Source organism: Idiomarina sp. UBA3176, assembly GCF_002364295.1.
Classification (GTDB): domain Bacteria; phylum Pseudomonadota; class Gammaproteobacteria; order Enterobacterales; family Alteromonadaceae; genus Idiomarina; species Idiomarina loihiensis.
Genome location: NZ_DEXU01000003.1, coordinates 57,672 through 109,678, shown reverse-complemented (window position 1 = coordinate 109,678; position 52,007 = coordinate 57,672). Strand labels below are relative to the sequence as shown.

General features: G+C 46.1%; 60 protein-coding genes and 1 pseudogene (1 of these 61 only partly in view). 33 read left to right on the top strand and 28 right to left on the bottom strand.

Annotation, left to right across the window (positions count from 1 at the left end):
- Positions 1-208 precede the first annotated feature (208 nt).
- The 4 genes from B2U97_RS01470 to B2U97_RS01455 form a co-directional block, all read right to left on the bottom strand.
- Positions 209-574 carry a hypothetical protein gene (locus B2U97_RS01470; RefSeq protein ID WP_114981218.1) on the bottom strand — a complete coding sequence of 122 codons (366 nt, stop codon included), beginning with the start codon at positions 572-574 and terminating at the stop codon, positions 209-211.
- A gap of 125 nt (positions 575-699) precedes the next feature.
- Complete coding sequence (locus B2U97_RS01465) at positions 700-1,932, bottom strand: PepSY-associated TM helix domain-containing protein (protein WP_286824772.1); 1,233 nt, start codon at positions 1,930-1,932, stop codon at positions 700-702.
- Positions 1,933-1,944: 12 nt separating this feature from the next.
- Positions 1,945-4,098, bottom strand: coding sequence for a TonB-dependent siderophore receptor (locus tag B2U97_RS01460; RefSeq protein WP_286824776.1), 2,154 nt, complete (start codon positions 4,096-4,098; stop codon positions 1,945-1,947).
- A 335-nt stretch (positions 4,099-4,433) separates the two neighbouring features.
- Positions 4,434-4,610: a DUF6435 family protein gene (locus B2U97_RS01455; protein ID WP_153849213.1), complete on the bottom strand. Its 177-nt coding sequence runs from the start codon at positions 4,608-4,610 to the stop codon at positions 4,434-4,436.
- A 581-nt stretch (positions 4,611-5,191) separates the two neighbouring features.
- Between B2U97_RS01455 and B2U97_RS01450 the strand changes: the two genes are divergently transcribed.
- Positions 5,192-6,142 (top strand): alpha/beta hydrolase family protein, encoded by a 951-nt coding sequence (locus B2U97_RS01450; RefSeq protein ID WP_286824791.1) that lies wholly within the window; start codon positions 5,192-5,194, stop codon positions 6,140-6,142.
- A gap of 35 nt (positions 6,143-6,177) precedes the next feature.
- On the opposite strand, the gene B2U97_RS01445 is transcribed toward B2U97_RS01450, so the two are convergent.
- The gene (locus B2U97_RS01445; protein ID WP_286824794.1) at positions 6,178-6,876 is read right to left on the bottom strand and encodes a GOLPH3/VPS74 family protein; all 699 of its coding nucleotides are present in this window, start codon (positions 6,874-6,876) and stop codon (positions 6,178-6,180) included.
- Positions 6,877-7,126: 250 nt separating this feature from the next.
- Between B2U97_RS01445 and B2U97_RS01440 the strand changes: the two genes are divergently transcribed.
- Together B2U97_RS01440 and B2U97_RS01435 are read left to right on the top strand one after the other, a co-directional pair.
- Positions 7,127-7,675, top strand: a complete 549-nt coding sequence (locus B2U97_RS01440; RefSeq protein WP_286824800.1) for a nucleotidyltransferase family protein — start codon at positions 7,127-7,129, stop codon at positions 7,673-7,675.
- A gap of 62 nt (positions 7,676-7,737) precedes the next feature.
- Positions 7,738-8,691, top strand: coding sequence for a glycerophosphodiester phosphodiesterase family protein (locus B2U97_RS01435; RefSeq protein ID WP_286824804.1), 954 nt, complete (start codon positions 7,738-7,740; stop codon positions 8,689-8,691).
- A 37-nt stretch (positions 8,692-8,728) separates the two neighbouring features.
- Here B2U97_RS01435 and B2U97_RS01430 read toward each other — a convergent pair whose 3' ends face one another.
- A complete protein-coding gene (locus B2U97_RS01430; RefSeq protein ID WP_286830174.1) occupies positions 8,729-9,928 on the bottom strand; it encodes an aspartyl protease family protein in 1,200 nt (399 codons plus the stop codon).
- 190 nt (positions 9,929-10,118) lie between these two features.
- Here B2U97_RS01430 and B2U97_RS01425 point away from each other — a divergent pair, with 190 nt between their 5' ends.
- The 3 genes from B2U97_RS01425 (at position 10,119) to B2U97_RS01415 (ending at position 12,436) form a co-directional block, all read left to right on the top strand.
- Entirely contained in the window at positions 10,119-10,928 is an 810-nt protein-coding gene (locus B2U97_RS01425; RefSeq protein WP_286830172.1) for an AraC family transcriptional regulator, read from the top strand.
- A 31-nt stretch (positions 10,929-10,959) separates the two neighbouring features.
- On the top strand, positions 10,960-11,364 hold the full coding sequence (locus B2U97_RS01420; protein ID WP_286830170.1) for a hypothetical protein: 405 nt from the start codon (positions 10,960-10,962) through the stop codon (positions 11,362-11,364).
- 79 nt (positions 11,365-11,443) lie between these two features.
- Positions 11,444-12,436: a S41 family peptidase gene (locus B2U97_RS01415; protein WP_286830168.1), complete on the top strand. Its 993-nt coding sequence runs from the start codon at positions 11,444-11,446 to the stop codon at positions 12,434-12,436.
- Positions 12,437-12,479: 43 nt separating this feature from the next.
- On the opposite strand, the gene B2U97_RS01410 is transcribed toward B2U97_RS01415, so the two are convergent.
- Entirely contained in the window at positions 12,480-13,595 is a 1,116-nt protein-coding gene (locus B2U97_RS01410; protein ID WP_286830167.1) for a DEAD/DEAH box helicase, read from the bottom strand.
- A gap of 279 nt (positions 13,596-13,874) precedes the next feature.
- Here B2U97_RS01410 and B2U97_RS01405 point away from each other — a divergent pair.
- The 5 genes and pseudogenes from B2U97_RS01405 to B2U97_RS01385 all read left to right on the top strand — a co-directional run bounded on the left by B2U97_RS01405 (position 13,875) and on the right by B2U97_RS01385 (position 17,767).
- Positions 13,875-15,031, top strand: a protein-coding gene (locus tag B2U97_RS01405) for an IS3 family transposase (RefSeq protein ID WP_411155751.1) whose coding sequence is annotated in 2 segments (ribosomal slippage) — positions 13,875-14,109 and positions 14,109-15,031 — 1,158 coding nt in all. Because the reading frame shifts where the segments join, the coding sequence is not laid out codon by codon here.
- Entirely contained in the window at positions 15,031-15,720 is a 690-nt protein-coding gene (locus B2U97_RS01400) for an RHS repeat-associated core domain-containing protein (RefSeq protein ID WP_286830166.1), read from the top strand. Before B2U97_RS01405 ends, B2U97_RS01400 begins: the two co-directional genes overlap by 1 nt.
- Positions 15,721-16,060: 340 nt before the next feature.
- Positions 16,061-16,189 (top strand): annotated as a pseudogene (locus tag B2U97_RS01395) (RHS repeat-associated core domain-containing protein); the annotation flags it as partial.
- Between the two features lie 18 nt (positions 16,190-16,207).
- Positions 16,208-16,699, top strand: a complete 492-nt coding sequence (locus B2U97_RS01390) for a hypothetical protein (RefSeq protein WP_286830178.1) — start codon at positions 16,208-16,210, stop codon at positions 16,697-16,699.
- A 453-nt stretch (positions 16,700-17,152) separates the two neighbouring features.
- Complete coding sequence (locus B2U97_RS01385; protein ID WP_286830164.1) at positions 17,153-17,767, top strand: RHS repeat-associated core domain-containing protein; 615 nt, start codon at positions 17,153-17,155, stop codon at positions 17,765-17,767.
- Positions 17,768-18,120: 353 nt separating this feature from the next.
- On the opposite strand, the gene B2U97_RS01380 is transcribed toward B2U97_RS01385, so the two are convergent.
- Together B2U97_RS01380 and B2U97_RS01375 are read right to left on the bottom strand one after the other, a co-directional pair.
- Positions 18,121-18,366 carry a hypothetical protein gene (locus B2U97_RS01380; protein WP_286823929.1) on the bottom strand — a complete coding sequence of 82 codons (246 nt, stop codon included), beginning with the start codon at positions 18,364-18,366 and terminating at the stop codon, positions 18,121-18,123.
- Positions 18,367-18,642: 276 nt separating this feature from the next.
- Positions 18,643-19,311 carry a hypothetical protein gene (locus tag B2U97_RS01375; protein ID WP_286823930.1) on the bottom strand — a complete coding sequence of 223 codons (669 nt, stop codon included), beginning with the start codon at positions 19,309-19,311 and terminating at the stop codon, positions 18,643-18,645.
- Between the two features lie 200 nt (positions 19,312-19,511).
- On the opposite strand from B2U97_RS01375, the gene B2U97_RS01370 reads away from it, so the two are divergent.
- From B2U97_RS01370 to B2U97_RS01360, 3 genes are read left to right on the top strand one after another with little or no spacing between them, the layout of a single operon-like run.
- Positions 19,512-20,771, top strand: a complete 1,260-nt coding sequence (locus B2U97_RS01370; RefSeq protein ID WP_286830162.1) for an acyl-CoA dehydrogenase family protein — start codon at positions 19,512-19,514, stop codon at positions 20,769-20,771.
- Entirely contained in the window at positions 20,764-21,849 is a 1,086-nt protein-coding gene (locus B2U97_RS01365) for a phosphotransferase family protein (RefSeq protein ID WP_286830160.1), read from the top strand. The genes B2U97_RS01370 and B2U97_RS01365 overlap by 8 nt, the downstream gene beginning before the upstream one ends.
- A 42-nt stretch (positions 21,850-21,891) precedes the next feature.
- Positions 21,892-22,662, top strand: coding sequence for an SDR family oxidoreductase (locus B2U97_RS01360; protein ID WP_286830159.1), 771 nt, complete (start codon positions 21,892-21,894; stop codon positions 22,660-22,662).
- 7 nt (positions 22,663-22,669) lie between these two features.
- Here B2U97_RS01360 and B2U97_RS01355 read toward each other — a convergent pair whose 3' ends face one another.
- Positions 22,670-23,128: a hypothetical protein gene (locus tag B2U97_RS01355; RefSeq protein WP_114981242.1), complete on the bottom strand. Its 459-nt coding sequence runs from the start codon at positions 23,126-23,128 to the stop codon at positions 22,670-22,672.
- A 76-nt stretch (positions 23,129-23,204) separates the two neighbouring features.
- Here B2U97_RS01355 and B2U97_RS01350 point away from each other — a divergent pair, with 76 nt between their 5' ends.
- From B2U97_RS01350 to glnS, 6 genes are read left to right on the top strand one after another with little or no spacing between them, the layout of a single operon-like run.
- Complete coding sequence (locus tag B2U97_RS01350) at positions 23,205-23,465, top strand: hypothetical protein (protein WP_110013260.1); 261 nt, start codon at positions 23,205-23,207, stop codon at positions 23,463-23,465.
- Between the two features lie 27 nt (positions 23,466-23,492).
- Positions 23,493-23,897 (top strand): hypothetical protein, encoded by a 405-nt coding sequence (locus B2U97_RS01345; protein WP_110013259.1) that lies wholly within the window; start codon positions 23,493-23,495, stop codon positions 23,895-23,897.
- A complete protein-coding gene (locus B2U97_RS01340) occupies positions 23,894-24,670 on the top strand; it encodes a 5-oxoprolinase subunit PxpA (protein ID WP_114981243.1) in 777 nt (258 codons plus the stop codon). The genes B2U97_RS01345 and B2U97_RS01340 overlap by 4 nt, the downstream gene beginning before the upstream one ends.
- Positions 24,671-24,695: 25 nt before the next feature.
- On the top strand, positions 24,696-25,409 hold the full coding sequence (pxpB, locus tag B2U97_RS01335; RefSeq protein WP_114981244.1) for a 5-oxoprolinase subunit PxpB: 714 nt from the start codon (positions 24,696-24,698) through the stop codon (positions 25,407-25,409).
- Positions 25,406-26,359 (top strand): biotin-dependent carboxyltransferase family protein, encoded by a 954-nt coding sequence (locus tag B2U97_RS01330; protein WP_114981245.1) that lies wholly within the window; start codon positions 25,406-25,408, stop codon positions 26,357-26,359. Before pxpB ends, B2U97_RS01330 begins: the two co-directional genes overlap by 4 nt.
- Positions 26,360-26,407: 48 nt before the next feature.
- Positions 26,408-28,093, top strand: a complete 1,686-nt coding sequence (glnS, locus tag B2U97_RS01325; RefSeq protein WP_272988473.1) for a glutamine--tRNA ligase — start codon at positions 26,408-26,410, stop codon at positions 28,091-28,093.
- Here the strand turns inward: glnS and B2U97_RS01320 are convergent.
- From B2U97_RS01320 to B2U97_RS01300, 5 genes are all read right to left on the bottom strand, one after another.
- A complete protein-coding gene (locus B2U97_RS01320; protein WP_011234723.1) occupies positions 28,080-29,117 on the bottom strand; it encodes a saccharopine dehydrogenase family protein in 1,038 nt (345 codons plus the stop codon). The two genes, glnS and B2U97_RS01320, sit on opposite strands and share 14 nt — an antisense overlap.
- Positions 29,118-29,121: 4 nt before the next feature.
- Entirely contained in the window at positions 29,122-29,568 is a 447-nt protein-coding gene (fur, locus tag B2U97_RS01315; protein WP_011234722.1) for a ferric iron uptake transcriptional regulator, read from the bottom strand.
- A gap of 45 nt (positions 29,569-29,613) precedes the next feature.
- Complete coding sequence (fldA, locus tag B2U97_RS01310) at positions 29,614-30,147, bottom strand: flavodoxin FldA (protein ID WP_011234721.1); 534 nt, start codon at positions 30,145-30,147, stop codon at positions 29,614-29,616.
- Between the two features lie 77 nt (positions 30,148-30,224).
- A complete protein-coding gene (locus tag B2U97_RS01305) occupies positions 30,225-30,440 on the bottom strand; it encodes a DUF2788 domain-containing protein (protein ID WP_011234720.1) in 216 nt (71 codons plus the stop codon).
- Between the two features lie 100 nt (positions 30,441-30,540).
- Positions 30,541-31,317, bottom strand: a complete 777-nt coding sequence (locus B2U97_RS01300) for an alpha/beta fold hydrolase (RefSeq protein ID WP_110013253.1) — start codon at positions 31,315-31,317, stop codon at positions 30,541-30,543.
- Positions 31,318-31,423: 106 nt separating this feature from the next.
- Between B2U97_RS01300 and B2U97_RS01295 the strand changes: the two genes are divergently transcribed.
- Both B2U97_RS01295 and pgm read left to right on the top strand, forming a co-directional pair.
- Positions 31,424-31,906: a replication initiation negative regulator SeqA gene (locus B2U97_RS01295; RefSeq protein ID WP_110013252.1), complete on the top strand. Its 483-nt coding sequence runs from the start codon at positions 31,424-31,426 to the stop codon at positions 31,904-31,906.
- Positions 31,906-33,543, top strand: a complete 1,638-nt coding sequence (gene pgm / locus B2U97_RS01290; RefSeq protein WP_272988468.1) for a phosphoglucomutase (alpha-D-glucose-1,6-bisphosphate-dependent) — start codon at positions 31,906-31,908, stop codon at positions 33,541-33,543. Before B2U97_RS01295 ends, pgm begins: the two co-directional genes overlap by 1 nt.
- Positions 33,544-33,547: 4 nt before the next feature.
- On the opposite strand, the gene B2U97_RS01285 is transcribed toward pgm, so the two are convergent.
- Positions 33,548-34,834 carry an MFS transporter gene (locus B2U97_RS01285; RefSeq protein WP_011234716.1) on the bottom strand — a complete coding sequence of 429 codons (1,287 nt, stop codon included), beginning with the start codon at positions 34,832-34,834 and terminating at the stop codon, positions 33,548-33,550.
- 152 nt (positions 34,835-34,986) lie between these two features.
- Here B2U97_RS01285 and B2U97_RS01280 point away from each other — a divergent pair, with 152 nt between their 5' ends.
- Both B2U97_RS01280 and hda read left to right on the top strand, forming a co-directional pair.
- On the top strand, positions 34,987-36,072 hold the full coding sequence (locus tag B2U97_RS01280; RefSeq protein ID WP_272988466.1) for a DUF2066 domain-containing protein: 1,086 nt from the start codon (positions 34,987-34,989) through the stop codon (positions 36,070-36,072).
- A complete protein-coding gene (gene hda / locus B2U97_RS01275; RefSeq protein ID WP_011234714.1) occupies positions 36,072-36,785 on the top strand; it encodes a DnaA regulatory inactivator Hda in 714 nt (237 codons plus the stop codon). Before B2U97_RS01280 ends, hda begins: the two co-directional genes overlap by 1 nt.
- On the opposite strand, the gene B2U97_RS01270 is transcribed toward hda, so the two are convergent.
- The 3 genes from B2U97_RS01270 to arsC are packed head-to-tail and all read right to left on the bottom strand — an operon-like array spanning position 36,782 to position 38,085.
- Positions 36,782-37,171, bottom strand: coding sequence for a DUF2069 domain-containing protein (locus B2U97_RS01270; protein ID WP_011234713.1), 390 nt, complete (start codon positions 37,169-37,171; stop codon positions 36,782-36,784). The genes hda and B2U97_RS01270 overlap by 4 nt on opposite strands.
- A gap of 9 nt (positions 37,172-37,180) precedes the next feature.
- A complete protein-coding gene (wrbA, locus tag B2U97_RS01265) occupies positions 37,181-37,738 on the bottom strand; it encodes an NAD(P)H:quinone oxidoreductase (protein ID WP_011234712.1) in 558 nt (185 codons plus the stop codon).
- Positions 37,738-38,085: an arsenate reductase (glutaredoxin) gene (arsC, locus tag B2U97_RS01260; RefSeq protein WP_272988463.1), complete on the bottom strand. Its 348-nt coding sequence runs from the start codon at positions 38,083-38,085 to the stop codon at positions 37,738-37,740. The genes wrbA and arsC overlap by 1 nt, the downstream gene beginning before the upstream one ends.
- Before the next feature lie 70 nt (positions 38,086-38,155).
- On the opposite strand from arsC, the gene B2U97_RS01255 reads away from it, so the two are divergent.
- The gene (locus B2U97_RS01255) at positions 38,156-38,605 is read left to right on the top strand and encodes a TlpA disulfide reductase family protein (protein ID WP_153849183.1); all 450 of its coding nucleotides are present in this window, start codon (positions 38,156-38,158) and stop codon (positions 38,603-38,605) included.
- On the opposite strand, the gene B2U97_RS01250 is transcribed toward B2U97_RS01255, so the two are convergent.
- The gene (locus tag B2U97_RS01250; protein ID WP_016341340.1) at positions 38,597-40,048 is read right to left on the bottom strand and encodes a M48 family metalloprotease; all 1,452 of its coding nucleotides are present in this window, start codon (positions 40,046-40,048) and stop codon (positions 38,597-38,599) included. The genes B2U97_RS01255 and B2U97_RS01250 overlap by 9 nt on opposite strands.
- Before the next feature lie 145 nt (positions 40,049-40,193).
- Here B2U97_RS01250 and B2U97_RS01245 point away from each other — a divergent pair, with 145 nt between their 5' ends.
- Positions 40,194-41,273, top strand: a complete 1,080-nt coding sequence (locus tag B2U97_RS01245; RefSeq protein ID WP_011234708.1) for an AI-2E family transporter — start codon at positions 40,194-40,196, stop codon at positions 41,271-41,273.
- Positions 41,274-41,295: 22 nt separating this feature from the next.
- Here B2U97_RS01245 and bcp read toward each other — a convergent pair whose 3' ends face one another.
- Positions 41,296-41,766, bottom strand: a complete 471-nt coding sequence (bcp, locus tag B2U97_RS01240; RefSeq protein WP_011234707.1) for a thioredoxin-dependent thiol peroxidase — start codon at positions 41,764-41,766, stop codon at positions 41,296-41,298.
- 177 nt (positions 41,767-41,943) lie between these two features.
- Here bcp and dapA point away from each other — a divergent pair, with 177 nt between their 5' ends.
- Genes dapA through purC form a run of 3 tightly spaced genes read left to right on the top strand, consistent with a single transcriptional unit; the run spans position 41,944 to position 44,659 of the window.
- Positions 41,944-42,834 carry a 4-hydroxy-tetrahydrodipicolinate synthase gene (dapA, locus tag B2U97_RS01235; RefSeq protein ID WP_272988459.1) on the top strand — a complete coding sequence of 297 codons (891 nt, stop codon included), beginning with the start codon at positions 41,944-41,946 and terminating at the stop codon, positions 42,832-42,834.
- Positions 42,834-43,922, top strand: coding sequence for an outer membrane protein assembly factor BamC (gene bamC / locus B2U97_RS01230; protein ID WP_110013248.1), 1,089 nt, complete (start codon positions 42,834-42,836; stop codon positions 43,920-43,922). The genes dapA and bamC overlap by 1 nt, the downstream gene beginning before the upstream one ends.
- 23 nt (positions 43,923-43,945) lie before the next feature.
- Positions 43,946-44,659, top strand: coding sequence for a phosphoribosylaminoimidazolesuccinocarboxamide synthase (gene purC, locus B2U97_RS01225; protein WP_011234704.1), 714 nt, complete (start codon positions 43,946-43,948; stop codon positions 44,657-44,659).
- On the opposite strand, the gene B2U97_RS01220 is transcribed toward purC, so the two are convergent.
- Genes B2U97_RS01220 through B2U97_RS01200 form a run of 5 tightly spaced genes read right to left on the bottom strand, consistent with a single transcriptional unit; the run spans position 44,656 to position 47,534 of the window.
- Positions 44,656-44,757 (bottom strand): hypothetical protein, encoded by a 102-nt coding sequence (locus tag B2U97_RS01220; protein WP_231378638.1) that lies wholly within the window; start codon positions 44,755-44,757, stop codon positions 44,656-44,658. The genes purC and B2U97_RS01220 overlap by 4 nt on opposite strands.
- 38 nt (positions 44,758-44,795) lie before the next feature.
- On the bottom strand, positions 44,796-45,500 hold the full coding sequence (locus tag B2U97_RS01215; RefSeq protein WP_286824612.1) for a M15 family metallopeptidase: 705 nt from the start codon (positions 45,498-45,500) through the stop codon (positions 44,796-44,798).
- Positions 45,494-46,624: a succinyl-diaminopimelate desuccinylase gene (gene dapE / locus B2U97_RS01210; RefSeq protein ID WP_286830155.1), complete on the bottom strand. Its 1,131-nt coding sequence runs from the start codon at positions 46,622-46,624 to the stop codon at positions 45,494-45,496. Before dapE ends, B2U97_RS01215 begins: the two co-directional genes overlap by 7 nt.
- Complete coding sequence (locus B2U97_RS01205; RefSeq protein ID WP_011234700.1) at positions 46,621-46,965, bottom strand: arsenate reductase; 345 nt, start codon at positions 46,963-46,965, stop codon at positions 46,621-46,623. The genes dapE and B2U97_RS01205 overlap by 4 nt, the downstream gene beginning before the upstream one ends.
- Before the next feature lie 20 nt (positions 46,966-46,985).
- Positions 46,986-47,534, bottom strand: a complete 549-nt coding sequence (locus tag B2U97_RS01200) for a PTS glucose transporter subunit IIA (RefSeq protein WP_286830153.1) — start codon at positions 47,532-47,534, stop codon at positions 46,986-46,988.
- 139 nt (positions 47,535-47,673) lie between these two features.
- Here B2U97_RS01200 and yfbV point away from each other — a divergent pair, with 139 nt between their 5' ends.
- Entirely contained in the window at positions 47,674-48,108 is a 435-nt protein-coding gene (gene yfbV / locus B2U97_RS01195; RefSeq protein WP_110013244.1) for a terminus macrodomain insulation protein YfbV, read from the top strand.
- A gap of 24 nt (positions 48,109-48,132) precedes the next feature.
- Here the strand turns inward: yfbV and xthA are convergent, their stop codons facing one another.
- On the bottom strand, positions 48,133-48,942 hold the full coding sequence (xthA, locus tag B2U97_RS01190) for an exodeoxyribonuclease III (RefSeq protein ID WP_011234697.1): 810 nt from the start codon (positions 48,940-48,942) through the stop codon (positions 48,133-48,135).
- A 121-nt stretch (positions 48,943-49,063) separates the two neighbouring features.
- On the opposite strand from xthA, the gene B2U97_RS01185 reads away from it, so the two are divergent.
- Positions 49,064-49,387, top strand: a complete 324-nt coding sequence (locus B2U97_RS01185; protein WP_011234696.1) for a DUF3392 domain-containing protein — start codon at positions 49,064-49,066, stop codon at positions 49,385-49,387.
- Between the two features lie 14 nt (positions 49,388-49,401).
- Entirely contained in the window at positions 49,402-50,469 is a 1,068-nt protein-coding gene (locus B2U97_RS01180; RefSeq protein WP_034821206.1) for a hypothetical protein, read from the top strand.
- Between the two features lies 1 nt (position 50,470).
- Here the strand turns inward: B2U97_RS01180 and B2U97_RS01175 are convergent, their stop codons facing one another.
- Positions 50,471-50,941: a hypothetical protein gene (locus B2U97_RS01175; RefSeq protein WP_011234694.1), complete on the bottom strand. Its 471-nt coding sequence runs from the start codon at positions 50,939-50,941 to the stop codon at positions 50,471-50,473.
- Between the two features lie 101 nt (positions 50,942-51,042).
- Here B2U97_RS01175 and B2U97_RS01170 point away from each other — a divergent pair, with 101 nt between their 5' ends.
- Positions 51,043-52,007: the 5' end (the start) of a hybrid sensor histidine kinase/response regulator gene (locus tag B2U97_RS01170; protein ID WP_286823443.1), read on the top strand. The gene runs 970 nt beyond the window's last position; 965 of the gene's 1,935 nt are visible here — the first part of the coding sequence; it begins with the start codon at positions 51,043-51,045; its stop codon lies beyond the right edge, outside the window.

The following is a 52,007-nucleotide window of genomic DNA, read 5'->3' as shown; positions in this document are numbered from 1 at the left end:
TTCTTAACTGATCGGCATTAGCCTTCGAGCCGGGTTTTTTGTTGCTGGCTCTGAGGGAATAAGGAATCTGCATCACGGAGACGCTACGAGCACGTCCGTGTGCGCTTGTCTCAGGCCATCCTTTGCCTTCGACACTACGTGATGCCGAGTCCTTCTTCCCTTGCCTAGCAACAAACTCCGCTGCTCTGGCGAAGGTTCTTTCTGAAAATTAAATTAATACGGAATTGAACAGCAGGGCGGGCATAAAAAAGCTGAAGGAGAAGGCCATTGAGCCTGTAATAGCAAGCGCGGCGCAGCAGAATGTTGCCTGGGTAATAAACACAGATGGCTTGGTCGACGCGCTTTGCGTGAACGACAGATAAGCGGTAAATAGCTTAACTTCTAGTTCGCTGTATTTAGCCTGGAGCCACAGCAAAGTGGGTTTGAGGTACAAAAGTAAAAATGCGAAAGCGACTTCAATGCCACCAAATTGAACCAGCATAGCAAACTCGGGAGCAAGCAGTGCTAAAGCCATTAGAACAACGCCAGCTACCGCCTTTTGTAAAAAGGTTAAATCTTCCCACTTTTTCTTCATAAAATCCCTTTAATAAACAGCCTACTATGGCTGGAATCCTTATCTGATAATTATTTTAAGTTACACTAAACTTTGTTCGTTGTACAGATTGCGACCATTTGTAGGTTTAGTGTTAAGGAATAAATTTACTCTGAGTAGTTAGATTTTTTGGTTTTAAGCTGTTCAAGCTGCGGAGAAATTGACGTGGAGGTGTTGCTGTATTCGTCGAAGACAACGGTGGTGTAGATGAGTGCTACAACGCTTAGTACAAGCGATAAACTGCCGGTAATTCCCAGCCATTTGGCGGTGTTTGGGTCGCGTTTTTGAGTCCGTAAATAGTGCATTCTCATTCCGCCTGCAACTAATGCCACTAGCATAAGTCCGAAGAAGGCGTAAATAAGTTTTACGGTCAGTCCGGAGAAGTCACCAAAGTGGAGTGGGTCGGCTGTATCTGAAATTCTGGCGACAATACCTAAATTGCCGGCGTACTGAGTTCCTGCAATCTCTCCGGTAACCGGGTCAAGATATACTCTGTTAGCGCGGTCACGCACCAGTATTGAACCATTTTGTCCGGTAAAAGACATGGGTTGGTTGTATTGGTGCGGATAGTAGAATCGGGTAATGTCCATATCTGGTCGGGCGGCTTGCGCAATACTTACGAGCTCCGTGAGTGAAAGCGCGGGTTGTTGCTGTTGCGCTTTGGTATGCTCAATTTTTGGTGCTGCCGGGTAATGTTCAATGTCAAAATTGAACATCATATGTTCGGCTAAATACCATATTCCCGTAATTGTAATAGTAGCGATAAACCACCAACTCCAAAGCCCCATCCATTTGTGCCAGGAGGACCACTCCGTTCGTTTTTTCCAACTGAGCTTACCGGGTTTCGCGAGAAATCCGCGCCACCATTTTCGGTAAACATAAAAGCTGGAAATAAGCGAAATAAGAAGCAGGAGGCTGGTGAGGGTAACAATGTATTTACCTATGCCACCCATAGACAAATACATGTGAATGTCGCGTAAGTAGCGTGAAACTTGCCCCCAGCCACCTTCACCCAGTAATTGTCCGCTGGCCGCATCGAAATAAACAAAGCGAAAGCCATTTGGGGTCATTAAACGGACTTCGCCGGAGAGGTAGTCTTGCGAGTGCACCTGCGCCCCTAAAATATGGCTCTCAGGGTAGTTTTCACTCAGGCTAGACTCTAGCTCTTTCCAGGCCACCGGGCCTTCACGTTCTTCTAGAGCCCGGTATTTTTCGTCACTAAGGTATTGAATTTCGTAACTCAAAGTAGCTAAAACGCCAGTGATACAAATGAGCAGCAGAAGCCCCGCAAAGGCGAAGCCAGCCCAGGAATGAAATTTGAACCACTGGCGGTTAGTCATTGAGCAAAGTCCTTAAAAACGATATTTAACCGATGCGTAAATGCGACGAGGTTCGCCCGGGAAGTGTCCGGTACGGGTTAAGAAGCCGCTTGACGCATATTCCTTATCAAATAAGTTTTTGATATTAACCTGAACTAACCACTGGTCAAACTCTGTCTGCCAGCTGACATCAAACACTGTGTAGGGTTTAACTCGTTGAGCGGGGTTCGAAAAGCTTATTTGCTCGCTCACGTAATCCATACCACCGCTGATAGAGGAGTTCAGTGCAGGTAAATCGTAGCGTGTCCATACGCCCATTTGGTGCATGGGAGCGTTTGCGAACTGGTCACCGACTGCGTTGGTAATACCCTGGCCAGGTACGGTTTCTACCACTTTTGCGTCGTTGTATGCATAGTTAGCATTAATGACCCATTGGTCGGTAATGTCGCCCAGCACATCAATTTCAAACCCACGGCTGCGCACTTTGCCTACGTTGCCTAAAACATTGCGACCGTCTTCGCTGACTTCACCGGTTGCCTGCAAAATGTTTTCGCGGTTAATTTCGTAAACTGCGGTGCTGACGCGAATGCTGTCGTTAATCAATGACCAACGGGCGCCCAACTCCTTAATATCCGATTGTTCCGGCTCGAAAGGACCGCCAACCTCTGATTCCTGATCACCGGCAGACTGTGGTGAGAACCCTGTACCGTATAGCGCATAAGCCCGAACCCAATCAGCAAATTCGTAGGTTCCACCAATACGGTAGGTTAAGTCACTGTCATCAAAATCTGCTGCATTGGTCTCGTCTTCAAACTGGTCGTAACGCAAACCCAGTAACAGGTTTACTTTTTCGTTAAACGAAATTTGATCTTGCAGGTAGAAGCCGTCGCGCTGAGTTTTGGTAACTCTTGGGGTCGCATTTTCTAATGCGGTAGAGTAGGGGCCTGAGGTCAGTCCGTAAACTGGGTTATGGATCTCTAAATTGGGAACTTCGCCAGGGTTTGCGTTGTTGCCAATAAAGGTGTTGTCTGCCGTATAACTTTCGGCCCCCATTAACACAGTATGTTCCAGACCTGAAATATTGAGTTCACCAATTAAGTTACCTGTAACACTGGTGGCTTCGTTTTCACGATACTGATTACGGAATTGTCGTTGACTGTAAACCGCCTCTCTAGGGTCGTCCACAGGATTTAAGTCGGCATCAAGTAGACCGCGAGGTTCGTGATAATTCTGACGCTCGGTGTTCTCATAGTGACGAACGGTTAAATCGCCGCGCCAGTTAAGCGAAAAGTCGTTATTAATGCGAGCCTGATAAACGGTAGCTTCTAATCTTTGGAAGTCGCTCGCTTCGTTATGGTTCCATTTACGGTCGGTGACAAAGTTACCGTCATTATCAACCGGCACGCCGCGGAGGCGAGCGCCCTGGTAGTCTTGCTCATAGTCGGTTAGCTGAAGAATGACTTCGCTGCTGCTTCCGATATCAAAAGCGTAACCTAAGTCGAGAATTTTATTGGTTTGCTCTGTGTTATAGCGAAACGGTTTTTCGTTATCGTAATAGTAACCGGCACGGTAACGCTGCGAAGCATCTTCTGTGAGCGGTCCGCTTAATTCAACAGAACCGCGTTTGTAGTCGTAATTTCCGAGCCCCAGTTCAATGGAACGCTCCGCTGTTGCTGTTGGCTTTTTAGTCACATAGTTAATAACGCCGCCGGGCTGACCGCTACCAAACATGGCACCACTTGGGCCTTTTAACACCTGAGTTTGTCCAATGTTGAATAACTGCGGAACGGCGAATCCGTTAAAGGGGTCACCGCGAACACCGTCATAGAAAATGTCATCCTGACGGAAACCACGGAAAGTAATGGTGGAGTAACTGAACGAATTCACACCACTGATACTGCGATACAAATCTGTTATTTGGCGGGCGGCCTGATCTTTCATGAGTTCTTCGGTCAGCACCTGAACGCTTTGTGGAATTTCTTCAATGGGCGTATTGGTGCGTGTAGCAACACTGCTTGAGTCCTGACGGTAAAGCGTCTGGGCTCGGCCTTTAACGTTAATGTGCTCAATGTTCTCTTGAGAGCCAGTTGAGTCTGATTCCTTTGTTGTTTGTGTTTCTTGTGCCAGCAATGGTGTGCTTGTCATACCGGCCAGAGTCAGTGCGATAAAGCATTTTGTCAGTTTCATTGATACCCCCGTGAAATGTCGGAGGAGGATCATAAATGAGAATGATTTGCGTTTCAATGTAAAGGTGAAATAAGTTTTCAGTTTATTTGTATACAGGTGAGATAAGAGCTTTAGAGTGTGTTGATGGTGGTCTTGGTAAAAAACGTTCCCTAGCCGCAGCTAGGGAACAAATTTGCACTTCCAGGGAGAGGAAAAGCAAAGACCTGTATAAGCAACACTTAAGAGTGCTTAAGTAATTGCGGGTTGGATCATAATGAGAATTATTACTATTTGCAAGTTTGTTTTAATGTTTTAGAGAAAAGCGGGTTGCTAGTTAGCAACCCATAACCGCAAGCTTACTTATTCTGACTTTCCAGTGCCTGAATCTTATTCCAGAGTTCGTCTGCTTGTTGGCTGATATGCGAACTATCGCGAATGTTTCCGTTACGCTGCATTTCCATGGCTTTTTCTTGCAGTTGCTTTAGTTCTTTGCGCATTTTCTTCGTAGGGTCTGATTTAAAAAGTCCAAACATTAATGATTGCCTTAAATTATTACGTGTATCCAGCAATACGATAAAACCTGATTAAAAGTTTATTTGTCGCTTAGGGATTTGAACTTTAGGCGAGTCCATATAAAGCTAGTTATCGGAATTAATACCAAAATACCTAGACCAAAGAATAGCCAACTGGTATTAGCTGTCCAGGCACCTTGTTCTTCTTTATATGATGCAAATATACCCGCACAGAAGCCCATAATGAAGCAGGCTATTGTGATGTTCTTCCAAAGCTTTGGGGCGACAATTTTCTTTTTACAGTTTGGGCATTTGTAGTTCCATGGGTTAATGTTTTTAAAGCTTTGTAAGAACGTCATGCTCTCGTTGCACTCAGGGCAAATCGGTCGTTTACTCATACTTTGTCTATCCTTGTACTTTTTATCGTTAATTTAACAAGAATTAGAACTTGATGTCATCACCGCTGCTATTTTATCTAAAATTTGCTAGAAAATTTATATAGTTAGTTATAAAAGAACTAATAACAATATTTTGAGTCAGATAACATTCCATCGCTATCACGCGAATCACACTCTAAATTATGGCAATCTGAGACTGAAAAAATGATAAGGAACATCACAAAATTAGCTTTAATGTTTATTCCGTTAATATTTTCAGACAGCTCATTGGCGAATGAATCTGGCGATATTCTTAGAGAAAAAAAGTGCCTCGGGGATACTTATGAAGAGGCAAAGTACTCAAGAATAAACAAAAAAGAGTTCCTGGATTTAAAAGCTAATTTTACCTGTAAGGTCATTGTCTACCAAAGCGGCCAGTATCCTGTTGGCGGAATACTGTTAACTCCTAAAACTGAGAATGACCAAAAAGTGCCTGCGGTCATTTTCAATCGAGGAGGTAATGGCCGTTTTGGGGCTCTAAACTACTCCAGTATTTTCCTGCATTTGAAACCTATAGCAGAAATGGGCGTTGCTGTTTTAGCCACTCAATACAGAGGTGGAATGGAGTTAACTGATGGACCGGCTGAGAGTGTTGATGAGTTTGGCGGGAGCGATGTGAAAGACGTTATTAATATTGTTCGGCTAGCCTCTCAGTTGCCATACGTAGATGAAAACCAAATTCATATGGTTGGGTTTAGTCGGGGAGCAATGTCGGCTTTTATATCACTAAAAGAACTGAGCAATATAAAATCATTGACGGTTCTTGGTGGCCCCTCGGATTTATTCAAAACACTTGAAGAAAGGCCTGAAATGGAAAAGGTCTTCGATTATAGAGTCCCCAGTTTCACGAGTAACAAAGAGTCGGAATTAAGGAAGCGCTCAGTAGTGTATTGGCTAGATGAGCTGCCTGGTGAATTACCCATCCTCATACTTCACGGAGCCAAGGATGAAAGGGTTTCTGTGGAGCAAGCAAAGATCTTAGCGGATAAATTATCCGATATTAATCATCCCCATAAGCTGGTTATTTATGATGATTACCACGGTTTACCGTTTTCGCAAGGTCTAATGTATAAAGAGATAAACGCCTGGATAACGGGAGAACCCAAGGCAGAATAAACGGTAAACTAGCCTGCAACGGCAACCGTATTTTTTTAACAGGAGCTTGGGCTCGATGTCACTGTTGCTGCAGTTATAGCCGGCATGATGGCAGCTATCATAACTGCTGCTTCTATAGCCTGGATCGCTTCTTTTGCGGCTTTGGATACCAGTTCGCCGTTTTCTATTTGCTTGATGCGGTGTTTACGATCTTTCAGCTCTTGCTTGCTAAATACTTGAGGTAAAAGTGATGCGCTATTGGCTAAAGCAATGGTAATAGCTATTCGCGGCTCAATATCGTTTTCATCACTCAGTACTACATTGCGCATTTCCTGACGCAACTGTTCTTCAGGCTCAGGATTCACCTCTGGGTATACACGGCGCTCAAACAACCACAAGACTTTCTCTTTCTCTGACGCCACTATTCCGTCAGCAGCGAGTGCCTGCGCTACTTTGTGTTTAAGGTCTTTAATGCCAGCGAGTTTTTCTACCCAGTATTCTAATTGGTATTGCCACTTTGTGTCCGAGATCTTTGTTAACGCTTCATCTAATAACGAGTCACCTGTTCGGCTGTCGTTAACTAACGTGACTTTTTCTTTATTGCCGTCATCAACTTTTATACGTCCAAGCATCAATAACTCGGCAGCTAGTGCAGCCGCGGTCGCATATTCTACATACGCGCCGTTCATGGTGCCTTTTTCCTCGCACAACGCGAGCAGCACAATAGCTTCGTAAAGCTTTAAGTTGTCCGGCATTCGGTACCTGCTTAATAATAGTTGTGATTGATATTATTCATATAAGCATTTTGGGTCGAGTCAGGCAAGGCTTAGACATAGCTGGTATAGGAGCGGTTTGTTGGTAAGTGTTTGAATTACCGTTTTAATTCGTTTAATGTCAGTTACATAACGAAATTAAAATTAGCGTTATCGGTGCGATGCAGAATGCCGTCAGTAATTGGTCGAGTTACTAAGTACGTATGCACAATATATAAATATCAGGCATCCAATGGACTACGAAGAACAGCTCAAAAAATGGATAAAAGAAGACTCGGAACGCATGGAGGTACTTTATTTGGCTGCTGAACTGCGCCTGCCGGACTGGTGTCTCGCTGCAGGCTTTGTCCGCAATCTCGCGTGGGACAAGATGCATAATTTTTCATCTGCAACGCCGCTTAACGATATAGATTTAATCTACTTCGATCCTAAGGATATCGGCAAGGCTAGAGATCGCGTTATAGAAGATAAGCTCAGCGGCATCTCTGATTTTCCCTGGTCGGTAAAGAATCAAGCGAGAATGCATGAGCGGAACTTGGATAAACCATATACGTCAGCTTCAAACGCTATGAGTTACTGGATTGAAGTGGAAACAGCTGTCGGAGCTAGGTTGGATGATAATGGGGAGGTCACCATTGTTGCCCCTTTCGGCGTCGAGCCTCTATTTAATTACTCCATTACGCTGAATAACAAGAGGCCCAAGCCAGTTGATTTTAGAAAGCGCATAGCTGAAAAAAGATGGTTGGAAATTTGGCAGAAACTAACGGTGAAAAGTGCTTAAGCAAACGCTGCATATGACAATCCCGTGAGTGCGGCATTAGCATTCCGCAGTAAGGAAATACTGTGAAAAAAATTATAATTACTTTGTCGCTTCTTATTCTATTGATAGTTATAGCTGGCATTTCTAACGCGTACTTGTTTGTTCCTAGTCTAAAGAGAGAGGGGGAGGTCGTTGCTTACCGTGCAGGGGGAGGCTCGGTAAATTATAGCAAATTGAATGAGACAGGTTGTACCGCAAAGTCTTTGCTGGAGTCCGAAGTCGGTACAGTTGAGAACACTCTAGAAGCAGCCTCTACATCCGTTCAAGCCGGAACCGATGTTCTTCATCTTAACGTGCACCGGACACTAGATGATCAACTGGTCGTATTTCACGATTGGACTTTAGATTGTGCGACCAATGCCAGCGGTCAGATAAATAAAACCTTGTTCCGTGATATACAAAAAGTTGATGCTGGATTTGGGTACACGTTTGATGACGGCGCAACATTTCCTTTTCGAGGGTTAGGCTTTAGAATTTCTAAATTAGATGAGTTCGTTAGCCGGTTTCCAGAATATGAATTCTGGTTAAACTTAAAAGATAACGATGAGCACTCATTTGATGTTCTATATCGTTACCTTGCCAGTAAACCTTTTACTCATGCTCAAGATGTTTTGGTGATCACCTCCTCAAAAGGCATTAACTGGTTTCGAAAAGCAGATTCATTAATCCCGGTAGTAAGTGTTGACGGCGTTAGAAGCTGCGGAGTTGACTACTTGCTGCTGGGGTGGGCTGGCATCGTGCCTGAATCATGTAAGAACACAACGCTCCTGATTCCGCCGTCGAAGGCAAAGTACTTTTGGGGATATCCAAAGAGATTAGCGGCCAGACTTCAAGAGCATGGAACGGAAGTCTATCTTTGGTCCAAGCACAAGCCTGTTGATGAAAGATTTGCAAATGTCGTAGCAGAGGGTGTCGGAGTAGTAACTAGTGACAACGGTTTTATGAGCAAAGTAAAAGCTAATAAGAGCGTCAATTAGGACGCTCTAAACTTCCTATAGTAAAAGCTAAAGTCAGTTATAACGAGATGCGATCTTTTAGCTTTAAATCGCCGCATTCTGTTCGGCCGCTTGTTTTCCAGCATAGATTCACGAATGGCTCATCACTGCTTAATAACGCGCGCAGCTCATCAAAGTTGTCTTCAGTTATTTCTTCGCCGTTAATTTCTCTCATTATCGCTGGTGCAGTAATTCCAAGTTCTGCTGCATGAGAATTTTCTGCTACCTGTTCTATTAGGCCTCCCAGACGGTGTGGCTCCATTACCAAGCCACTGCGGTCAATATAAGTTTGATTACTAAACAGCTTATTTTTTACGAGCGTAATAGTGCCTTCCTCGTAATTAAAATGGACATCAAATTTCCGAAGCAGCCCGCTGCCTATTAAACCAACTCCGTGAGAGTCTTTAAAATGCGGTAAATCATGTGCTGCTACATTTTGAAATTCCGCATCGCCCAGTCCAAAGAAGTCGATGCGACTGGTTTTAAATACCTCTTTGCCGTCAAAGTTTTGTGTTTGAGTTTCAAAATATTCCACTGGAAACTCTACACCATCTGCCAATTTTTCATTCAAATAAACATAGTCAGGGGCACCTGTGTCTACCACAAAAGCATATTTTGTCTTAACGTCGTCTTTGTTTTTCATTGTGGCATCAACGTAAGGAATTCGGCCATGAATCGACAATGGTAAAGTAATGCTGTTTTCGTTGCTGAATGCACTTTTCGTGTCTCTTTGAGAGAACTGTAGGGACTGTTCTGAGAAAAGAACCGTTATATTGAAGTGGTTCAGTAGGTCGTAGCCAATCGCGCCGTCAAAATAAGCTGTGTCATAGTCATTGAATAACGGGTTTTGCTCAATAGGGACGTGGATAAAGGTCAATTCTGAAAGCTCTAGTTCTCCAATTTGTATAACTCCATTATTAACCACGTTGACTTGCCTGCCCTGAAGATCAAGCTGTCTTTCCACATCTAACGGCAGGTTTTGAGTTCGGGGAGTATCAAAAATAACGGTCGCAGCGGCAGCTGAATCAAAAGCGAGCCTTAGAGGTTCGGTATCATTTACGTTTACTTCAATAATGATATGGCCGTCATGCCAAACGAAGGGAACTTTGAAGCTTTCTTCTTTACTTAACCATGTTTGCGACGCCAGAGCATTGCCGCTTTGTAGGTTGATGATCCCTTTGGCTGAGCAACTTGCCGTTAATAATGCGACGGTTACCACTGCAATCAATTTAGCGAAAACGACGTAGTGTTTAATCAAGATATATGCTCCCAATGAATGTTTGGGCTATAGTAGCTCGGCTAGCCTATATGTTATTGAACGATATTGCGATTATATGAATAAAGTGACATGAGGCATTAAAAAGGCTTTGTCATAGCTTGAAATGAGTCAATTCAGGAGTACCGCAGGGATGGGGAAGAACAAGAGTTGGGTGAGCAGAGCCGACGGCGAAACAGAACGAATCGAAGCCTGTTTTAGTGGACTTGCTTATGCACCACACAGCCATGACACATACACTTTAGCTTTAACGACACAAGGTGTTCAAAGCTTCAATTATCGCGGTGAATTACGACACTCCCTTCCCGGTGAAGTGGTGATACTGCATCCTGATGAAACTCACGATGGTCAGGCCGGGACAGATGACCCTTTTGCTTACCGAGCGATAACCATTGATCCTGTTGACGTGCAAAATATATTGCAAGGCTTCAGCCTGCCATTTTTGGACGGAGGAGTAACAAAGCAGCCTCAGTTTATTGAAATTGCGAAAAAGCTATTATCTGAATTTAATCGGCCGCTGGAAAAGTTAGAGCATCAGGATCTTATTTATGCTTTTGCCAACTGTTTACAGCAGACTACGTCGAACAGTATTAAGCATACTCAAGCAAACTACCATGCAATGAAGCGAGTGCGCGAATATATTGACGATATCATTACCATAGATTCCAGTTTACCTGTCGACATTACATTGGATGAACTGGCTGTGATTTCCGACTATAGTAAGTGGCAGGTAACACGCGATTTCAGAGCTCTATATGGCACCACCCCTTATCGCTACGTAACCCTGAAACGCTTACAAAAAGCAAAAGCTTTAATTGAGTGTGGCATACCATTGTCTCAAGTGTCATTCAGCAGTGGTTTTGCAGACCAAAGCCATATGACGAGACATTTTAAAAAATGTTTTGGCACAACCCCGAAAACCTGGGCAAACTTGAGTCAGTGATGTTCAAACTTAATATAGAACGAGACTTATAATGGTTAATTCAGCCAGAAAATATGCCTTTCAGGCTGTTAAGGTCACAACTACTGCGATAATGCTGTATGTGTTCTGCTGGCTGTTTTTTACTAACCCGGACTCGACCACCAATACGCAGTTTGCGGTTGCCGACACATTTATTACTTCTCAGGCAAATGACAACACTGCTGTCTCGGCTTCACCATATTCCAGCGCGAGTCAATTTGAGCACCATAAACAGTCGGCAAATTGGCAATTCGAGCGTGTTGATGAAACTAAGTTCAGCGCGCTCGTTGCTAATATTTATTTGCTCACCGAACCTATTCCTATTGATTGGTTTTTAATAAAGCCATCAAGTCGTTTTCACCTGTCCGGATGGAAAGACGTTGGCATACAATTCAAAATCAAGAACGCCTTTATCTGAATCCATTAGTTCCTAAACGAATAACGAAAACTGGACTGGTTCAAGCCAGCCGTTACTAATGGATTTTAAAGGTAAACTTATGAAAAGTATTTTGCTTAAACCGTGCAGACTTATTGCTCTGCTACTTTTGCTTATTTCTCTGCTGTCCAATTCTGAACTCTCTCAGGCAAATGAGAACAACCTGTCGTCAGAACATGTTCGTCAGCTGATGACTAAAACGTTCGATGTTATGCAGGATAACTACATAGAACCGGACGTGGTCCCCGAATTAAGGGAGTTATTTCTAAACAAGCTAGAGTTGGGACAGTACGATTCGCTGACGTCTCTTGATGACTTCGCGCACGTATTGGGACAAGATTTACGAGCAGTTACGGGCGATAACCATCTAAGTTTGTATACCGTTAACCCAGACGAAGAAATTACCCATATATTGACCCATAAAGAAGGGAAGTTAACCAATAACTATGGGTTCGAGGAAGTGCGTTACCTGAGCGGTAACATTGGCTATTTGAAGTTTAATAAGTTTTCGCCGGACAAGCAGACCAGAGACGCCGTTGACGCAAGCTTCAACTTTCTGGAGCAGAGCGACGGCATCATCATTGACTTGCGAGATACCGTTGGCGGTTCGCCCGATTTAGTTCAGTACATGTTGAGCTATTTTCTGCCCGACGAAACGCCTCTTTGGTATGTGCTTGATTCTGTAAACGAGAAGACGGCAGAGATTTCAGCATCTGATACCGCAGCTCACCAAGGCTTTCGCGGTGACTTTCCGGTTTGGATATTAACCAGTCGCAACACCGCCAGTGCTTCTGAAATTTTCGCCGGTGTTTTACAGGCTAATTCAAAGGCCGTGTTGGTTGGTGAAACCACCGCCAGTGCCGGTTTTTATGTTGGAGTGCGCCGAATTACTGACACGCTTGCGTTCCGTATCTCATTATTTAAACCGATAATAACGGCAACCGGGAAAAACTGGGAGCGCACGGGAATTATTCCGGATATTGAAGTACCTGCTATGGATGCTTTAGACCGTGCTCATGAACTGAGTGCTAAAACTATCCGCGCTGATCTTTAGTCGAAGCCGGCGTCGTTCCAATAAGTTCGACGTCGGCAAAGCCTTACAGCTCGCGCTGCTCAATCCGCTCCCCTATAAGATCCTCAATGGCCTTCAGCGCTTCAGCGTCCTCGTCCGTTACCAACGATATAGCATGACCGGTTTGGCTTGCGCGGCCAGTGCGACCAATACGGTGTATGTAGTCTTCCGCAACGTGGGGGAGGTCGTAGTTGATCACGTACGGCAGCTTTTCAATGTCGATGCCGCGTGATGCGATATCGGTGGCGACAAGCACCTGCACTTTGCCACTTTTAAAGTCAGCCAGCGCTTTGGTACGGGCACCCTGGCTTTTGGCGCTGTGAATAGCCGCTGCCAAGAAGCCGGCTTTATCCAGCTGTTTGACTAACCGGTTAGCGCCTTGCTTGGTGCGCGAAAACAGAAGCACCTGGGGTAAGTTAAGACTTTTCAGTAGCTTTAATAGCAGCCCCAGCTTTTGGCTTTTTTGTACTTCACACACTGTTTGCTCAATAGGCTCGGCTGTGGAGTTGGGTGGTGCCACGGCAACTTCTACCGGGCTTTTCAGCAAGCCCTTAGCCAGCGTACGAATGTCATCGGAAAAGGTTGCCGAGAACAGAAGTGTTTGGCGCTTAGCCGGAAGTAACTTAATAATTTTCTTTATGTCGTGAATAAAGCCCATGTCGAGCATACGGTCGGCTTCATCTAACACCAGCACTTCTAACTTGGGGAAACGAACCGCGTTTTGTTTGTATAAATCCAGCAAGCGGCCTGGCGTCGCCACCAGAATATCCACGCCTTTACGAAGCTTCATCATTTGCGGATTAATTTTCACACCACCAAACGCCACCGTATAATTCAGTGGCAGACCCGCACTTAAGTTCGCAACGTTTTCACCCACCTGAGCAGCTAGCTCACGAGTGGGCGTTAAAATAAGCGCACGCGCTGTGTTTGCCTTCGCACGTTCGTTACTTTTCAAAAGTTCTAAAATAGGCGCCGTAAAGGCCGTTGTCTTTCCCGTGCCCGTTTGTGCCGCCGCCATGACATCTTTCTTCGCCAGTACCAGCGGAATAGCCTGAGCCTGAATGGGGGTAGGCTCGCCGTAATCCTGACGTGCAAGGGCAGTAAGGGTTTCAGGAGAAAGTCCGAGATCAGAAAAAGTCATGTATTAATAAGCAACTCAATGGTGATGATTATTGGCATTCTACCTGAGAGCCGTGGGTGCTGCATTTCATTTAATTGTTGGGTAAGGTCTGAATCCAATAGGGGCTCTCGCTCAATTTAAATGTTTTATCTCTGGGTTGCTTTATTGTTGTAAAAGAGTAGTTTAATTGGTTGATAATTAATCTAACCAGGGAACGGCATGTAATGAAACTTTCCAGTGAATCGCCACTGATTTGATAGACACCTCATAGCCATAGATAATGGCATAAAAGAGGTGCTTATGAGTAATAAACGATACCCTGAAGAATTTAAGATCGAAGCTGTCCGACAAATTACCGACAAAGGTTATTCTGTTGCCGATGTTTCGAGACGAATAGATGTTTCCGTGCACAGTTTATACGCCTGGGTTAAAAAATATGGCCCTGACGCGGAAAAGCACGAGGCTAACAATGAAGAGCAGGCTGAGTTAAAGCGCTTAAGAAAAGAGCTGCAGCGTGTCACTGAAGAGCGTGACATATTAAAAAAAGCCGCGGCGTACTTCGCGAATCAGTCCGACTAAGGTACGCCTTCATTAAAGACCACAAGGACTGTTGGCCTGTGCGTAAATTATGTCGCTTACTGGATGTTCATCACAGCGGCTATTATGCGTGGCTTAAAGAGCCACGCTCTCACCGACAGAAGTTAGATGAGCGACAAACAGGACTTATTAAACAGTTCTGGCTTGAGTCCGGTGGTGTTTACGGTTACAGAAAAATACACAGCGACCTGCGCGAATATGGCGAACGAATTGGTATCAATCGAGTTCACCGTCTGATGAAACTGAGTCAACTTAAAGCTCAGGTTGGTTACCGTAAGCCTCGTCATCGCGGTGGTGCTGTACACATCGTTACGCCCAACAAACTAAACCGGGTGTTCAATACTGAACACCCCAATCAGGCCTGGGTAACGGATGTCACCTACATCAAAACCCATGAAGGGTGGCTCTATTTAGCGGTTGTTGTTGACCTGTTCTCCCGGCGAGTCATTGGCTGGTCAATGCAGCAGCGAATGACAAAGGAGTTAGTTCTTGATGCTCTACTTATGGCGGTCTGGCGAAGAAAGCCTAAACACAGAGTTGTCGTGCATTCCGATCAAGGCAGTCAATATACGAGTCATGACTGGAGCTCATTCCTGAAAAGTAACAATCTGGAAGGAAGCATGAGTCGTCGAGGAAACTGCCATGATAATGCCGTTGCTGAGAGCTTTTTCCAGTTACTTAAACGAGAACGCATTAAGCGTAAAGTGTATTCAAACCGGGCTGAAGCTCGTCGTGATGTGTTTGACTACATTGAGATGTTTTACAACGTGAAACGCCGGCATAGTTCCAATGATCAGTTATCGCCGGTAGAGTATGAAAAACGATTTGAAAAAACGGCTACTGAGTGTCTAGTGAACTAGTGGCGATTCAATTAATGTATATGCAGGCACGATACTATGATCCAGTCATAGGTCGTTTTTATTCGAATGATCCGGTTGGGTACACATCTGCCAACCCAGTTATGTCCTTTAATCGCTATATGTACGTTAATAACAATCCATATAAATATACCGACCCTGACGGTGAGTTCTTGTGGGGGGCAGTTATTGGGGCAGGGGTTGAGCTAATTGCTCAGGTGGCAACAGGACAAGATATAAATTTTACAGATATAGCTATTGCAGGTGCAGTTGGTGCTGTAACTGGTGGGTTTGCTGGCAGAGCTGCTACACAAGCAGTGAAGGGAGCTATAACTGGCTCAAAGGCTGTTGCACAAACAACCGCAGTCAGCGGTGCAGCTAATGGTGCTGGCTCAATTGCTTCCGACTTAGCAAATGGGCAAGAAATCGATCTGACAAAAGCGGCAACAAGCACAGTTGCTGGAGGTGCGGGTGGTTTTGTTGGCGCAAAAGGAGCCAATGCCATTACAAATAAACTAGATGATTTATCTAATGCAGGTGGTATTAGTTCTCAGATATCAAATACGACAAGAAGTAGCTATGTTGGCTCCAACGTTAGTGAGCAACTTACCTCAGGTGGCTCTACTGCTGCTCCTGCGGCGGCTGATGCTGCCCTCTCCGTAACAAATAAAGAAATTAACAAGGAGCACTAGGTGACGTTTTTCAAGTTTTACAAAAGGCAGTTGCTCTTTCACTTAGTAGTAGGAGGCTTTGCTGGATTAGTTATCGGTATAGGTTATAGTCCACTACGTGGTTTGTTTTTTCTAGCTGCCTACAATGTGCTAATGGCGCTAATTGCAGCAAACACATATCGAGTATATAAAAAAAGATATGATACATAGTTGATAAAAAGAAAATTTGAATCCAAAGCCTCGCCCTCGGAAGGTTTTTTTGGTGCTCAATGCAGTAGGCTTCAATAATTAAGCTATACTGCTAACGCACTGTATTAGTTTAATTTTATTGATGTTTTACTATGGCTCGTAGTGTCGATTAATGTATATGCAGGCACGATATTATGATCCAGTGATTGGGCGGTTTTATTCGAATGACCCGGTTGGATTTAAAGGTGTCCATAGCTTTAATCGGTATTCTTACGCAAATAATAATCCGTACAAGTATATTGATCCCGACGGAAGAGAAGTGAAACTTCAGTGGCATGAAGTTTCTATAGCAGGCATAGGGTCAGGAAAAAATCATTCTTTGTTGACTATCATACCGAATGAGCCAAGCCACTTTAATAATGCAAAAAGGATATCTTCAATAGGTCAGTTGACTAATTCTCAGGGACAGAAATATGGGACAATGGGGGCTGGCCCAAATGGGTCATGGAATTTAGAGAGTAACTACAACAGATCGAGCGATGCGGCTGAACATACTGGCGGAATAACTATTACTCCACCTAATGGAATGTCAGAAAATGACTTCGTTGATAATCTAATGCAGCTGGATGCTAACTATCAAGATAATTTGGAATACTCGTTTGATCCCAACGGTAGTGATACGTTTAATTCAAATTCATATGTTTCCGGTTTACTCAATGCAGCCGGTGTGGATATGACCAATATAAAAGTTCCAGAAGGCCAAGGTTTTGACAAACCAGTTCCAAAAGAAAAATTTGAGAAAAAACAATAATGATTAAACTTCTAAAGCATTTCTTTTTAACATGCACAGTGATAAGTCTTGGAGCTTCCGTACTTATTGAGTCGTTTGACTTGCAATATGATGATGGTAGTTTTGGAGGGGTACTTTTTTTTATCTCTTTTATTACTGGCTTTATTCGATTTCTAGTGCAAGACATTTTGAGCTCTATTTCTATAAATATACAAGGGGTGTTTATTGAGTCAATATTGTCAGTGTTCTTGGCGATATTCTTAGATTTTTGTATGCGTATCGTAGTCCATAGGTATTGTAAGCGAAAAACGATTCATCCATAGTAAAGATGGCTCTTTGAATCCAAAGCCTCGCCCTCGCGGAGCTTTGTTTTTTATGCTCAATGCAGTAGGCTTCAATAACTAAGCTATACTGCTAACGCACTGTATTAGTTTAATTTTATTGGTGTTTTACTATGGCTCGTAGTATCGATTAATGTATATGCAGGCACGATACTACGATCCAGTAATTGGGCGGTTTTATTCGAATGATCCAAAGGGTACAGCATCTTTCCTTTCTGAAGGTAAAATTCAAGGGTTCAATAGATATGCATACGCTGCTAACAATCCTTATAAATATGTTGACCCAGATGGAAGAGACTATGAAGAAACCTTCTTGTCGCTAAAAGTACCGTTCGTAGGAGCTGTAGATGTTGGAACTGTAGGCTTTAAACCTAATGCTAGCGGCCAAGGGAATACTACTTCTGGATTGTTCGTGCGATTTAGCACGAGTGCTTCAAATGTTGATTCAGATGTCACCAAAGGCGTTATAAAGCAGAAAGGAGCGATTGCTGGATTGACATTTGGCAAGGGAGCTGGAAGTAATACCGATCAGAACTTTGATGCTCCGTCAGCTTCTCTTGATGTGGGAGTTGGCGTAGGGACAGTCAGTATTGGGGATGCATCTAGCTCAGAATCTAGCGCCACAGTAGAAATTGGCCCCTCACTAGGCGCTGACGCCACCGTCAGTAAATCTTTTACATTGACAGGAAATGATGTCAAACAGGCGGCTCAGGAAGTAAAGTCAAAAATAGAAGAATTAATTAGGTGATACTATGGCAAGACACAATCAATTTAAAGCGATTTTGATAGCTTTAATAATCTGTATTATTGGTTTTAACTTTGTAAAAATCGGGGGAGAGTTTTTTTTCAATCCCTTTTATATATTGAGCTTTGTATTCGCAATAACACTGATTGTTAAGTCAATAAATTATGTTTGTCCTAGCTGTCAGAAAAACCAAGTAATCCGCTCATTTCTAAGTTATCGACTTCCAAAAGCTGAATGCTATTTTTGCAATTGTAATTTAGAAAAGGAAAATTAACTCTAACTTGATCGATTTGAATCCAAAGCCTCGCCCTCGCGGAGCTTTGTTTTCTTCTCACATCAAGCCAAGTTGTAGCTGTTCAATATTCAGATGAGGCGGTGCAAGGTTTCGTGTCAATGCCATGCTTGGTGGCAAAAGACATCAGTTTCTTATCGTAAAAGTCTATATCCCGTTGGTAGCGGCAAAAGAATTTTATGGCTGCATTCTCTTCATCATAGATAGCCCGAATATCGTTTTCCCCGGCATCAATCGAGAAAGTTCCATCGTCTAGCTGATAAGCGGATTGGCCTCCGGCAAAGCTCTCTTTGGTCAATGAAGATAGCACGTCTTCAACTCGCTCTGGTTGCTATTGCGGCCTATCGATTATAGACAATAACCAGATCTGAAAGTCGCTTTTTCTGTCAGCTTCTTTAGGGGAAACGGTTGCTGATATTAGTGGTGGGGCTGGGAACTTTGAACACTTTTTTATCGTGCCTTGGTGAACGGCTTTGCTGTTTTAGGTGCCCATTAAGTTGTTATTTAACTTAACTAACGGAAATTTGAACTGAACAGGAAGAGAGCTTCTTCCAGCATAGAAAATTCCTGTCGGCCTGCTGTATCGCTAATTTGATTTTTCGGTTTCCCGCAATGTCATTGAAGCATCAAAATAAAGCTCATTACTTCTTACTTTTGGATTGTTTTGCAAAGCATTCACAATGTTTTTTCGCCAGCCACTATCATGACGTTTTGATAGCTTTATCAGTATATGATTGGGGGTGTTCGGGTTGCGGGCTAAAGTTAAGTCGGTGCCAATTTGGCCCTCAATTCCGTATAGTGACTCAAGAACTTGAACGGGTGTAGACGAATTATTTGCTATTCTGTTGTGCAATTCATATCCAAGGCCTATTTCAGCGTTCACAAGCTCTCTCAACCGCTCTGGTGATGTACTGGAATCAGCCGCATCGACTAAAGCGGTGTTTATCTCTATGGAGCTTTTAACGGTGTGAGCAGCATGACCAATTAATACAATTGTAATTAAGCCAAAACCAACTACTTTCAACCGATGAAACCCCATGGATGCTCGAATAAGCATATAAATCGATAGTGACAATAGTACCCAGAGCAGCGCGCTACTGGCGAGTGCGTAAAGTTCCACAATACCCATCTGAGCATCGATGACGATATCGGTGATATTTGTTTGAAAGGTATATTGGGTAGCAGCAACGGAAAAACTAATAGCGATAGCCATCAAAGCGGCCTGAAGTTTAGTAAGCTTGTTCAAAAATTCCATTTTATTTCCCTTATTTGATAGCGAGCCTATTTTTGCTGCATAACTCAATATCTAGTATTTCAATTATCCTTAAACGCCACAACTTGTTTATATAGCATGCACACCCGTTTTATCAAACTAAAGCTTTGCTCTAACTCTGGTTGTACCACCAGCCCTTTCATGTCTACAATGCTGTTTAACGTTGGCTGGGAGCGGGTGTTATGGATTTTTCCTACAGTGCGGAAACAAAGGACTACTTAGCGCGGTTAGATGCCTTTATGCGCGAGCATATTGAGCCGTATGAAAACCAGTATCAAAAAGAGAATTATCGGCTGAACAGCACACCGAACTGGCGTGAGTGGCAGGTACCACCAAGGGTGGCCGAGCTTAAGCAAATGGCAAAAGAGCAGGGGCTTTGGAATTTATTTTTGCCTGATGAAGAGCTTGGTGCTGGTTTAAGCACGCTGGAATATGCGCCGCTGGCTGAGCGTATGGGTCGCAGCCTGTTAGCACCCGAGGTCTTCAACTGCAACGCTCCCGACACGGGCAATATGGAAGTGCTGTATCACTTTGGTGATGACCCGCAGCAAGAGCAGTGGTTAAAACCGCTTTTGAACGGCGACATCCGCTCGGTGTTTTGTATGACCGAGCCCGATGTTGCGTCATCCGATGCCACCAATATGCAAACCACCATTAAAGCTGACGGCTCCGACTGGGTCATAAACGGTCGTAAGTGGTGGAGTACTGGTTTGGGTCATCCGGACGCTGAGATTGCCATTGTTATGGGTCTGACCGACGAGGACGCCGACAAACATCATCGCCATTCCATGGTATTGGTGCCGTTAAACACGCCGGGCGTAAATATTGAACGCATGTTGCCTGCCCTGGGAGAGTACGATGCCCCTTATGGCCATGGCGAGGTGGTGTTCGATAACGTCCGTGTGCCGAAAGAGAACATCATTGTCGGCCCCGGCGCGGGTTTTAAGATTGCTCAGGGGCGTTTAGGGCCGGGACGCATTCACCATTGCATGCGTGCTATTGGCGCGGCTGAGCGCGCGCTGGAGCTATTTATTGAACGGGGCGTATCTCGCATTGCCTTTGGCGAACCGTTAATGAAGCTGGGAGGCAACACCGAGCGCTTAGCTGACTTACGTGTAGCCATTGATCAGGCAAGGTTACTGACACTGCATGCGGCGTGGCAAATCGACAACGTTGGTGCCATGAAAGCCATTAAGGAGATATCGGCCATTAAGCTGGTGGCACCGAATGTGCTGCAGCGGGTGGTGGACGAAACCATGCAACTGTTTGGTGGTGCTTCTCTGTGTCACGACACACCGTTGCCGGGCTTATTAACCGTTGCGCGTTCGCTGCGCATTGCCGATGGACCCGATGCGGTGCACCGCGCGACTATTGCAAAAACAGAGTTGAAACAAAGAGAAAAACAAAGGGAAAAACAATGGAAAGGGCGCTCTAATGACTGATCCATCATCCGCCGTAGTCGATCAGGCGAGTGACGTACGCGAAGAAGAAACCTTGCCCGTAGAGGCGTTGGACAACTGGCTGGCGGAGCATATAGGCGACGAGCTGCCGGAAGATCGCGGTACTTTGCGCATTACCCAATATACTGGTGGTGTGTCGAATTGGACCTACCGTTTAGATTACAACGGCCTGGCTTTGGTTCTGCGCCGGCCTCCAGATGGCACAAAAGCCAAGTCCGCCCACGACATGGGTCGTGAGTTCCGCCTGCAGAAACGCCTGAGACCAGAGTTTCCGCACGTACCCCGAATGCTGGCGTATTGCCGTGACGAGTCGGTTATTGGTGCCGAGTTTTATGTGATGGAACACGTAACCGGCATTATTCCGCGGAGGCGTTTTCCTAAAGGGCTGGACCTTAGTTCTGAGCAGGCGAGACAGTTATGCACGAACGCGCTGGATAAACTGATAAAGCTGCACCAGGTGGATTTAGACAACACTGGGCTACGAAAAATAGCTAAAGGTAAAGGCTATACCGAGCGTCAGGTAAATGGCTGGTGTGGCCGTTATGAAAAAGCGAAGACCTGGAATGTATTCGGCGCTAAGTCGGTCATGCGCTGGTTACAAGAGAACCAGCCGCAGAACGAGAAAATATGCTTGGTGCATAACGACTTTCGTTTAGACAACCTGATACTCAACCCGGATGACCCAACCGACATTATCGGCATTCTGGACTGGGAGCTGGCGACCTTAGGCAATCCGTTAATGGATCTGGGCAATTCGCTGGCTTACTGGATTGAAGCGGGCGATGATAAAGTGGCGCGTGCGACTAAACGCCAGCCGAGCGACTACCCGGGCATGTTAACCCGCAAAGAAGTTATCGATTACTACTGTGAGCGCACCGGAACCAAGGTAGAAGACTTTGCCTTTTACGAGGTGTTTGGCCTATTCCGTTTAGCGGGGATAGCCCAGCAAATTTATTACCGGTATCACCACAAACAAACCACCAATAAAGCCTTTAAGAACTTCTGGTTTTTGGTGAACTACTTGCTATGGCGTTGCCGCCGTCGTATCGCCAAAGCTTAAAAAACACCAATAAAAAACAATAACAATAAAGAGAGCTCAATAATGTCTCAACAACGGAAGACCATTTTAATTACCGGTGCCAGCTCTGGTCTGGGGCAGGGTATGGCTCGCGAGTTTGCCGCTCAGGGCAAAGATTTGTGCCTGTGCGCACGTCGGTTAGACCGGCTGGAAGCCTTAAAAACCGAACTGGAAGAAAAGTATTCCGGTATAAAAGTGAGCATTAAAGCCCTGGATGTAAATGCTCATGAAGACGTATTCCGCGTGTTTCAGGAATTTAAGCAAGAGCAGGGGCAAGTTGACCGTTTTATTATTAATGCGGGCATGGGTAAAGGCGCGGCGCTTGGCACTGGCTACTTTGAAGCGAACAAAGCTACAGCTGAAACGAACTTCGTAGCCGCGTTGGCGCAGTGCGAAGCGGCTATGGAAATTCTCCGCGAACAAAAGCAAGGCCATTTGGTAACGATTTCGTCCATGAGTGCTTTCCGCGGTATGCCACGAGCCATGACGGTGTATGCAGCAACCAAAGCTGGTTTGGCGTCGTTAACCGAGGGCATTCGTGCGGACTTAATGAAAACCTACGGCAGCAACAGCCCAATAAAGGTTTCGACTATTTACCCGGGCTATATTCGTTCGGAAATTAACGAGAAGGTGAAAAACACACCTTTTATGGTGGACACCGAAACCGGCTGTCGCTTGCTGGCCGAAGCCATTAATAAAGAGCCGGTTAAAGCTTATGTACCGCGTTGGCCCTGGGCATTAATGGCGTTTTTAATGAAACGACTGCCACTGAAATGGGTGTTAAAGCTGGCTTAGCTTTCGGTTATTCACCAGAGTCAGAACACACGGCGTCGCCGCGAGTAGACACCTGCACCGACAGAGACTGGCTAACGCCTTGTGCATCATTAAACAGAAACACCGGCTCGACTAAAAACATGTCGCCGCGCTTGCCATCGTGGTTTATTTCCAGTCTCTGATCAGATAGTTCCAGTTTAATGCAGCCATCGTGTTCGGTGGTCATTATGCGTTCCCATTTATCCGGCTGTGGTTCGTGCAGCCAAATTTCATGGCCCTGCCAACTTTGTTTTTCACCCCGTTCGCACCAATAGCTGTGAACCTCCAGCGCGCCGTCTTCACTGGTTTCCAATTGGCGGATCTGGCACTCGTCTTCATGCGGTAATTCAGGCTCCATAGCGGTGTACTGGTACACAACAACACTGACAAAAATGACGAGAAGTGTGACGGCCGAAGCGCCTAACCAGATAAGAATTTGCTTTAACATATGGCTCCAGAACCTGATACAGTATAAGTTCATAGTATAAAGACAATAATTATAAGAACAATGACTTGGGGGAAGTATGTGGCAACGTGTTTTGGCATTACTGATTCTTATTGTGGGTTTGCTTCTGGCCGTTCTGGGTGTGGTCAGTGACAACGATACTCCCGTTAGGTTAACCGGCGCGGTTCTGATGTTAATAGGTATTATCTGGTTGTATAAGCAACCGACTTTACAGTCGCTTAACCGCACGGATAAACCCATTTTGAAATGGTATCAATCTCCAATTCTCTGGATACCGATTATTGCTATCATCTTCTTTATTATCAGTTTGTTTATGTAGGCTGAAAATCAGTTAGGAATCGAATTCATGAATATAGCAAAACGGATTGTTATTTTGGCCGGCGCGGTGGGGCTGTTTTTTTATACCGCGGAACAGGAAGAACTGATTACTTTAATTGCGAATTTTAATCTGAGTTGGTACAAACTGGGCGTTCCTGTTGCCTGGGGCTTAGTCATTGGCGGGCTGTGCGCACTGTTAAAGTTCCGTTGGCTGCTGTCCTGGATGGCACCTGTTACCTTAGTTGCCAGCGCCATAACGACCATGGGGCTCACTGGTGCAGCAGCGGTATTTGTGAAACATCAACTGGTGGTGCTTTGCTTGCCGCCGTTACAACTCGCCGCGGTAGGCGTTGGTTTGTACTTGTTTGCCGTGGGTCTGGCTAAGCTAATGGGAGACATTGAAGCCAGAAAATCGGAAAAAGGTGAGGAATGAATCGTCAAAGTAGCCAGGGAATTACATTAAACAGCGATATTGGTGAAAGCTTCGGAACCTGGAAAATGGGTGCCGATGACTTAATTATGCCGCACATCGATTGTGCTAATGTGGCTTGTGGTTTTCATGCGTCAGACCCGTTAACTATGCTTAAAACAGTAAAGTTAGCCAAGCAGCATAACGTGACGATAGGCGCGCACCCTGCGTATCCCGATCTCGTTGGTTTCGGCCGACGTCATATGGCGTTAAAACCCGATGAAGTAACCGCTTTAATTCAGTATCAGGTGGGGGCTTTACAGGGCATTTGTGCCGGCCAGAAAACCGAAGTGAAATATGTGAAGCCACACGGCGCACTTTATAACGACATGTTAAGCGACGGTCAGCAATTCGATGCTGTTTGTCAGGCCATTGCCGCCCTGCAGGAAGACAGACATGAGCCCTTGCCGTTAATGGTTATGGCAACACCCGAAAATGACGCCTGGCGCCACCGCGCGCAGCAGTTTGGTGTTGAATTATGGTTTGAAGGTTTTGCCGACCGCGCTTATGACGACAATGGGCAGTTGCGCTCGCGGAGCAACCCTGATGCCGTGCACGGTGATGTTGAAGCCATGTATGCTCAGGCGGAGGCTTTTGCGACAGGTCGTGCTATTGAGAGTGTGTCGGGCAAGTCGCTGCAAATTGAAATTGATTCTCTTTGTGTTCACGGGGATAACCCCAAAGCGATAGAAACCGTAGAGAAGCTGCGGAATATTGTCCGGCAAGCTAACGAATAAACTCAGGAATGACTAAAGTTCAGTTATGAAAGAAGAGTCTGATTTTCCAAAACTCGTTTCAGCCGGCGCCGATGCCGTTATAGTCTATTTAGGCGAGGGCATTAGTGTGTCGGTTAACCAGCGTGTTCTGGCTGCGGTTAAGGCAGTAAAGGAGCAACTGTCTGATGTTGTGCTGGATTTAGTGCCCTCCTATAACTCCTTAATGGTTTACTACAATGTGTTGAACATTGATGAGCCTGAAATACGTGAACGCTTGCGCGAAGCTCTAGCTGACCTCAGCTCTGATACTAGCGAGCAGAGTGGCAAGCGGCATCGCATTCCGGTTTTTTATGATGAAAGTGTCGGGCCTGATCTTGCCCGCATTGCTGAAATGAACAACTGCTCTGTTGATGATGTAATAAAAACGCACGCCGAGCAAACGTACCGCGTGTACGCCATGGGCTTTGCACCGGGCTTTGCTTATTTAGGTGAAGTGAGTGAGAAAATCAGAACGCCTCGTTTAGATAACCCCAGAAAGCGCATTACCGCAGGCAGCGTCGCCATTGCTGAGAGTCAGACGGCAGTTTATCCGTCGGCATCGCCCGGAGGCTGGAACATTATTGGCCGTACTTCTACTCAGTTATATGACCCGTCATCGGGGACTATCAGCCCGCTGAACGTAGGCGATGAAGTAGAATTTTACGCGGTAAGCAAAGAGCAGTTTATTGAGGAAGGCGGTGACACGGAGGCCTTGTCATGATGCGTATTATTGAGCCGGGTATGCGCTCAGCCGTTCAGGATTTTGGGCGCTTTGGGTATTTGTCGAAAGGCCTGACCCGCGGCGGCCCCATGGATGAACACGCGTTCTTATGGGCTAACCGCTTATTGAGCAACCATTTTAATGCCGCTCAAATAGAAATTACCCTGGGTGGCTTTGAGGTAGAATTTGACCGAGACTGCCAGTGTGCTGTGACCGGTGCCGATGTCGAATTGACGCTGGATGACGAAGTGTTAAATACCTGGCAAAACTTTAAAGTACGCGCGGGGCAACGCCTGAAGATGGGCTACGCCAGTGCTGGTGTCAGAGCCTATTTAGCGGTGCAGGGCGGTTTTCAGGTGGAGCCTAAGTGGGGCAGTTGCGCAACCGTTACTCGCGACGCGGTCGGCGGCTTGCACGGCGATGGAGCGTTTTTACAAGCGGGTGACGAACTGAGCTTTAATGAGCAGAACTATCAGGTATCGCGGCGCGTGGGCTGGGCCTACAGATCGGACTATCAGAAAACTCCGGTCATTGGCTTAATACCGGGCTTTCAGTACGACGCCTTTCCCATGTCTGCAAGAGAAGCTTTCTGTTACGAAGATTACGAAGTAACTAAAGACAGCGACCGCATGGGCATTCGCTTGTCGGGTAAAGCGTTGGAATATAACGGTGAGGGTTTGGTGTCTGAAGGCGTGAATGTGGGGTCTGTACAGGTGCCCGCAAATGGCCAGCCTATTATTATGATGAACGACCGCCAGACCTTAGGTGGCTACCCGAAACTGGGCACCATTAACCCGTTCGATTTAGGTCGGCTGGCACAATGCCAGCCGGGGCAGACCGTTCGTTTTACCCGCATTGAGGGTAAAGTTGCACAGCAGCAATTGCGCCGTTTTTATCAGTTTTTTAATGTTCGCTTAGCTTGTCAGGCTGACGATAACCTGCGATCATAGCCGCTTCATATTATCCGGTGTTGATTTTGTAGCGGAGACAAAAGGTTCATGGCAGATACTGACTCTCGTCCCAGTAATTTTATTCGTCAAATCATTGATAAAGATTTGGCCAGTGGTAAGCACGCAACTGTACACACCCGTTTTCCTCCGGAGCCGAATGGTTACCTGCATATTGGCCATGCCAAATCGATAGTGCTGAACTTCGGTATTGCCGAAGACTACAACGGCACCTGTAACCTGCGTTTTGATGATACCAACCCACTGAAAGAAAAAGTGGACTATGTGAACTCCATTAAAAAAGACGTGGAATGGCTGGGGTATCACTGGGAAGGCGAGCCGCGTTATTCCTCTAATTACTTTGATCAGCTACACGCGTTTGCGGTTGAGCTGATTGAAAAAGGCCTGGCCTACGTTGATTTCAGTTCGCAGGATAAAATGCGCGAAATGCGCGGTACTCTGAAAGAGCCGGGCGTAAACAGCCCTTACCGTGATACCTCTGTGGAAGAGAACTTAAAGCACTTTGCTGACATGACAGCAGGTAAGCACGAAGAAGGCACCGCCGCATTACGGGCAAAAATTGATATGAGCTCGCCGTTTATGTGTATGCGCGATCCGGTAATTTACCGTGTGCGCTTTGTACACCATCACCAGACCGGTGATAAATGGTGCGTTTACCCAATGTACGACTTCACCCACTGTATTTCGGATGCGCTGGAAGGTATTACACATTCACTGTGTACGCTGGAATTCCAGGACAACCGTCGCTTGTATGACTGGGTACTGGATAACATCAGCATTGACTGCCATCCACAGCAAATTGAATTCTCGCGTCTGAATCTGCAATACACGGTAATGAGTAAACGCATTATTAATACGCTGGTTGACGAGAATAAAGTAAGCGGTTGGGATGATCCGCGCATCGCTAGTATTGCTGGTTTGCGTCGCCGTGGTTATACACCAGATTCAGTTCGTGAGTTCTGCCGTCGTATTGGTGTGACCAAAATGGATAACCAGGTAGAAATGAGCATGCTGGAAGCCTGCATTCGTGATGACCTGAACGTTAATGCACCACGCGCTATGGCGGTGATGGATCCGGTTAAAATTGTTATTGAGAACTACCCGGAAGGCGAACAGGAATTGCTGGATGCGCCAAACCACCCGAATGACCCGGAAATGGGCTCGCGTCAGGTGACTTTTAGCCGCGAAATCTGGATTGAACGTGAAGACTTCCGTGAGTCGGCTAACAAGAAGTTCAAGCGTCTGGTGCTGGATAAAGAAGTGCGTTTACGTAATGCCTATGTTATTCGTGCAGACCGGATAGAAACCGACGATAACGGCGAGATCCAGACCATTTACTGTCATTACGACGCTGACACTCTGGGTAAAGACCCGGCAGACGGTCGTAAGGTGAAGGGCGTTATTCACTGGGTGTCTGCAGAAACTGCAAAAGCAGCAGAATTCCGTGTGTATGACCGCTTATTCCAGGTGCCTAACCCGGCAGCCGAGGAAGACTTGTTCTCAACCCTGAATCCGGAGTCTTTGGTTATTAAGAAAGGCTTTGTGGAAGCTAACTTAGCGAGTGCGAAACTGGGCGAGAACTTCCAGTTTGAACGTCTGGGCTACTATTGTCTGGATCAGGATGCTGAGACTGAAGGCCGTTTAATATTCAACCAGACCGTTGGTTTACGTGACAGCTGGGCGAAAATAGAACAGGAACAAACTACTGGATCTTAAACTGGTCCAGTAGCTTAGCGCCGTACAAACGTGAGGGGGGGTAAAAGCCCCCTGACTGCTTCTGGCTTAAGGTATGAATGGCTATCTCAACAGCTCCTTCGGCAGTTAGCGAATAGCCGTTTTTCACTTTAACCCGCATACTTTTCTTATTGCCTTTGGCATCGCTGATTTCACCCCAAACGTAAGTGGGGTTATTCTTCCGTTCTTTTTCTTCAGGGCCAGCAGGCTGTGATTCGAGCTTTTTCTTCAGTTTAGCCTGAACCCATTTCCACTTAAATACCCAACGGAACCAGTTCATCCGGCGCATTTTCTTCACTAAGCGTGGGCTGGCCGGTATGTACACTTCAATATTGGGTATTTCCGTGGTGTAGTAGGCGGTAGAGACATCGCCCCAGGGAATGGTCATGGCATATTTTTCGCCATTACCAAAATCTATCCAGCGAGAATGCCATGCGTGAGGGACATCGGTAATTTGTCCTTTAATACGAGCGGCGCCACCACGACCTAAACGTTCTATGCTGGTTCTGGCAGTGCCACGACTCATGCGTGAACCTGAATCAAAGCCTAAGGCCAAGTGTGTAGCTTCCGGCATCTGCGCATTGAGTCGCGCGGCAATACAATCGGTTGGAATAACATCGAACCCAACGCCCGGGCATAAAACAATACCGGCTTCACGCGCGGTTTTGTGCATAGAGTGAGCGTATTCAAATACGTCTATCTCGCCGGTAATGTCTAAATAGTGGGTTTTGGTATCAATACAGGCTTGAATAAGGGGAATTGCGGTCTGGCTGAATGGGCCTGCGCAATTAACGACTAAGTCTACGTCTTCTAACTGCTTTTGAACTTCATCAATACTGTCGAGCGAGAAGACCTTGTATTGAAAGTCTAAGTGACGTGCTACTGGCTCAAGGGCGTTTTCGTTACGGCCGGCTAAAATAGGTTGGTAACCGCGTTTTTTAGCCTGATGGGCAATAAGTTTGCCTGAATAACCGTATGCACCGTAAATGAGCCAGCGCAGTGCCATATTATTACTCTGCCTCAGCGGCAGCTTTGTATTCGCAGCCTTCGCCACGCTGACATTCACCGTAAAGGTACAAACTGTGGTTAGTCAGTTTAATTTTATTTGCTGCGGCTACTTTTTCCTGACGCTCTTCGATTACGTCATCTTCAAATTCAAAAACGTGGCCACAGGTTAAACACACCAGATGATCGTGGTGGTGCTTTGCACTCAACTCAAATACCGAACGCCCACCTTCAAAGTGGTGGCGAGTAATAATACCAGCGTCATCAAACTGGTTTAGTACCCGGTAAACGGTAGCCAGGCCAATTTCATCTTTTTGTTCCAGCAGAATTTTATAGACATCTTCGGCACTGATGTGTTGGTTATCTGGTTTTTTCAAAATCTCCAGAATCTTCATCCGTGGGGAAGTGACTTTTAGTCCTGCTTTTTTCAGCTGTTCGTCGTTACTCGCCATAATAATTAGTATCTCAGTTAAACATGTATAACAGCATACCCTGTATTAGCTGTCACTTGCCAGTTCTGCCAGACACATTTCTTCATAAACTTGCTGGCACCATTTGCTAACGCGTTCTTTGGTTAACTCTGGCTGACGGTCTTCATCTATGCCCAAACCGACAAAGTGTGTGTCGTCGGCCATACCTTTAGAGGCTTCAAAATTGTAGCTCTCGGTAGGCCAGTGTCCGACAATAATGCCACCACGAGCTTCCACAATGTCGCGAACCATGCCCATGGCATCAAGAAAGTATTCAGCGTAATCTTCCTGATCACCACAGCCAAAAATGGCAATGAGCTTGTCCGTAAAATCGATTTCTTCCAGTTCGGGGAAAAAGTCATCCCAATCGCACTGAGCTTCGCCGTAATACCACGTCGGAATACCGAACAATAGTAAGTCGTAATTGGCAATATCTTCTTTACTGGATTTGGCGATGTCTTTTACATCAACGAGCTTTTTACCAAGCTCTTTCTGAATCATCTGTGCGACGGCTTCGGTGTTACCGGTGTCGCTTCCAAAGAAAATTCCAACAGTTGCCATAAGTCAATTTTCACCTGATTATACGAATAAACAGTACTGAACGGGTTGCCATTCAGCGGCGTAAATTATCAATTGGGTTAAACTCCGGATTCCCAGAGCACCTGAATAATACCTTTAGCGATAAAGCCAAAACAGCCAAGAAAGAGCACCATCCAGACAATAACCTGGCCAAATTTGGGCACTGCAGAACGTTTTAACACGTCCCGAATGGCTAAGCCTATTAGTAAGAATAGTATGCCCAGCGTAAAATTGGTGGCCAGAACTTCAATTTGTTCGTAATACTCAGCTAACATACTGCTTAACCTCGCTGGTACTTAACCTAAGAATGCTTAATGCGGTCTTGACTGTTTTTTACGGCGCTTAGATTACCATAAAGCACGACTGGTGGCGAGATTACTGCGCTATAAACTCAATGACCAGGCGGTTAAATATTCTTGGTTTCTCGGCATGTAGCCAGTGGCCTGCACCTTCAATAACTTTTACCGAGGCATTGCTAAATCGCGCTGCCACGTCTTGTTGATGCTTTTCTGTGAGGTAGTTTGAGCTACCTCCTTTTATAAAAAGTACCGGTCCGTCGTATTGGCCTTTGCTGACAGCCGCTGAAATTTGCTGATAATTTTCTCTTAGCGCTTTTAGGTTAAGCCGCCATTGGTAACCGTCGTCAGTTTTTTTCAGGTTTTTCAGCAGAAACTGACGTACACCTTTTTCTGAAATTGTCTCGGCTAACTGTTTGTCGGCGTCGCCGCGGCTTTTTACCTGGTCTATGTCCAGGTTAGAAAGAGCGTCTAATATGCTGTCGTGGGTACCGTCGTAAGCGGCGGGTGAAATATCAGCAAATATTGCCGCTTTAATCCGTTCAGGGGCTTTTATGCAAGTTTCCATTGCTATTTTGCCACCCATAGAATGACCGACTAAATAAAACTGTTTCAGGTTCAGCGAGTCAGCCAGTTTTATAATGTCTTCTGCCATGTCCGGGTAAGTCATGCTGTCGCTGTGAAACGATTCACCATGATTACGGGCGTCGGGCAAAATGCAGTAGTAGTTTTCTGACAGTTCACGGGCAAGACTTTTTAAATTGTCTTTATCGCCAAACAGACCGTGAATAATGATGATAGCCGGATTGCTATCCGTACCTAATGTTTCGTGATTCAACAATGAAGAGTCTGCCATCGAACTGCCTTTAGTGATAAACTTTGGTCTATATTTTCAAGGCTTTGTCGGGGTGTTGCAAGTGACAAAGCGCAACCTTTCAATTTTTAGAGGTAGAAAGTCAACAATGAAGCGGATTGACATTGACGATGACTTATACACGTACATTGCAAGCCATACCAGACAAATAGGCGAGAGCGCATCGGATATTCTGCGTCGTTTGCTTGACGTGAATAGCAGTGAACCTGAAGCCGACAGCAAAAGCGAACTCACTGAGTCGGTTTTTAACCGTTTGAATGAGCAGGATGTGCGTATTCAGAAAAGCGTAGTAGCGCGCTTTCTGTATATTTTAAGCATGTTGTACCGCTGCCACCCGAGCGAATTTTCGCAAGTGCTGGATATTCGCGGTCGTGATCGTCAATATTTTGCCCGCTCAGAAGAAGCTTTACTGACATCGGGGAACAGCACGAACCCGAAGCAGATTCCGGACTCTCCATTTTGGGTAATTACCAATACCAATACGACTAAGAAAAAAGCCATGCTGACTCAGGTAGCAGAAAAACTGGGTTATCAATCGGCCGATGCAGAAAAAATTAGGGACTTTTTATAATGGCGGATCACGAGCGAGCAGGCCAGTTGGCGCAGGCCAGCGACTTGACCAATATAGCGCAATTGACCAGTGCGTATTATGTTTATGAGCCGGACCCACGCAAAGCGGCTGAAAAAGTCAGTTTTGGTACCTCGGGTCATCGAGGCAGTTCATTGAAGCGTTCCTTTAATGAAGCGCATATTCTGGCTATTGCTCAGGCTATTTGTGCTTACCGCGAGGAGCAGGGCATTACCGGACCTATTATGGTGGCTAAAGACACTCATGCGCTGTCTGAGTCTGCTTACATTAGTGCGTTAGATGTTTTTATTGGCAATGGCGTAGAGGTTCAGGTTCAGACTGAGCATGACTACACACCAACTCCGGTTTTAAGCCGCGCGATTATTGAGTGGAACCGTGAGAACACAGCTAAAGCCGATGGCGTGGTGATTACACCCTCGCATAACCCGCCAGAAGATGGCGGTTTTAAATACAACCCGTCACATGGTGGTCCGGCAGACTCTGACGTGACCCGAACCATAGAGAAATACGCAAACGCGTTGCTGTCTTCAGGGCTTGTCGGCGTGAATACCTGCGAGAGTGAAGACGTATTACAGCACCCGAAACTAACCTTTGTTGATTGGCGCACGCAGTATATTAGCCAGCTTGATGATTGCATTGATATGTCGGCTATTCAGGATGCGAAACTGAGACTGGCGGTTGATGCCATGGGTGGCTCGGGCGCTAAGTACTGGACGCAAATTGCAGAGCATTACAACTTATCGATTGAGGTTCGTAATGCCGTGGTCGACCCGACATTCTCTTTTATGCCGCTGGATAAAGACGGAAAGATTAGAATGGATTGCTCGTCGCCTTTTGCCATGGCCAGCTTGCTCGAGCTGAAAGACAATTACGATTTGGCTTTTGGTAACGACCCGGACTATGACCGTCACGGCATAGTGACTCCGACACACGGTTTACTGAATCCGAATCATTATTTGTCTGTGGCAATAGATTACTTATGTAAGAACCGCGACTGGGATAACAGTATTGCTATTGGAAAAACTCTAGTGTCCAGTGCCATGATTGACCGCGTGGTGGGCGCAAACGAGCGACCATTGATGGAAGTACCGGTGGGTTTTAAATGGTTTGCTAAAGGGTTGTTTGAACGTTCAATTGCGTTTGCCGGTGAAGAAAGTGCCGGTGCTACTTTACTTGACCGTAAAGGCAATACCTGGACGACCGATAAAGACGGCATTGTCATGGCACTGCTGGCGGCTGAAATACTGGCGAAAACCGGTAAAAACCCCGGTCAGTATTACGATGACTTATGCCAGCAACATGGTACGGCTTATTATCGCCGGGTTGATACCGCTTCCAGTGTACAAAAGAATGCGCGCTTTAAAGACATTCGTGCCTACAAAGTAAAGCTGGCTGAACTGGCGGGTGACAGTGTGTCTGATATTTCTACCAAAGCGGCAGGGAATGACGCCCAGTTTGGTGGGATAAAAGTGACTACTGATAACGGCTGGTTTGCTGCCAGACCTTCAGGCACAGAGCCTGTTTATAAAATTTACGCAGAAAGCTTTGTCAGCGAGCAACATCTGGATGACATTCTGGAGCAGGCCACCACCTGGGTGAATGACCTGCTGTCAGACTAAGCCTTTAACGAAGGACGGCGTTGGATTCCATTTCCTCGTCGTCTTCTTCTTCCGTTTCCGGGGCTTCCTCAGCCATTGACGTTAAAAGCTCATCAGAAGTTTGTGACGGTGCCAGTATGGCAAAGTTGCTGTGCAGCTGGTCTTCTGCTTTTGCCCGACGTGTAATGCGGTACAGAGAATAAAAGCCAACACAGGAGGTAAGCGCGGCTAAGAGTAAAAAGAAGTAATTAATGGCACCAAACTGCATTAACGCAGCTACCGCAGGCGCACCAATAATAGAGCCTGCTCCTCCAATTTTAATGATGGCACCGGTTGCTCCCACCATTTGATCTCGTTCCAGAAAATCGTTTGTGTGCGCCATGCCGAGTGAATATAAAGGCAAGATGAACGCACCGAGCAGACCAACGTTTAAATAAATGAAAATAGCGTTAGATGCACTAAGCTGTGAAAGGGTCGCCGCGGTAAGTGTCCCTCCGGCGGCACAAATAGCCATAACAAAACGACGGTCGATGCGGTCCGACAATAAGCCAAATGGTGCCTGCGAAATTAAGCCTCCGGCAATAAAGGCGGCCATGAAAAAGGTAATTTGCAGAACACTAAGGCCTATGTAGGACGCATACATTGGCCCTATACCGTAAAACATGGCGTAGCAGGCCTGCATTATAAACGCATTAATTACGCCCAGTGGAACGGTTTTCAGCAGCAGTGAAATGGGGACTTTTCTGTTTTCGTGCGTTGTAGGCTCAGCCGTAACGCTGACCAGAATTGGAATAAGCGCTAAGTTAATGAGCAGAGCAACAATAGCGAAAGCAACAAAGCCAGCCGGGTCGGCGACACCGAGAATCAGCTGCCCGACAATGAGTCCGCTGTATATAATGACCAGATAAACTGACAGCAGGGTACCGCGGCTACGGTTATCGGCCATGGTATTAAGCCAGCTTTCAACAATGACGAAAATACCAGAAATAGCGAAACCGGTTATAAAACGCATGACGAACCAGACCACCGGATCGACCCAGATGGCCTGCATCAGAATACTAAAGGCAGCCAGCGCGGCAAGGCCGCCGAATGAACGAATATAGCCTACCCTGCGAATATCTTTTGGTGCGCGGGTCGAGCCAAATAAATAGCCGATAAAATAAGCCGACATGATAAAGCCGGTGACTAAGGTACCAAAACCTTCAATGGTAGCGCGCAAACTTAACAGGGTACTGGTCATGCCGACACAGACCCCAATTAAACTGATACTTCCAAGCAGTGAGCTGATACCGCGAAGTTGTTGTTTTAGCATGCCTTTGTCACCCTTCGTTCGTTTGTCGCAATACTACCGTTAGTGGCTTTGTTTTCCTAGTGAAGATTCCCACAAGCTTATCCACAAGTTGTTACTTGCTGTTCGCTACCTGGCTGTTTAATATGCTCTCAAAGTCTTATTTGGATAATGACATGTCAAAGTCGCAGATTCTTTACTTCGCTGCCAGTTTATTTTTTCTGTTTAGTCTTTTTCTGGCTACAGAAGCCGAAGCGCGGTTGATTGAAAATTTATATTCAGCAGAAGTGGCAGTGGCCTCGCAGAGTTCATCTGACCGGCAACAGGCAATAGGACAAGCGTTTGACCGTGTTATCACAAAATTAACGGGGCAAACCGAATTGACCGGACATGACGCTATACAGCGAGCAAAACGTGATGTGAATAATTATCTGGTTCAATACGGTTACAGTGAAAATGAAGGACAGCGAACTTTAACGGCGACATTTGACGGCCGCAAGTTACGCGCACTTCTGGCTGAGCAGCAGTTACCCTACTGGGGCAGCCGGAGACCACAACTGATGTTGTGGATAGCGAAGGAAAACAGCAACGGTCAGCGCGTAATCATTGACAGTAATAGTGAATCAGTATTTACCCAGCAACTGAGATTCTTTGCGCAGCAATACAGTATTCCAATTCAGCTGCCGTTGATGGATTTGACCGACAGTTTCACCATAAATGCGACCGATGTCTGGGGGCGCTTTTTAGACCCGGTGAGAACCACTACAGAGCGTTACGGCACAGACGGTTTATTGATCGGTCGTATCATTCGTCAGGACAACGAGGAAAAGCCCTGGAGTTTAAACTGGTTTGTTGAAGTGGGAGACGACCGTTTCTCCGGTGAAGTGACAGCGACCAGTCCAGACTGGCTAGCGAAGCCTCTGGTCGAGCAGCTAATGGCGCACTTGGCTAAGCAGTACAGTGTTACTGCGGGTGATGAGAATGTTCGTAATACGTTGATGATTAAAGTTGAAAAATTAAGTAGCTTAAATCGTGTTTTAGAGTTGGAAGCGTTTTTAGATAGCATTGTCTCTGTTAGCGACGTTCGTTTACTTGAATACTCGCAAGCTATGAGTGAATTCGAGATTGTGGTTAACGGCCCGGTCGATCAAATATTGCAGGCTATCAACTTGGATGGACGCCTGGTTTCACAGGAACTCGGGCCGTTTGTTGCTGCGCGACAGACTGAAACACCGGTTTATCGTTGGAATGAGAGCCGCTGATGTCACCACAGCAATTACCGTTAGCCGTACAGTTGCCGGATGACGAGATATTTTCTACTTTTCTTGCGGGCGACAACTCAACCTTATTAAGTTGGTTAGAGAGTTTGCCTACAACTGAGCCACCGCTGAGGAGAAGCCAGCAATTGACCTGGTTGTCGGGAGCGAGTGGGGTAGGAAAAAGCCACTTAATGCACAGCGTTATAGCTTCGGCCGGGTCGCAATACCGCATTGCGTATTTACCTTTGCGTGAGTTGGCTAAAGCCGATGCATCGGCCGTTCTGCAAGGAATTGATCAGGCTGATCTTATTTGTCTGGATGATATTGATACGGTAACGCTGGAACAGAATTGGAGTTTTGAGTTGTTCTCGCTTATTAATCGCGTAACCGATAATGAGTCGACACGTTTGGTCATGACGGCTAAACAGTCTGCTGCTCAAACTAAAGTTCTGTTACCGGATTTACAGTCGCGTTTCCAATGGGCAACGGGCTTTCAGGTTCAGCCGCTGAACGACGAAGAAAAAATTAATGCGTTAATTTTGCGGGCACAATGGCGTGGACTGGAGTTGCCGAACGATGTTGCGGCTTTTATGACTCAACGACTGGGTCGTTCCATGCGGGATTTAATGAAAGCGTTAAACGAGCTTGATAAAGCCTCTATTACTTACCAACGCCGCTTAACAATTCCTTTTGTTAAGCAGGTTCTCGAAATTTAGTCGTAGTCTTTTAGTTTTTTCAGCCCTAACCCCTGAGCTCTTCCCTGATAGCGGGCATAACCTGTTGCGCCAATAAATGCGCCGGTGGTAAATATCAGTTCCAGTATTGACCACACACGCTCGTCCGGGTGGGTGTAGACCACGGTTAAGCCATGCAGAAAGTAAAACATTAAAACAAAGTTAGTCCATGCGTGGGTATAAGGTTTGCCTTTAACCAGCCCATGCAGAGGGAATAACAACGGCAGCACCCAGAGGAACAAAGCAATATAAACTGGCAATGTACCCGGCGCGTCGGTTGGCATACCGTGCCACAGTGCAACTAAAATGAGCAGTGGCCAGTAACAAACTTGTGTTAACCAGCGATAAAAGCGTGGAGAAGTCGGCATTGATAATTCCTATGATGAGAGCTTAGAAGCGGTTTGCGTGACTCGTTTACCCAAAGCGATAGCGCATTGCTTTTCATGGTCAGTTAACTTATTGCTGTGCTCATGGTGGCTGGCACCATAAGGTGAACCGCCGGACTGAGTCTGATGCAGAGCCGGCTCAGAATAAGGAATGCCAACCAGCATCATACCATGATGCAGCAGCGGTAAAGCCAGAGTCAGCAGGGTCGATTCTTGTCCCCCATGAAGAGAACTGGAGGAAGTGAACACCGCACCGGGTTTGTCAGTTAACGTAGCCTGCAACCATTCGCGCGAGGTGCCTTCCCAGAATTTTTGCAGGCTTGAGGCCATATGCCCAAATCGAGTCGGACTGCCCAGAATAAGAGCATCGCAGGTTTCAAGGTCAGCGTTTTCAACTTCCAGATCGCGGTCACTGACGGCATCACTGCCGTGCCCGGTGCTGCGTAAAACAGCTTCGCCTCCAGCCGCCGTAACGCCTTCGGCTATCGCGTCAGCAAGCTGCTGAGTAGCCCCGTTACGGCTGTAATAAAGAATAACGACGCGGGTCATTATAAAATATCCAGTATAGCTTCAGGAGGGCGGCCAATGGCCGCTTTATTACCCCGAATAACAATAGGGCGCTCAATAAGCTTAGGGTTATTGACCATTGCGGTAATCAATTCATCTTCGTTATTGATACCGGCCAGACCGAGTTCTTTATATGCGTCTTCTTTTTTGCGCATTAGCTGATCGGCAGAAAGCCCTAACTTTTCCAGTATATCTTTTAATTCTGCAGCGTTAGGTGGAGTTTTAAGGTATTCAACAACTTCCGGCTCAACGTCATTCTTCTTGAGTAATTCAAGAGTTTGTCTTGATTTTGAGCAACGCGGGTTATGATAAATTGTTACTTGGCTCATAAGTATCGTACCTTGTAGTATCTGATTATTAGGTAAGTATAAGTTAATAATAACGTAATTGAGGTAAGGAATGAAACTGAGAACGCTAGTGTGCGCGGCAGCTGCTGTGCTGATAACAGCTTGTTCGCAAGAGCCGGATGTGGTTACTGATGCCGACAATGAGTTTCGCTGGGGCGACGTTGGTGAAAAAACGGTGGTGGTAAACTACTTTGCTGAGTGGTGCGCTCCTTGTTTAAGAGAGTTACCTGAGTTAAACGAATTTAACCAGCACAAAGCAAAAGATGTTGAGTTAGTCGGTGTCAGTTTCGATCCAATGTCTAACGCTGAACTGGCTGAGCTGAAACAGCGCCATGGAATAGAGTTTCAGTTGGCGTTGATGGAGCCTGCGCCAAAGTTTCCGTTTCAGCGTCCGCAGATGTTACCGGCTACCTACGTAATAAAGCCGGACGGCAGCGTCAAAGGGCCTTTAATGGGAGAGCAGGACTTAGAATCGCTGGAAAATGCGGTTAACTCACATTAACGATTTTATTTGCTGCTCTAAGCTGCGCATTTGCTCAATACGTGCATTCAGACGTTTATGCGTCAGATCGCTATCGGTATGGTTATGTGCAGTGTGCAGCTGATCAATGGCGAGCCGGAAGTTTCCTCTTAACGCCAGTGATTCCGCTCGGGTTTCGTACATAGCCGCTCGCTTGCCACTACGCTCGTACACTTGAGTGAGAAGATCAAGCGCCAGCGGGTGGTCCGGTTGTTTTAGTAAAAAATCGCGCAGAAGCTTCTCAGCTAACTCGGTGTCTTCTGCCTGAAGTGCCGCGTTAGCAAAGTTAAGAGTAATAACAGGCTCGGTTGGTTGCTGAATGTACTTGCCTCGTAGCCAGCTTAAAACCGTCTCGTAATCTTTTTGTGCCAGTAGAATGTCGGTCTGGACATCAATATAGAATGGATCATTAGGATAGCGCTCTAGTAGTGGCTGCATAAGTTTATAAGCTACATCAATGTTGCCACCGTCTAACGCGCGTATGGCTAAACCATATTGCCCTGCTTGTTGGTTAATTGAATTGCTACTGGAGCGCATAGATTCAAAGTCACTATTCGTGGTGTTGCCAATATAGCGAGCCTGAACTCTGGTTTTAGCCAGGGCAAAGTCGAGGCTGGGGGGTACGTCCACTCTTTGCATATTTTCAGCGCGAGCACGAGTGTCTGCTATGCGGGACTCAGGCAATGGGTGAGTCATGAGCATTTCCGGGGGCTTGCTTACATAGCGGTATTTTTCTGCCAACCGGCCAAAAAAGTCGGGTGCGCCACGGGGATCAAAACCTGCGGCTAACAACGTAGAGAGACCGATGCGGTCGGCTTCCATTTCATACAACCTAGTGTAATTAATTTGTGACTGACCGGCCATACCCATTGTGGCGTAAAGGCCTGCAGCACCGGCTTCAGGGTTGGCCATGCCGACTAAAATAGAGCCAATGATACCAGCAATGGTCATAGGCATACTGCGCTGTTGTTCCTGCATTCGACGAACCATGTGACGTTGAGTAATGTGCGCGACCTCGTGTCCAAGTACCGCCGCGAGCTCTGACTCGGTTCTTGCTTCGTCAATTAAGCCCGTATGCACACCTACGTAGCCGCCCATGAAGGCGAAGGCGTTTATTTCCTTATTGTTAATCCAAAAAAAGTTGAAAGGATAGCGCACACCGCTGGTGTTTCTGACTAACCGCTGGCCAATGCTGTTTAAATAGCTGTCTAATACCGGATCGTGAACAATAGGGGCTTGTGAGCGTACCTGACGCATGTAAAAGTCGCCTACAACACGTTCACGTTCGATACTCATGAAAGCCGCGCCGGTAGTTCCAATTTCTGGTAAACGTTGGTTATCCTGCATAGCGTTGCTGACAGCACTAAAGCTGATTGCAAAGATCAATAAACAAGCGGTGAAAGTGTGTAATATTTTGGTGGACATCAACTACTCATAGGCCAAATGAAACGGATTTAATCTTCTCTTAAGAGCAAAATTCTTATCTTTAGTTCCTTTTTACTCTATGGGGTTATGGAAAGATTGCAAGGACTGATATTATCATCTCAACAAAGGTTAAGAGATAGTGGTTATGTGGGAATACATTCAACAGTGGTATCAACGGAAATTTTCTGACCCTAATGCAGTAACTTTATTTCTGTTACTGGTTGTTGTGGTATTAGTCATTGTGTTTTTCGGTAGCTTAATTGCGCCGTTGTTAATTGCTATATCTCTGGCCTATTTGCTAGACTGGCCGGTAATGCGATTGATGGGGCTTGGTTTATCCCGTTTAACCGCCACGATTATTACCTTTTCGTTATTCCTGGCATTAATGATTGTTACTTTGCTGACTCTGGTTCCCGTTATTTGGCAACAAAGTACGACTTTGATTCAGGAAATGCCTGATATGGTTACGAACCTGCAAATTTGGCTGCATAAACTACCTGAAATGTTCCCGACTATTGTCGATGACAGCCAAATTACTGAGTTTACTCAGGAAGTAAAAAGACGAGCAGTGAGTTTAGGAGAAAGCCTGTTAACGGTTTCCCTGACCTCTATTGTGAACGTCATGGCCATGCTGGTTTATCTCATTATCGTGCCGCTTTTAATCTTTTTTATGCTAAAAGACCGCGATATATTGATTGCTCATTTCAGCCGTCTGTTGCCTTCAAACCGTCAGTTAATTTCGCAGGTCGGGCAGGAGATGAACCTGCAAATTATGAACTACATTCGTGGCAAAGCAATTGAAGTGGTGGTGGTTGCGATAGTCACTTTTGTTACCTTTAGCTTATTTGGGCTGCGCTACTCGGCATTACTGTCCATTATGGTCGGTTTATCGGTTTTAATTCCCTACGTAGGCGCTGCGGTCGCAACCATTCCGGTGGTATTAGTGGCTTTATTTCAGTTTGGGCCAACGGCGGCATTTGTTTGGGTGACCGTAGCCTATCTGGTTATTCAGGCTCTGGATGGTAACTTACTGGTACCGCTATTGTTCTCAGAGGCAATAAGCTTAAACCCAGTCTACATTATTGGCGCGGTATTAATTTTTGGCGGCATATGGGGGTTCTGGGGCGTGTTTTTTGCTATTCCGCTGGCCAGTCTGGTCAAGGCGGTACTAACAGCATGGGACAGTGGCACCGGGGAAAAGGCAGAAGAGCAAACACCGCTTTAGTGCGGTGTCTGCTCTATAGAGCTTAAGCTTGCTTAAGGTGCTCCAGCACCACTTCGTGATGCTCTTTAGTTTTAAATTTATTGAAGACTTTTGAAATGCTTCCGTCCTGTTCTACTAAAAAGCTAATACGGTGAATACCATCGTATTCTTTACCCATAAACTTTTTCAGGCCCCATACGCCAAAGTCTTCAGCCACTTTATGGTCTTCGTCGCTTAACAAGGTGAAGTTTAACTCATCTCTATCAGTAAACTTAGCTAAGCGTTTAGGCGCATCAGGGCTTATACCAACAGAGACAACATTAAATTCCTCAAGCTGCTTACGGCTGTCGCGTAAGTTTTGTGCCTGCACAGTGCAGCCCGGTGTCATGGCTTTTGGATAAAAGTAAACCAGTACCCGGTTCTCTTTTAATAACTCCGATAAGGTCACTGAGTTCTCGTTCGCATCCGGTAAAGTAAAGTCAGGCGCTTTATCGCCCTGTTGTAGTGTCTGCATTGCATTCTCCTGGAACTTAGTTAACAGTGCCAACATCATAGCGGACAGATGCCGTCTTGGAAAATGCCATACCGGCAAAAGTTTACGGAACCTTCTTGGCAAGTTACGTTCCTATCACTTGTGTTTCGTCAGGGCTGGCATTACCATTGGAGCCCCAATTTAGGACTTGGAGAATGTATGCTTAAGGGCAGTATTGTCGCTTTAGTTACCCCTTTTACAAAATATGGCAATGTTGATTACAGTGAACTTGAGTTTCTGGTTAACAAACATTGCGAAGCGGGTACCGACGCTATTGTAGCGGTTGGCACGACAGGGGAGTCAACAACCTTAACGCATGAAGAACATATCGCTGTCGTTAATGCCATGGTCGAACTCAGTGCCGGGCGCATCGATATTATTGCTGGAAACGGTTCAAACTCGACCAGTGAAGCCGTGCAACTGACAGAAAAAATGACCCAGGCGGGTGTAAGTGGTTTCTTAAATGTTACGCCATACTACAACAAGCCTTCTTTAACAGGCTTAATTGCACATTATAAGGCTTGTGCTGATGCCTCTGATAAACCCCAGATTCTATATAATGTTCCGGGGCGTACCAGTCTTGATATGACACCTGACATGGTCGAACAGTTGGCAAAAATTGATAACGTTATTGGTATAAAAGAAGCCACCGGTGACGTGAGTCGGGTGCAGGAACTTAAAAAACGCTGCGGCGATGACTTTATCTTGTTAAGCGGTGACGACCCTACTGCACGCGAATTTATGTTTGCCGGTGGTCATGGTGTTATCAGTGTCACCGCTAATATTGTTCCTGCCAAAATGAAAGAGCTGGTAACGGCGGCACTTGCTGGTGATAAAGAAAGTGCAAACCAAATCGATGCTGAGCTGGAACCATTGCATAATATGTTATTTGTTGAATCCAACCCCATTCCGGTAAAATGGTCGCTCGCTTTAATGGGTTGGGTCAGCGCAAATTATCGTCTGCCACTGACACCTCCGGAAGAGAGTAATCAACAATTGATTGAGTCAGTGTTACAGAAAGCAAACCTACTGAATATTCAGGAGTCGTAATGAAATTGTCTCGCCTTGCGTGGATGGGCGTAGCTGCCGTAGTTGTAACAGGTTGTTCGTCGGTAGAGAAAGAACGTGCCAGCGGCGGGTTTGAATACGTGAACATTCAACCTACTGCCTCACTGAATATTCCGGATGGTCTGGAGAAGCCGGAAAAAGGAACGCAGTATCAAATTCCGGACACGAACATAGCACCGGCTCCTGTTGGTTATAAAGTCAATATAATGGCTCCGCAGCAGGTTCGTCCTATTGGACTGGGCAGCCGGGTGTTAGAAACTGAAACCGAAACCCGGGTGTACTTTGATATTGTCGATGGCATGGGAGACTCAGTAACCGAGTTTGTTCGTCAGGCGGCATTTGATGTACTGGAAAGACGCGACATTCAATGGGAAAACGTGGGTGATAACCGTTGGCTTACCGAGCAAATGACGGTACAGCAAACCATTGAGGGCGACAGCGGCTTTTTCGGATTTGGCGGAGAGAGCGACAGTGATCTGGAAAGAACTTTCCGCTATGAACTAACTCAGGAAACCGAATCGCATCAGCGCAGCACCGCACTACGAGTCGATGTTAACGACTTTACTCAGGTGATTGGTGGTGAAGAGCAAGAGGTTGCTCCTTTGGTTGTTCGTAATTTGGAAGCTGATTTACTTAATGCGATTATTTCGGAAGTTAACCGGAAACAACAACTGGCTGTAGCTCGTGAAAAAGCGGCCGGTATTGAAACTAGCTTGTCAAAAGCCGCAGAAGGACATTCAGTTTTCATTGTTGAAGACAATTTTGAGCAAGCATGGCCATTAGTTAATTTGGCTCTTCAGAATATTGGTTTTGAGGTTGAAGATTTAAACCGCGAGACAGGAACCTATTTTGTTGAGTACAGCGAACCCGGCAGCGGCTTCCTGTTCATTGGTGGCGATGACTACGAAGACCTGGGCATAGCCGAAGGTGAGTACGAATTCCGATTACTGGAAGACGGTGAAAATACCTCGGTTACGGTTTACCAGGGTGAGGAAATTGTTTCCGACGAATGGATTAATCAAGTATTTGAAGCCTTTAAAAACGCTGTTAAACAGCAAAGCCAACTTTAACTTAAGCGCGAGTGGAAAGATTCATGGAAAAACGCAGTGAACTGTATCGGGGAAAAGCAAAGACGGTCTATCATACCGACGATCCTAACCGCCTGGTGCTGGAGTTTCGTAATGACACTTCAGCGTTCGACGGCGAGAAGGTCGAGCAGCTTGATGACAAAGGCATGGTGAATAACAAGTTTAACCATTTTATTATGTCGAAGCTGGAAGAAGCGGGCATTCCGACGCAGTTAGATGAGCGTTTGAGCGATACCGAGTCTTTGGTTAAAAAGCTGGATATGATACCGGTAGAATGTGTTGTCCGTAACGTGGCAGCAGGTTCTCTGGTGCGCCGTTTAGGCGTTGAAGAAGGTAAAGAGCTTAACCCTCCGACATTCGAGTTTTTCTTAAAGAACGATGCGCTGCACGACCCTATGGTTAACGAGTATCATATTCAGGCCTTTGGATGGGCAACAGCAGAGCAAATTGAGAAAATGAAAGAACTCACCTTTAAAGTGAACGACGTTTTAAAAGCTTTGTTTGCTGATGCCGGTCTGTTATTAGTGGATTACAAGCTTGAGTTTGGCGTGTTTGACGGCGAAATTATGCTGGGTGACGAGTTTACTCCAGATGGCTGCCGCCTTTGGGACGCAGAGACTCGTGAGAAGCTCGATAAAGACCGTTTTCGCCAGGGCTTAGGCGGTGTTGTTGAAGCTTACCGCGAAGTGGCTAAGCGCCTTGGCGTAACGCTGGATTAATCTTTATTTTTGTTTTTAGGGTCCTGGTCGGAGTCATCTTCGGTTTTAGATGATTTCGTACCAGGCCATTTAAACTTAGCGGTATACTTCAGCACCATCAGGTTACTCACAACCACGCCTACTACCAATAATATTATTAGCCACACCAGATAGTCGTCCATCCGTCATCCTCCGTTATTGTATCAATGTACTGATTTTTTATTTGAGCCAGGTTATCCAGAATAATGGGTTTTCCCTCTATGGCTAATGAGTCTACGGTTTCGACTAACAGCTCAAGGCTCAATTGCTTATGGCATGGCTGTGAAACGGCGCGGAAGCTCAAGTGCCAGGGCTCCTGTGCGACACCGCCCTGATAGCGTGCATAAGGAAAGAAAAAGCCACTTTCATGGGCATGCCGGGTTAGCCATTGCCAAAGTTCATGACAGGGGCCGGATTGGTTAATATACTCGCCGGGCACTAATTGCAGTTTTAGTTCACTGTCCTGAAAAGGGCGGGGATCGTAAATGTCGAAATCACTTCCCCAGTGGTGACGGCTACTTCCCGGTAACGCCGACCAATGCAAAATTGCGTGCATTTTCTCAACGTCGCTTAAGTTTGATGCATCCAGTAGCTCACCCTCTTTGGAGCGAAGGGGCAGCTTTCCTCGCCATTTTCTATTCCAGATAGACAGTTGCCTGTCCAGTGAGCGAAAACCGCTGGCTATGGCGAATTCAATGCCCTCAGCCGCTGCTGCTTTTTGCATGGCGAGATAAGCTTCTGCTGCATCAGGGTGCAGTTTATGCCCATCTACCGTGGTCAAGTGTGTTTCGCAGGCACCTGTAAGTTCCGTGCGACTTAACATAAAAGCTTCTCCATACAGCGGTAATAAACATCACTAAGTTTATCCAAATCACTGACTTTAACGCATTCGTTCACTTTGTGAATGGTTGCATTTACGGGACCCAGCTCAATAACCTGAGCACCAGTTGGTGCAATAAAGCGCCCATCGGATGTGCCGCCCGCGGTAGAGAGGGTAGTTGAAAACCCACATTCGTGTTCAATGGCCGCCTGAACGGCTTCAACTAATGCGCCTGATTCAGTTAAAAAAGGCGGTCCGTTAAGCTTCCATTGCAGGTGGTATTTTAGCGAGTGCTTATCGAGAATGGCTTCAACTCGTTGCTTAATTTTCTCGGCTGTGAGTTCTGTCGAGAAGCGGAAGTTAAACTGGGTATCAATACGCCCGGGTATCACATTGCCGGCACCAGTTCCTGCCTGAATATTAGATACCTGAAACGTGGTTGGCGGAAAACTGGCGTTGCCTTTATCCCATTCTTCGTTAATTAGCTCGCTGAGGGCTGGTGCAAGATCATGTACCGGGTTTTTTGCTAAATGTGGATAAGCAACGTGACCCTGTATACCCAGTACGGTCAAGTCTCCGGTTAAGCTGCCTCTGCGCCCGTTTTTAACGATGTCCCCCAGGGTATCAGTACTGGATGGCTCCCCGACAATACACCAGTCTATGTTTTCGTTACGCTCCTGCAGTGTTTCAATGACACGTTTGGTGCCATTAATAAAGGGGCCTTCTTCGTCACTGGTTATGAGAAAACCAATGTCGGCGTCCACATTCGGATAGTCTTTAATAAACCGCTCCGTCGCGGTTATCATCGCTGCCAGGCTGCCTTTCATATCAGCGGCTCCGCGACCGTATAAATACCCTTCGTGCGTTGTAGGTTCAAAGGGCGGAAACTGCCAATCGTTGATGTCACCGGGTGGCACAACGTCGGTATGGCCGGCAAAGCAAAACAATTTACGGCCTTGCCCGCGTCGCGCCCATAAGTTGGTGGTATCTTCAAATATCATAGACTCAAGGTTGAAACCCTGAGCCGCAAGCCGTTCACCTATGAGTTGCTGACAACCTTCGTCTTCCGGCGTAATGGACGGGCGGGAAATGAGCTCACGGGCAAGCTTTAATGTCTCTGAACTCATAAGTAGCGTTCACTCCAGAGTTTCTCATTAAAACCGCAATGAACAGCCTGGCCGGACTCAACTAACGGACGCTTAAACAATGTTGGTTGTTCGGCAACTAATTCAGCTATGGCGTTGGCGTCGACAACAGATTTTTGTTCATCTGACAGGTTGCGCCAGCTGGTGCTGCGCTTGTTCAATAAAGATTCCGCCGGCAGTTTTTGTAACCAGCCGCTAACGGTTTCTTTTTGTAGTGGTTGCTGGCGAACATCAATAAATTCGTAGGCGACTTCGTTTTTATCTAACCATTTAAGTGATTTTTTAACGGTGTCGCAGTTTTTAATGCCATAAACGCGCAACATAGGTACAGCTCCTGTCGGTGTTAATAAGTAATAAGTGGACTGTCTTTCGCAGTAATAAGCCCCGGGTTTAGCCATTCGGGCGATTCGCTATCGTGCCCGGAATTCAATGAACAAAGCAAAACAGCAAGACGCTGCTGCGAGGGTTTAAGGCTGCGCAGTAATGACTGGTTAATCTTAACCAGAGGATCACCACACTTAACCTCTGTCTGTTCGCGACAAAGCACAGTTAAAGCGTCGTGGTTGCCGAACGCATCGCCGGAACCTATGACTAATTGTAAGGAATAGGTGTCGTTTAAGCGTAACGACAAGTAATCGCCACTACTGCTGATATGGCTCAGTGAGCCATCAGCCGGGGCGTATAGCGTACTACCGGTCATTTCTATGACAATGCCTTTGCCAAGCAGGCCATGCTGGCATACTGCGGCCGAAGGTTGTGCTGCTATGATGCGACCGGTAACCGGCGCATAAAGAGAAGGAAGCTGACTTGTTGTCACTGCTGACACCATGCGACTGACTAATTCAGTTAGTATAGTGGCAAAGCTAAAGCTCCGGTGCAACTGTATCCACATTAACTGTGGATATCTTTGTGAACTACACGGTTGTAACAGTGTAACTTTATGAAAAATAAAGATAATATTAAAAGTGCGAATATCGTACAATAGCTCAGTAATCGATTATAATTACAGCAGGTTTGTCTAAGAGGTCACCATGAGTCGTTCATTTTTTGCGGTTTTAAGAGATGGAAAGAGGTATGCCGATAAATGGCCTCATCATTCAGTTGTTGCCGCTATGGCAGAGTCGCGAATTATCCCTATAACTCGCAAAGCCATTAGCTGGACTCCGGGAATAGCGGTACTCAATGCTGCGCTGACCTGGCAGTTTATGCCACAGGAGCAGTTAGCCCCGGGGCTGATGTTGTCACTTATTATGTTGAGCTTACCCTTGCAGGGTTTGTACTGGCTCGGCTGGCGTTCCAGACAACCTTTAAAGCCAATGTTACGGAGCTGGTATAAAGAGCTGAGAGATAAGCTGAGAAAGCAGGGCGTTGAGTGTCAGCCACAGGGTGAGAAAGGCCCTGAATACATGGATTTGGCGATTATTTTGCGTAAAGCACTGGAAACATTGCCGCCGGAAGAGCATTAAGGCCAACCGACGGCAAAATGATTATCAGTCTTTAAATGTAGACCAGACGGGGGCATGATCCGAAGGTTTTTCTATGCCTCTGAGTTCATAGTCTATACCGCTGTCTTCGCATTGCTTGGCGAGAGCTTTAGTGGCAAGGATAAGGTCGATGCGTAAACCTCTGTTGTCATCAAAGCCACGTGAGCGATAATCAAACCAGCTGAACTGGTTATCCACATCCGGGTTTAGCTGACGATAAGTGTCAGTAAAACCCCAGTCCATTAATCTTTGTATCCATTCCCGTTCTTCCGGAAGGAAGCTGCATTTCCCGGTTTTAAGCCAGCGTTTGGCGTTGTTTTCGCCAATACCAATATCTAAATCGATACGGGATATATTTACATCGCCCATAACAATCACTGGCTGTTCCGGCGAAAGGTCGTTATCCAGATAGCTCATTAAGTCCTGATAAAACTTTTCTTTAGCTGGAAATTTCGTAGGGTGGTCACGACTTTCGCCCTGCGGGAAGTAGCCATTTAGAATACGTACATGGCCACCATCTGCCAGTGGATAATCACCCATTATCATGCGGCGCTGTGCTTCATCATCGTCAGTAGGGAAGCCAAACTGCGGGTTTTCCAGTGGCTTTTTACTGAGCATGGCCACGCCGTAATGACCTTTCTGGCCGTGGTAAATAACGTGATAACCCATGGCTTCCACGTCTTTTAGCGGAAACTGGTCGTCGTGCACTTTGGTTTCCTGCAGACCGATAACATCGGGCTGATGTTTATCAATTACTGCCTGTAACTGATGCAGTCGCGCTCGTATACCATTGATATTGAATGAAATGATTTTCATGGAATGTCCTGTAAATAAGCTTCTTTATGAGCTTAGGATAACACAGCAAAGCGTAAACTTGGGATGCGAAAACGACAGAAAATTCGTATACTCGGACGATGCTTTTCAGAGGGGTACTAGCGTGCAGAATGTGTTGAATAATTTGGGCATGATGATCCGCCCACATTTTTATGAACTGGCTATGGCTATCATTGCCACACTATTGGTGATTTATGGCGCAGAAGTGAACCGCATGGTGCAAAGGCAAGTGGCGCACTGGCATTTTGTATTCAGGACTTTGGTCTTCATCGTGGTTTGTGCATTTGGTTACGGTTGGCTGACCGTCTGGTTTACGCCAGTTTTAGCCGGCTGGTTAAGCCTTATTCCTTTGCACTTGCTGGCAGTCAGTACCATTGGAATATTGTTTTTCTTAGGTTTTCTCGCAGAAAGAAAACGGCAACTGTAAAACAGGGAAGTTGTATGACGGATTGGATTAACATAAAAGCAGGCTCGTCGGCTTATCAACATATTCAGGAGCAGGGACTGAAAGCCGATGATATCGGTTTGCTGCTAGGTGCTTCAGGCGGGCCGAAGTGGTTTGTGCTTCAGGGGCTTGATAAATGGATGTTCGGTGAATTCTTTAAAGACAAGAAAGCGCCGCTGAATACCCTGGGGACTTCCGCAGGTGCCTGGCGTTTCGCAGCATTGGGGCAGCAAGACCCTGTTGCCGCCAGTGATTTATTTTGTCGTTTATACAGAACCCAGACTTACAGCGCGAAACCCGACCGGAATGAAATTACCAGTGAAGCTAAAGCCTTGCTGGCCAAGTACGTTCCTGATCAGGCGGTAACAGAAATACTGGGACAGTCGGCGGTTCGACATCATTTTATTGTTGCACGTTGCCGGGGCTGGACAGCAGCTGAAACGAAAAAGCAGATGCTGGGATTGTTAAGTTCGGCTTTTGCTAACAGTATGAACCGTCGCTGGCTGGGCCGGTTTTATGAGCGCGTTATCTTTCATCATCCACAGTCCGACTTAAGCTTTGCAAAAGGCTGGAACGACTTACCGACACATCATGTTGAATTAACTCAAAATAACTTTCAGCAGGCGTTACTGGCGACTGGTTCAATTCCTTTAGTACTGGATGGCGTGGTTGATATTCCCGGAGCACCTAAAGGCATTTATCGTGATGGCGGTGTTACCGACTATCACTTTGACCTGGACTTCTCTGACGTGAATGGCTTGGTGCTTTACCCTCACTTTCATAAAGAAGCGATTCCGGGCTGGTTTGACAAGCGTTTGAGTTGGCGCAGAACTACCGGTAAGAAATGGCCAGGCGTGGTATTTATTACGCCGTCGGAAGACTTTATTCAATCACTGCCTTACGGGAAAATTCCTGATCGCACTGACTTCGCCAAGCTGGACGCTGCGACTCGTATTGATTACTGGGAAAAAGCGGTGGATGCAGGAAAACGTATGGCGGATCAGCTTCAGGATTGGGTTGCTACAGGAAAAATAAGAGAAAAAACAAAGCTGTGGTTACCTTAAACTACAAACCATGAACATCGAAACTGGCATCACAAATTTGTTCAAAGCGCTCGGCGGCAAGCTGACGGGCGCTGTTTAATTGCCTTGCCGTAAGCTGGTGTAGAAAACCATCAATGATTTTAGCCGCTTCGCTTTCACCGGCGCGATCCGCTAGCGTTAGCCAGCAACAAGCGTGAAATATACTTTCTGGTAAATCCTTGCCTTGCAAAAACATTTGTCCTAAATACAACATGGCCTTGCTGTGGCCAAATAACGCGGCGCGCCGAAAGTGCTTGGCGGCTTCAAACCCTTGCCCGGTTTTAAGTAAGTCTGCGGCTCGCACATAATGATGTTTTGCAAAACGTTGCCAGTATTCAGGCCCCCGGATAGTTGGCTTCTGTCGACCAGGCAAACGGGTTTGCGCCAACTCTATGAGTTGATCAACTTGTGTCAGTAGAGCTGTTTGCCATTCATTGACGTTTGCCTGGGTCATCCGGATGTCGTTGTTTTTATGTTATTGTTTTTGCCAGTGTACACCAAGTTGCTACTGCGGCAAACTGGTTGCAAGAAAGCCTTTAAAGTGAGTCCGAATAAATGCCAACACGTATTTCCAATGAAAACCTCGCAGCTCTGCTGAATGTGGGAAGTCATTTAAGTCTGTTTATTTGGGAGGATGCTCCGGGGTGGCCAGTACGTTTTGTTTCAGACAACATACAAGACCTTTTAGGCTATAAAAAAACGCGCTTAGAAAGCCATGAAATTCAGTACCGGGATCTCATTAATCAGGACGATTTGCCCCGTGTCATGGAGGAGGTCAATTCACTTCTTAGCAAGGAATCCGGATCTTCATTGACTCATCAGGATTATCGGGTAAAGCATGCTAAAGGACACGATGTATGGGTATCTGATACAACGGTACTATTACGATACGAAGATGGTAAGAACCATCTTTATGGTTACTTGATTGATGTGACTGAACGTAAACAGTTGCAAATTGCGCTCGAGATGGAGCGTAACCGATTACAGCTTATTTTAGATGCGACCCGTTTAGGTACCTGGGAATGGAACCCGCAAACCGGCGTTACTATTTTTAACCAACGCTGGGCTAGTATGTTTGGCTGGGATGTCTGCGAGTTGGAAACGAATGTAGAAAGCTGGTCGAGTCGTTTGCACCCTGAAGATTACGACGACGTATGGCAGGCGATTAAGAATCACCTGGACGGAGTGACTCCTTTCTATGAAAGCCTTCATCGCATAAGGCATCGTGACGGTCATTGGGTTTATGTACTGGACAGAGGAAAGATTATAGAGCGGGACAACCAAGGCCGGGCCATTCGCTACACCGGAACGGTTACCGATGTCACAGAACAGAAAAAAGCCGAGTTGAATGCGTTAAAAGCCGCTCATGCAAAAAATGTGTTTCTGGCGAATATGTCACACGAAATTCGAACCCCTCTACACGGTATACTGGGTATCGCCTCTGTGTTGGAGTCAACAGACCTCAATCCATATCAGCAGCAATTACTGGGTACAATAAAGAACAGCGGCGACTATCTGCT

What these genes read in the sequence shown, in the direction of transcription:
- B2U97_RS01470 (WP_114981218.1), bottom strand. Translation starts at nt 574, where the DNA reads ATGAAGAAAAAGTGGGAAGATTTAACCTTTTTACAAAAGGCGGTAGCT.
- B2U97_RS01465 (WP_286824772.1), bottom strand. Translation starts at nt 1,932, where the DNA reads ATGACTAACCGCCAGTGGTTCAAATTTCATTCCTGGGCTGGCTTCGCC.
- B2U97_RS01460 (WP_286824776.1), bottom strand. Translation starts at nt 4,098, where the DNA reads ATGAAACTGACAAAATGCTTTATCGCACTGACTCTGGCCGGTATGACA.
- B2U97_RS01455 (WP_153849213.1), bottom strand. Translation starts at nt 4,610, where the DNA reads ATGTTTGGACTTTTTAAATCAGACCCTACGAAGAAAATGCGCAAAGAA.
- B2U97_RS01450 (WP_286824791.1), top strand. Translation starts at nt 5,192, where the DNA reads ATGATAAGGAACATCACAAAATTAGCTTTAATGTTTATTCCGTTAATA.
- B2U97_RS01445 (WP_286824794.1), bottom strand. Translation starts at nt 6,876, where the DNA reads ATGCCGGACAACTTAAAGCTTTACGAAGCTATTGTGCTGCTCGCGTTG.
- B2U97_RS01440 (WP_286824800.1), top strand. Translation starts at nt 7,127, where the DNA reads ATGGACTACGAAGAACAGCTCAAAAAATGGATAAAAGAAGACTCGGAA.
- B2U97_RS01425 (WP_286830172.1), top strand. Translation starts at nt 10,119, where the DNA reads ATGGGGAAGAACAAGAGTTGGGTGAGCAGAGCCGACGGCGAAACAGAA.
- B2U97_RS01420 (WP_286830170.1), top strand. Translation starts at nt 10,960, where the DNA reads ATGGTTAATTCAGCCAGAAAATATGCCTTTCAGGCTGTTAAGGTCACA.
- B2U97_RS01415 (WP_286830168.1), top strand. Translation starts at nt 11,444, where the DNA reads ATGAAAAGTATTTTGCTTAAACCGTGCAGACTTATTGCTCTGCTACTT.
- B2U97_RS01410 (WP_286830167.1), bottom strand. Translation starts at nt 13,595, where the DNA reads ATGACTTTTTCTGATCTCGGACTTTCTCCTGAAACCCTTACTGCCCTT.
- B2U97_RS01385 (WP_286830164.1), top strand. Translation starts at nt 17,153, where the DNA reads ATGTATATGCAGGCACGATACTACGATCCAGTAATTGGGCGGTTTTAT.
- B2U97_RS01375 (WP_286823930.1), bottom strand. Translation starts at nt 19,311, where the DNA reads ATGGAATTTTTGAACAAGCTTACTAAACTTCAGGCCGCTTTGATGGCT.
- B2U97_RS01370 (WP_286830162.1), top strand. Translation starts at nt 19,512, where the DNA reads ATGGATTTTTCCTACAGTGCGGAAACAAAGGACTACTTAGCGCGGTTA.
- B2U97_RS01365 (WP_286830160.1), top strand. Translation starts at nt 20,764, where the DNA reads ATGACTGATCCATCATCCGCCGTAGTCGATCAGGCGAGTGACGTACGC.
- B2U97_RS01360 (WP_286830159.1), top strand. Translation starts at nt 21,892, where the DNA reads ATGTCTCAACAACGGAAGACCATTTTAATTACCGGTGCCAGCTCTGGT.
- B2U97_RS01355 (WP_114981242.1), bottom strand. Translation starts at nt 23,128, where the DNA reads ATGTTAAAGCAAATTCTTATCTGGTTAGGCGCTTCGGCCGTCACACTT.
- B2U97_RS01350 (WP_110013260.1), top strand. Translation starts at nt 23,205, where the DNA reads ATGTGGCAACGTGTTTTGGCATTACTGATTCTTATTGTGGGTTTGCTT.
- B2U97_RS01345 (WP_110013259.1), top strand. Translation starts at nt 23,493, where the DNA reads ATGAATATAGCAAAACGGATTGTTATTTTGGCCGGCGCGGTGGGGCTG.
- B2U97_RS01340 (WP_114981243.1), top strand. Translation starts at nt 23,894, where the DNA reads ATGAATCGTCAAAGTAGCCAGGGAATTACATTAAACAGCGATATTGGT.
- pxpB (WP_114981244.1), top strand. Translation starts at nt 24,696, where the DNA reads ATGAAAGAAGAGTCTGATTTTCCAAAACTCGTTTCAGCCGGCGCCGAT.
- B2U97_RS01330 (WP_114981245.1), top strand. Translation starts at nt 25,406, where the DNA reads ATGATGCGTATTATTGAGCCGGGTATGCGCTCAGCCGTTCAGGATTTT.
- glnS (WP_272988473.1), top strand. Translation starts at nt 26,408, where the DNA reads ATGGCAGATACTGACTCTCGTCCCAGTAATTTTATTCGTCAAATCATT.
- B2U97_RS01320 (WP_011234723.1), bottom strand. Translation starts at nt 29,117, where the DNA reads ATGGCACTGCGCTGGCTCATTTACGGTGCATACGGTTATTCAGGCAAA.
- fur (WP_011234722.1), bottom strand. Translation starts at nt 29,568, where the DNA reads ATGGCGAGTAACGACGAACAGCTGAAAAAAGCAGGACTAAAAGTCACT.
- fldA (WP_011234721.1), bottom strand. Translation starts at nt 30,147, where the DNA reads ATGGCAACTGTTGGAATTTTCTTTGGAAGCGACACCGGTAACACCGAA.
- B2U97_RS01305 (WP_011234720.1), bottom strand. Translation starts at nt 30,440, where the DNA reads ATGTTAGCTGAGTATTACGAACAAATTGAAGTTCTGGCCACCAATTTT.
- B2U97_RS01300 (WP_110013253.1), bottom strand. Translation starts at nt 31,317, where the DNA reads ATGGCAGACTCTTCATTGTTGAATCACGAAACATTAGGTACGGATAGC.
- B2U97_RS01295 (WP_110013252.1), top strand. Translation starts at nt 31,424, where the DNA reads ATGAAGCGGATTGACATTGACGATGACTTATACACGTACATTGCAAGC.
- pgm (WP_272988468.1), top strand. Translation starts at nt 31,906, where the DNA reads ATGGCGGATCACGAGCGAGCAGGCCAGTTGGCGCAGGCCAGCGACTTG.
- B2U97_RS01285 (WP_011234716.1), bottom strand. Translation starts at nt 34,834, where the DNA reads ATGCTAAAACAACAACTTCGCGGTATCAGCTCACTGCTTGGAAGTATC.
- B2U97_RS01280 (WP_272988466.1), top strand. Translation starts at nt 34,987, where the DNA reads ATGTCAAAGTCGCAGATTCTTTACTTCGCTGCCAGTTTATTTTTTCTG.
- hda (WP_011234714.1), top strand. Translation starts at nt 36,072, where the DNA reads ATGTCACCACAGCAATTACCGTTAGCCGTACAGTTGCCGGATGACGAG.
- B2U97_RS01270 (WP_011234713.1), bottom strand. Translation starts at nt 37,171, where the DNA reads ATGCCGACTTCTCCACGCTTTTATCGCTGGTTAACACAAGTTTGTTAC.
- wrbA (WP_011234712.1), bottom strand. Translation starts at nt 37,738, where the DNA reads ATGACCCGCGTCGTTATTCTTTATTACAGCCGTAACGGGGCTACTCAG.
- arsC (WP_272988463.1), bottom strand. Translation starts at nt 38,085, where the DNA reads ATGAGCCAAGTAACAATTTATCATAACCCGCGTTGCTCAAAATCAAGA.
- B2U97_RS01255 (WP_153849183.1), top strand. Translation starts at nt 38,156, where the DNA reads ATGAAACTGAGAACGCTAGTGTGCGCGGCAGCTGCTGTGCTGATAACA.
- B2U97_RS01250 (WP_016341340.1), bottom strand. Translation starts at nt 40,048, where the DNA reads ATGTCCACCAAAATATTACACACTTTCACCGCTTGTTTATTGATCTTT.
- B2U97_RS01245 (WP_011234708.1), top strand. Translation starts at nt 40,194, where the DNA reads ATGTGGGAATACATTCAACAGTGGTATCAACGGAAATTTTCTGACCCT.
- bcp (WP_011234707.1), bottom strand. Translation starts at nt 41,766, where the DNA reads ATGCAGACACTACAACAGGGCGATAAAGCGCCTGACTTTACTTTACCG.
- dapA (WP_272988459.1), top strand. Translation starts at nt 41,944, where the DNA reads ATGCTTAAGGGCAGTATTGTCGCTTTAGTTACCCCTTTTACAAAATAT.
- bamC (WP_110013248.1), top strand. Translation starts at nt 42,834, where the DNA reads ATGAAATTGTCTCGCCTTGCGTGGATGGGCGTAGCTGCCGTAGTTGTA.
- purC (WP_011234704.1), top strand. Translation starts at nt 43,946, where the DNA reads ATGGAAAAACGCAGTGAACTGTATCGGGGAAAAGCAAAGACGGTCTAT.
- B2U97_RS01220 (WP_231378638.1), bottom strand. Translation starts at nt 44,757, where the DNA reads ATGGTGCTGAAGTATACCGCTAAGTTTAAATGGCCTGGTACGAAATCA.
- B2U97_RS01215 (WP_286824612.1), bottom strand. Translation starts at nt 45,500, where the DNA reads ATGTTAAGTCGCACGGAACTTACAGGTGCCTGCGAAACACACTTGACC.
- dapE (WP_286830155.1), bottom strand. Translation starts at nt 46,624, where the DNA reads ATGAGTTCAGAGACATTAAAGCTTGCCCGTGAGCTCATTTCCCGCCCG.
- B2U97_RS01205 (WP_011234700.1), bottom strand. Translation starts at nt 46,965, where the DNA reads ATGTTGCGCGTTTATGGCATTAAAAACTGCGACACCGTTAAAAAATCA.
- B2U97_RS01200 (WP_286830153.1), bottom strand. Translation starts at nt 47,534, where the DNA reads ATGTGGATACAGTTGCACCGGAGCTTTAGCTTTGCCACTATACTAACT.
- yfbV (WP_110013244.1), top strand. Translation starts at nt 47,674, where the DNA reads ATGAGTCGTTCATTTTTTGCGGTTTTAAGAGATGGAAAGAGGTATGCC.
- xthA (WP_011234697.1), bottom strand. Translation starts at nt 48,942, where the DNA reads ATGAAAATCATTTCATTCAATATCAATGGTATACGAGCGCGACTGCAT.
- B2U97_RS01180 (WP_034821206.1), top strand. Translation starts at nt 49,402, where the DNA reads ATGACGGATTGGATTAACATAAAAGCAGGCTCGTCGGCTTATCAACAT.
- B2U97_RS01175 (WP_011234694.1), bottom strand. Translation starts at nt 50,941, where the DNA reads ATGACCCAGGCAAACGTCAATGAATGGCAAACAGCTCTACTGACACAA.